This window comes from Pantoea sp. AG1095 (genome assembly GCF_003208415.1).
Lineage (GTDB): Bacteria > Pseudomonadota > Gammaproteobacteria > Enterobacterales > Enterobacteriaceae > Pantoea > Pantoea leporis.
On the sequence record NZ_QKMJ01000008.1, the window covers coordinates 1 to 56,458 of the forward strand.

The 56,458-nt window shown below is 54.4% G+C and carries 56 protein-coding genes, 1 other RNA gene and 1 other annotated feature (1 of these 58 cut by a window edge); of the genes, 24 read left to right on the plus strand and 33 right to left on the minus strand.

Going from position 1 to position 56,458, the window contains the following annotated elements:
• Window positions 1-187: 187 nt before the first annotated feature.
• From DEU53_RS16060 to DEU53_RS16075, 4 genes are all read right to left on the minus strand, one after another.
• On the minus strand, window positions 188-1,489 hold the full coding sequence (locus tag DEU53_RS16060; protein WP_110867727.1) for an inosine/guanosine kinase: 1,302 nt from the start codon (window positions 1,487-1,489) through the stop codon (window positions 188-190).
• Between the two features lie 58 nt (window positions 1,490-1,547).
• On the minus strand, window positions 1,548-2,507 hold the full coding sequence (gene hemH, locus DEU53_RS16065) for a ferrochelatase (RefSeq protein ID WP_101762393.1): 960 nt from the start codon (window positions 2,505-2,507) through the stop codon (window positions 1,548-1,550).
• 121 nt (window positions 2,508-2,628) lie between these two features.
• Complete coding sequence (gene adk, locus DEU53_RS16070; protein ID WP_008103865.1) at window positions 2,629-3,273, minus strand: adenylate kinase; 645 nt, start codon at window positions 3,271-3,273, stop codon at window positions 2,629-2,631.
• Window positions 3,274-3,424: 151 nt separating this feature from the next.
• Window positions 3,425-4,255 carry a DUF6024 family protein gene (locus DEU53_RS16075; RefSeq protein WP_110867728.1) on the minus strand — a complete coding sequence of 277 codons (831 nt, stop codon included), beginning with the start codon at window positions 4,253-4,255 and terminating at the stop codon, window positions 3,425-3,427.
• Between the two features lie 188 nt (window positions 4,256-4,443).
• Here DEU53_RS16075 and DEU53_RS16080 point away from each other — a divergent pair, with 188 nt between their 5' ends.
• On the plus strand, window positions 4,444-5,313 hold the full coding sequence (locus DEU53_RS16080) for a LysR substrate-binding domain-containing protein (RefSeq protein ID WP_101762395.1): 870 nt from the start codon (window positions 4,444-4,446) through the stop codon (window positions 5,311-5,313).
• Between the two features lie 54 nt (window positions 5,314-5,367).
• Here DEU53_RS16080 and htpG read toward each other — a convergent pair whose 3' ends face one another.
• The 6 genes from htpG to DEU53_RS16110 all read right to left on the minus strand — a co-directional run bounded on the left by htpG (window position 5,368) and on the right by DEU53_RS16110 (window position 11,542).
• Window positions 5,368-7,242 (minus strand): molecular chaperone HtpG, encoded by a 1,875-nt coding sequence (htpG, locus tag DEU53_RS16085; protein ID WP_110867729.1) that lies wholly within the window; start codon window positions 7,240-7,242, stop codon window positions 5,368-5,370.
• Window positions 7,243-7,341: 99 nt separating this feature from the next.
• Window positions 7,342-7,947 (minus strand): recombination mediator RecR, encoded by a 606-nt coding sequence (recR, locus tag DEU53_RS16090; RefSeq protein WP_110867730.1) that lies wholly within the window; start codon window positions 7,945-7,947, stop codon window positions 7,342-7,344.
• On the minus strand, window positions 7,947-8,276 hold the full coding sequence (locus DEU53_RS16095) for a YbaB/EbfC family nucleoid-associated protein (RefSeq protein WP_008103874.1): 330 nt from the start codon (window positions 8,274-8,276) through the stop codon (window positions 7,947-7,949). The genes recR and DEU53_RS16095 overlap by 1 nt, the downstream gene beginning before the upstream one ends.
• Window positions 8,277-8,326: 50 nt before the next feature.
• Window positions 8,327-10,306, minus strand: a complete 1,980-nt coding sequence (gene dnaX / locus DEU53_RS16100; RefSeq protein WP_110867731.1) for a DNA polymerase III subunit gamma/tau — start codon at window positions 10,304-10,306, stop codon at window positions 8,327-8,329.
• Window positions 8,924-8,985, minus strand: a sequence feature (DnaX frameshifting element). (Overlaps the previous gene by 62 nt.)
• 151 nt (window positions 10,307-10,457) lie before the next feature.
• The gene (gene apt, locus DEU53_RS16105; RefSeq protein ID WP_101762398.1) at window positions 10,458-11,009 is read right to left on the minus strand and encodes an adenine phosphoribosyltransferase; all 552 of its coding nucleotides are present in this window, start codon (window positions 11,007-11,009) and stop codon (window positions 10,458-10,460) included.
• A gap of 149 nt (window positions 11,010-11,158) precedes the next feature.
• On the minus strand, window positions 11,159-11,542 hold the full coding sequence (locus DEU53_RS16110) for a DUF454 family protein (RefSeq protein WP_101762399.1): 384 nt from the start codon (window positions 11,540-11,542) through the stop codon (window positions 11,159-11,161).
• Between the two features lie 58 nt (window positions 11,543-11,600).
• On the opposite strand from DEU53_RS16110, the gene priC reads away from it, so the two are divergent.
• Genes priC through rsmS form a run of 3 tightly spaced genes read left to right on the plus strand, consistent with a single transcriptional unit; the run spans window position 11,601 to window position 12,578 of the window.
• Window positions 11,601-12,113 carry a primosomal replication protein PriC gene (gene priC, locus DEU53_RS16115; protein WP_101762400.1) on the plus strand — a complete coding sequence of 171 codons (513 nt, stop codon included), beginning with the start codon at window positions 11,601-11,603 and terminating at the stop codon, window positions 12,111-12,113.
• A gap of 52 nt (window positions 12,114-12,165) precedes the next feature.
• A complete protein-coding gene (locus tag DEU53_RS16120; protein ID WP_101762401.1) occupies window positions 12,166-12,411 on the plus strand; it encodes a GlsB/YeaQ/YmgE family stress response membrane protein in 246 nt (81 codons plus the stop codon).
• Window positions 12,412-12,419: 8 nt separating this feature from the next.
• Window positions 12,420-12,578 (plus strand): pleiotropic regulatory protein RsmS, encoded by a 159-nt coding sequence (rsmS, locus tag DEU53_RS16125; RefSeq protein ID WP_101762402.1) that lies wholly within the window; start codon window positions 12,420-12,422, stop codon window positions 12,576-12,578.
• Here the strand turns inward: rsmS and acrR are convergent.
• Window positions 12,565-13,203 (minus strand): multidrug efflux transporter transcriptional repressor AcrR, encoded by a 639-nt coding sequence (gene acrR, locus DEU53_RS16130; protein WP_110867732.1) that lies wholly within the window; start codon window positions 13,201-13,203, stop codon window positions 12,565-12,567. The genes rsmS and acrR overlap by 14 nt on opposite strands.
• Window positions 13,204-13,345: 142 nt before the next feature.
• Between acrR and DEU53_RS16135 the strand changes: the two genes are divergently transcribed.
• From DEU53_RS16135 to ykgO, 4 genes are all read left to right on the plus strand, one after another.
• Window positions 13,346-14,536, plus strand: coding sequence for an efflux RND transporter periplasmic adaptor subunit (locus tag DEU53_RS16135; RefSeq protein ID WP_101762404.1), 1,191 nt, complete (start codon window positions 13,346-13,348; stop codon window positions 14,534-14,536).
• A 16-nt stretch (window positions 14,537-14,552) separates the two neighbouring features.
• Window positions 14,553-17,702 (plus strand): multidrug efflux RND transporter permease subunit AcrB, encoded by a 3,150-nt coding sequence (locus DEU53_RS16140; protein ID WP_101762405.1) that lies wholly within the window; start codon window positions 14,553-14,555, stop codon window positions 17,700-17,702.
• A 149-nt stretch (window positions 17,703-17,851) separates the two neighbouring features.
• Window positions 17,852-18,109 (plus strand): type B 50S ribosomal protein L31, encoded by a 258-nt coding sequence (locus tag DEU53_RS16145; protein ID WP_101762406.1) that lies wholly within the window; start codon window positions 17,852-17,854, stop codon window positions 18,107-18,109.
• A gap of 15 nt (window positions 18,110-18,124) precedes the next feature.
• The gene (ykgO, locus tag DEU53_RS16150) at window positions 18,125-18,265 is read left to right on the plus strand and encodes a type B 50S ribosomal protein L36 (protein ID WP_008103894.1); all 141 of its coding nucleotides are present in this window, start codon (window positions 18,125-18,127) and stop codon (window positions 18,263-18,265) included.
• A 44-nt stretch (window positions 18,266-18,309) separates the two neighbouring features.
• Here ykgO and DEU53_RS16155 read toward each other — a convergent pair whose 3' ends face one another.
• Genes DEU53_RS16155 through DEU53_RS16165 form a run of 3 tightly spaced genes read right to left on the minus strand, consistent with a single transcriptional unit; the run spans window position 18,310 to window position 20,703 of the window.
• Window positions 18,310-19,188 (minus strand): metal ABC transporter substrate-binding protein, encoded by an 879-nt coding sequence (locus DEU53_RS16155; protein ID WP_110867733.1) that lies wholly within the window; start codon window positions 19,186-19,188, stop codon window positions 18,310-18,312.
• A gap of 22 nt (window positions 19,189-19,210) precedes the next feature.
• The gene (locus DEU53_RS16160; RefSeq protein WP_110867734.1) at window positions 19,211-20,050 is read right to left on the minus strand and encodes a metal ABC transporter permease; all 840 of its coding nucleotides are present in this window, start codon (window positions 20,048-20,050) and stop codon (window positions 19,211-19,213) included.
• On the minus strand, window positions 20,047-20,703 hold the full coding sequence (locus DEU53_RS16165) for a metal ABC transporter ATP-binding protein (protein WP_110867735.1): 657 nt from the start codon (window positions 20,701-20,703) through the stop codon (window positions 20,047-20,049). Before DEU53_RS16165 ends, DEU53_RS16160 begins: the two co-directional genes overlap by 4 nt.
• Window positions 20,704-21,042: 339 nt before the next feature.
• Here DEU53_RS16165 and DEU53_RS16170 point away from each other — a divergent pair, with 339 nt between their 5' ends.
• The 3 genes from DEU53_RS16170 to DEU53_RS16180 all read left to right on the plus strand — a co-directional run bounded on the left by DEU53_RS16170 (window position 21,043) and on the right by DEU53_RS16180 (window position 22,164).
• On the plus strand, window positions 21,043-21,396 hold the full coding sequence (locus DEU53_RS16170; protein WP_101762410.1) for a hypothetical protein: 354 nt from the start codon (window positions 21,043-21,045) through the stop codon (window positions 21,394-21,396).
• A gap of 147 nt (window positions 21,397-21,543) precedes the next feature.
• On the plus strand, window positions 21,544-21,921 hold the full coding sequence (gene tomB / locus DEU53_RS16175) for an Hha toxicity modulator TomB (protein WP_007886936.1): 378 nt from the start codon (window positions 21,544-21,546) through the stop codon (window positions 21,919-21,921).
• Between the two features lie 24 nt (window positions 21,922-21,945).
• Window positions 21,946-22,164, plus strand: a complete 219-nt coding sequence (locus DEU53_RS16180) for an HHA domain-containing protein (RefSeq protein ID WP_007886938.1) — start codon at window positions 21,946-21,948, stop codon at window positions 22,162-22,164.
• A gap of 129 nt (window positions 22,165-22,293) precedes the next feature.
• Here DEU53_RS16180 and ffs read toward each other — a convergent pair.
• An RNA gene (gene ffs, locus DEU53_RS16185) (signal recognition particle sRNA small type) lies at window positions 22,294-22,390 on the minus strand.
• Window positions 22,391-22,567: 177 nt separating this feature from the next.
• Between ffs and DEU53_RS16190 the strand changes: the two genes are divergently transcribed.
• A complete protein-coding gene (locus DEU53_RS16190) occupies window positions 22,568-22,879 on the plus strand; it encodes an MGMT family protein (RefSeq protein WP_008103902.1) in 312 nt (103 codons plus the stop codon).
• A gap of 145 nt (window positions 22,880-23,024) precedes the next feature.
• Here DEU53_RS16190 and DEU53_RS16195 read toward each other — a convergent pair whose 3' ends face one another.
• Complete coding sequence (locus DEU53_RS16195; RefSeq protein ID WP_110867736.1) at window positions 23,025-23,582, minus strand: YbaY family lipoprotein; 558 nt, start codon at window positions 23,580-23,582, stop codon at window positions 23,025-23,027.
• A 205-nt stretch (window positions 23,583-23,787) separates the two neighbouring features.
• On the opposite strand from DEU53_RS16195, the gene tesB reads away from it, so the two are divergent.
• Complete coding sequence (gene tesB, locus DEU53_RS16200; RefSeq protein WP_101762413.1) at window positions 23,788-24,651, plus strand: acyl-CoA thioesterase II; 864 nt, start codon at window positions 23,788-23,790, stop codon at window positions 24,649-24,651.
• Between the two features lie 70 nt (window positions 24,652-24,721).
• On the opposite strand, the gene amtB is transcribed toward tesB, so the two are convergent.
• From amtB to DEU53_RS16225, 5 genes are all read right to left on the minus strand, one after another.
• Window positions 24,722-26,011 (minus strand): ammonium transporter AmtB, encoded by a 1,290-nt coding sequence (gene amtB / locus DEU53_RS16205; RefSeq protein ID WP_101762414.1) that lies wholly within the window; start codon window positions 26,009-26,011, stop codon window positions 24,722-24,724.
• A 33-nt stretch (window positions 26,012-26,044) separates the two neighbouring features.
• The gene (gene glnK, locus DEU53_RS16210; protein ID WP_007886947.1) at window positions 26,045-26,383 is read right to left on the minus strand and encodes a P-II family nitrogen regulator; all 339 of its coding nucleotides are present in this window, start codon (window positions 26,381-26,383) and stop codon (window positions 26,045-26,047) included.
• Between the two features lie 259 nt (window positions 26,384-26,642).
• Entirely contained in the window at window positions 26,643-28,418 is a 1,776-nt protein-coding gene (locus DEU53_RS16215; protein ID WP_110867832.1) for a SmdB family multidrug efflux ABC transporter permease/ATP-binding protein, read from the minus strand.
• A complete protein-coding gene (locus DEU53_RS16220) occupies window positions 28,411-30,180 on the minus strand; it encodes a SmdA family multidrug ABC transporter permease/ATP-binding protein (protein ID WP_110867737.1) in 1,770 nt (589 codons plus the stop codon). The genes DEU53_RS16215 and DEU53_RS16220 overlap by 8 nt, the downstream gene beginning before the upstream one ends.
• 23 nt (window positions 30,181-30,203) lie before the next feature.
• Window positions 30,204-30,665: an Lrp/AsnC family transcriptional regulator gene (locus tag DEU53_RS16225; protein WP_110867833.1), complete on the minus strand. Its 462-nt coding sequence runs from the start codon at window positions 30,663-30,665 to the stop codon at window positions 30,204-30,206.
• A gap of 115 nt (window positions 30,666-30,780) precedes the next feature.
• Here DEU53_RS16225 and DEU53_RS16230 point away from each other — a divergent pair, with 115 nt between their 5' ends.
• Window positions 30,781-31,815, plus strand: coding sequence for a PLP-dependent cysteine synthase family protein (locus tag DEU53_RS16230; RefSeq protein WP_110867738.1), 1,035 nt, complete (start codon window positions 30,781-30,783; stop codon window positions 31,813-31,815).
• Between the two features lie 34 nt (window positions 31,816-31,849).
• Here DEU53_RS16230 and cof read toward each other — a convergent pair whose 3' ends face one another.
• On the minus strand, window positions 31,850-32,671 hold the full coding sequence (gene cof, locus DEU53_RS16235; RefSeq protein ID WP_110867739.1) for an HMP-PP phosphatase: 822 nt from the start codon (window positions 32,669-32,671) through the stop codon (window positions 31,850-31,852).
• Window positions 32,672-32,764: 93 nt separating this feature from the next.
• Between cof and DEU53_RS16240 the strand changes: the two genes are divergently transcribed.
• Both DEU53_RS16240 and queC read left to right on the plus strand, forming a co-directional pair.
• Complete coding sequence (locus DEU53_RS16240; RefSeq protein WP_110867740.1) at window positions 32,765-34,480, plus strand: SgrR family transcriptional regulator; 1,716 nt, start codon at window positions 32,765-32,767, stop codon at window positions 34,478-34,480.
• 26 nt (window positions 34,481-34,506) lie between these two features.
• Window positions 34,507-35,202, plus strand: coding sequence for a 7-cyano-7-deazaguanine synthase QueC (gene queC / locus DEU53_RS16245; RefSeq protein WP_101762419.1), 696 nt, complete (start codon window positions 34,507-34,509; stop codon window positions 35,200-35,202).
• A gap of 37 nt (window positions 35,203-35,239) precedes the next feature.
• Here queC and DEU53_RS16250 read toward each other — a convergent pair whose 3' ends face one another.
• The 9 genes from DEU53_RS16250 to bolA all read right to left on the minus strand — a co-directional run bounded on the left by DEU53_RS16250 (window position 35,240) and on the right by bolA (window position 45,630).
• Entirely contained in the window at window positions 35,240-35,647 is a 408-nt protein-coding gene (locus DEU53_RS16250; protein ID WP_110867741.1) for a thioesterase family protein, read from the minus strand.
• Between the two features lie 102 nt (window positions 35,648-35,749).
• The gene (locus DEU53_RS16255; protein WP_101762421.1) at window positions 35,750-36,073 is read right to left on the minus strand and encodes a ComEA family DNA-binding protein; all 324 of its coding nucleotides are present in this window, start codon (window positions 36,071-36,073) and stop codon (window positions 35,750-35,752) included.
• Between the two features lie 140 nt (window positions 36,074-36,213).
• A complete protein-coding gene (gene ppiD / locus DEU53_RS16260) occupies window positions 36,214-38,082 on the minus strand; it encodes a peptidylprolyl isomerase (RefSeq protein WP_110867834.1) in 1,869 nt (622 codons plus the stop codon).
• Between the two features lie 237 nt (window positions 38,083-38,319).
• Window positions 38,320-38,592, minus strand: coding sequence for a nucleoid-associated protein HU-beta (hupB, locus tag DEU53_RS16265; protein WP_036648244.1), 273 nt, complete (start codon window positions 38,590-38,592; stop codon window positions 38,320-38,322).
• A 213-nt stretch (window positions 38,593-38,805) separates the two neighbouring features.
• Window positions 38,806-41,160 (minus strand): endopeptidase La, encoded by a 2,355-nt coding sequence (gene lon, locus DEU53_RS16270; protein WP_101762422.1) that lies wholly within the window; start codon window positions 41,158-41,160, stop codon window positions 38,806-38,808.
• A 188-nt stretch (window positions 41,161-41,348) separates the two neighbouring features.
• Window positions 41,349-42,620, minus strand: coding sequence for an ATP-dependent protease ATP-binding subunit ClpX (gene clpX / locus DEU53_RS16275; RefSeq protein ID WP_008103932.1), 1,272 nt, complete (start codon window positions 42,618-42,620; stop codon window positions 41,349-41,351).
• A 129-nt stretch (window positions 42,621-42,749) separates the two neighbouring features.
• Complete coding sequence (gene clpP, locus DEU53_RS16280) at window positions 42,750-43,373, minus strand: ATP-dependent Clp endopeptidase proteolytic subunit ClpP (protein ID WP_007886971.1); 624 nt, start codon at window positions 43,371-43,373, stop codon at window positions 42,750-42,752.
• Window positions 43,374-43,708: 335 nt separating this feature from the next.
• Entirely contained in the window at window positions 43,709-45,013 is a 1,305-nt protein-coding gene (tig, locus tag DEU53_RS16285; RefSeq protein ID WP_110867742.1) for a trigger factor, read from the minus strand.
• Window positions 45,014-45,315: 302 nt separating this feature from the next.
• The gene (gene bolA / locus DEU53_RS16290) at window positions 45,316-45,630 is read right to left on the minus strand and encodes a transcriptional regulator BolA (RefSeq protein ID WP_008103937.1); all 315 of its coding nucleotides are present in this window, start codon (window positions 45,628-45,630) and stop codon (window positions 45,316-45,318) included.
• Between the two features lie 267 nt (window positions 45,631-45,897).
• Here bolA and DEU53_RS16295 point away from each other — a divergent pair, with 267 nt between their 5' ends.
• The 8 genes from DEU53_RS16295 (at window position 45,898) to DEU53_RS16330 (ending at window position 54,703) form a co-directional block, all read left to right on the plus strand.
• The gene (locus DEU53_RS16295) at window positions 45,898-46,476 is read left to right on the plus strand and encodes a lipoprotein (RefSeq protein ID WP_007886975.1); all 579 of its coding nucleotides are present in this window, start codon (window positions 45,898-45,900) and stop codon (window positions 46,474-46,476) included.
• 54 nt (window positions 46,477-46,530) lie between these two features.
• Window positions 46,531-48,018: a muropeptide MFS transporter AmpG gene (gene ampG, locus DEU53_RS16300; RefSeq protein WP_110867743.1), complete on the plus strand. Its 1,488-nt coding sequence runs from the start codon at window positions 46,531-46,533 to the stop codon at window positions 48,016-48,018.
• Between the two features lie 434 nt (window positions 48,019-48,452).
• Window positions 48,453-49,379: a cytochrome o ubiquinol oxidase subunit II gene (cyoA, locus tag DEU53_RS16305; RefSeq protein WP_101762426.1), complete on the plus strand. Its 927-nt coding sequence runs from the start codon at window positions 48,453-48,455 to the stop codon at window positions 49,377-49,379.
• A gap of 4 nt (window positions 49,380-49,383) precedes the next feature.
• Window positions 49,384-51,366, plus strand: a complete 1,983-nt coding sequence (cyoB, locus tag DEU53_RS16310; protein WP_101762427.1) for a cytochrome o ubiquinol oxidase subunit I — start codon at window positions 49,384-49,386, stop codon at window positions 51,364-51,366.
• Complete coding sequence (locus DEU53_RS16315; protein WP_007886985.1) at window positions 51,366-51,980, plus strand: cytochrome o ubiquinol oxidase subunit III; 615 nt, start codon at window positions 51,366-51,368, stop codon at window positions 51,978-51,980. The genes cyoB and DEU53_RS16315 overlap by 1 nt, the downstream gene beginning before the upstream one ends.
• Window positions 51,980-52,309, plus strand: a complete 330-nt coding sequence (locus tag DEU53_RS16320) for a cytochrome o ubiquinol oxidase subunit IV (protein ID WP_007886986.1) — start codon at window positions 51,980-51,982, stop codon at window positions 52,307-52,309. Before DEU53_RS16315 ends, DEU53_RS16320 begins: the two co-directional genes overlap by 1 nt.
• A gap of 11 nt (window positions 52,310-52,320) precedes the next feature.
• Window positions 52,321-53,208, plus strand: coding sequence for a heme o synthase (gene cyoE, locus DEU53_RS16325; RefSeq protein ID WP_008103945.1), 888 nt, complete (start codon window positions 52,321-52,323; stop codon window positions 53,206-53,208).
• A gap of 130 nt (window positions 53,209-53,338) precedes the next feature.
• Entirely contained in the window at window positions 53,339-54,703 is a 1,365-nt protein-coding gene (locus DEU53_RS16330; protein ID WP_110867744.1) for an MFS transporter, read from the plus strand.
• A gap of 33 nt (window positions 54,704-54,736) precedes the next feature.
• Here DEU53_RS16330 and adhP read toward each other — a convergent pair whose 3' ends face one another.
• Both adhP and DEU53_RS16340 read right to left on the minus strand, forming a co-directional pair.
• Complete coding sequence (adhP, locus tag DEU53_RS16335; protein WP_110867745.1) at window positions 54,737-55,777, minus strand: alcohol dehydrogenase AdhP; 1,041 nt, start codon at window positions 55,775-55,777, stop codon at window positions 54,737-54,739.
• Window positions 55,778-55,807: 30 nt separating this feature from the next.
• Window positions 55,808-56,458 carry the end of an aldehyde dehydrogenase family protein gene (locus tag DEU53_RS16340; RefSeq protein ID WP_110867746.1) on the minus strand. 870 nt of this gene lie beyond the right edge of the window, so the window shows 651 of its 1,521 coding nt (coding positions 871-1,521); its start codon lies beyond the right edge, outside the window; the stop codon is at window positions 55,808-55,810.

Here is a 56,458-nt window from a genome sequence, read left to right on the forward strand (position 1 = left end):
CGCAGGTTAGTAGGGGCAATGCTGAAGTGCTTAGCCGTTCCATCAATGCCGGCATGGCCGCTAAGAAAATAGTGAATGGCCGAGAGTTTGAATTCGACGGGATATTTTGTCGCCATAGACCTGCACCTTCAATGTCAGATTATGGTCCAACATTTGGGGTGCAGTTCATTAATGGCGACCTTGCGTTTTATCTGTCCCAATATGACTCTTCTAAACTGTCTTCCCGCTCCGGCAGGCCGCGCGTCAGGCGCGGTGAATGCTGGTTCAGCACCTGATAACTTACCCGGTTCGCGTATTTACACACCTGTGCCAGCGACGAATAGGTCAGGTAGGCGCGGCCGTGTTTGCTGGAGTTCGGCACTTTTTGGCGGTGGAAGTTGTTAGCGGTGATGTCATGCAGCAGCGCTGCCAGCGCACCATCGCCTGCGCCGTTGGTGTTCATGATCTTCTCTGGGCCGCCCATATATGGCGCGATATGCGAGAAGATGCGCAGCGGCTGATCGCAATCCTTGTGGCGCATCGCGCGGCTAAATTCATATTGGTTGAACTCAGCCAGCGCGCCCGGCAGCAGCGGATGGTTGGTTTTGCGCTTGTACTCTTCTTCAGTGAAACCGGCCATGTACAAACCGGTTGGCCCAGCGGTACACAGCACCAAATCTACCCAATCCAGCGCCATATTCGACGCCAGCAGCGGATCCTGCTCGCCGGTCAAGGCAAAGGCTTCTTCTTCGTTCATCGCCACAATTGAGACGTGATCGCGCAGGAAATCGCGCCAGAACTGCGGATTATCCTGAATCACGTATTTGGTGCCGAGCGTCAATACCACCGGCACATTGTGCTTTTTGGCGAATTCGATGGCGCGCAAGGTGGCTTCCGGCATCGGTTCGCCCGGCTGGCAGCGCACCAGATAGGAAGTCAGCACCAGCGCCGACGCGCCCGCAATAACCTCTTCCGGAATGCTGTTGGCCTGCAGCTGGTTCATCAAGCCGGGACTGATGGCAAAGGTACGCTCACCCTGCTCGCCAATCAGCGTAAAGCAGCGGCCAATCGCGCCATCGACGCCCTGCAGGAAGTTCAGATCCATGCGGCTGGAGGTGTTGCACAGGTAGCGATAGGCGTAGCCGCCGATCTGGATGTTATTGCACATCACGCCGAGCAGCACCGAGCGGTCATCCGCCAGCACCGAGTAGTTATGCAGGGTGTTTCCGATGGTGCCACCGGCAAATTGATGGCTGATGAGCGCTTCGCGCATCAGTTCGTTGTAGAGCGCCTCGGCGGTAGCATCGTCGATCACCAGCGAGTGACCGGCGCTTAAACCGTAACGCTGCAGAAAGTCGTCATCGACTTTGGCTTCAATATCCACCAGCGTCTGGTCGATACCCACCACCCAACTGCCCTCTTCCTGCTCTTGCTGCGTGGCTTGCAGCAGCGGATCGCGCGCGTTGACGGGGAAATAGTGTTTGGATTTGCGTTTGCCGGGAAATTTCATCGAGAGTGCCGTCAGGGAAAATCAGGCAGAGAATGATATCACACTCTCTGCCACACCCTTAACGGCGCGCGTTGACCAGTTGCACCATCATTTCAATGTGCTCCGCATCGGCGTTGAGCGCAGGAATGTACTCGAACTTTTCGCCGCCGGCATGCAGGAAGATCTCGCAGTTCTCACCGCTGATCTCCTCCAGCGTTTCAAGGCAATCCGCCGCAAAGCCCGGACTCATCACCTGCACATGCTTGATGCCTTTGGCCGGCAAACTTTTCATGGTTTCATCGGTGTACGGCGTCAGCCACGGCTCGCGACCAAAGCGCGACTGGAAGGTCATCATGATCTTGTGCGGCGCAATGCCCAACGCCGCGGCCAGCGCATCGGTGGTGTCTTTGCAACGCAGCGGATAATCATCGCCTTCATTGGCGAAACGCTGCGGAATGCCGTGATAGGACAGCACCAGCAGATCCGGTTCACCATGCAGCGCAAACGAGCGCTCAACCGAGGCTTTCAGCGCGGCGATGTAAGCCGGATGCTCCGCGTAATCGCGGATAAACGCCACTTCCGGCAGCGAGCGCAGTGGTTTAAAGCTGGTGGCTAAGCCATCCCAAACCGCGGCAACCGTCGAGCAGGAGAACTGTGGATAGAGCGGCAGCACGATGAGTTTGGTCACGCCCTGATCCAGCAAGCGTTTCAGCGCGCTGTCGAGGCTTGGCTGGCCGTAGCTCATGCCCAGTTCAACCGGCATATCGAGGCGCTGCGCCAATGCTTCACGCTGACGCTTGCTGAATACCATCAGCGGTGAACCTTCATCCATCCATACGGAAGCATACAGTTTCGATACGCGTGGCGAACGGAAAGGCACGATGATGAAATTGAGAATCGGCCACCACAATAAGCGCGGTGTATCAACCACTCGTGGATCGCCGAGGAATTGTTTCAGATAGCGTTTAACCGCAGGTGTTGTGGGTGCGTCTGGTGTGCCTAAGTTAACCAGCAAAACCCCGGGCTTTTCTTGCCTCATGGTATTTCCTTGATGTCGAAACGAATGGGTCGAATGCAAAATCAGGGGGAAATTGTAGCGGAAATTAAAGGAGGGGAAAGCAATTGCTGCAAAAGGGCCGGACAACCGGCCCCTTAACGCATTAACCGAGAATCGTGGCCAATTGCGTGCTCACTTCGGCGACAGGACGCGTGCCGTCGATTTTGTGATATTCGGTGTTGCCGTCTTGCGCTTCTTTGCCGTAGTAGGCAATCAGCGGCGCAGTCAGTTGATGGTATTCCACCAGACGCTTACGCACGGTCTCTTCCTGGTCATCTTTACGCGTGGTCAGCTCTTCGCCGGTCAGGTCATCTTTACCTTCCACTTTCGGTGGATTGTAAGTGACGTGATAAACGCGGCCCGATGGCGTATGTACGCGGCGGCCAACAATACGATCCACAATCAGCTCGTCCGGTACAGCGAACTCCAGCACGTAGTCAACCTTGATGCCCGCTTCTTTCATCGCGTCAGCCTGCGGGATAGTGCGTGGGAAGCCATCGAGCAGGAAACCGTTTTTGCAGTCTTCCTGCGCGATACGCTCTTTAACCAGCGCAATCACCAGCTCGTCAGTCACCAGTTTACCGGCATCCATGATCGCTTTTGCCTGTTGGCCCAGTTCCGTACCTGCTTTGACTGCCGCACGTAACATGTCACCGGTGGAGATTTGCGGAATACCGTATTTCTCCATGATGAATTGAGCCTGAGTGCCTTTACCTGCGCCCGGAGCTCCGAGCAGAATAATACGCATTGCGTAATTCCCCTTGCGAATCGCATTGTTCAATCTGAGAAGGCGAAGAACATACCATTATGGCCCGCGCACCACAAGGAAACGGGCGCGCTCGCCACGAAAGGTCTACTTTGACCTGCTTTGTCAGCAAATACCAGCAGAGTGCCCGTTTTTAGGAATCACGGCTAAGCATGAGCACGTCTTTGAGGCGTTTTTTCAGTGCGGGTGTGACGTTCAGCTGTTTGTTGACCCCGCCGCGCACGTCGGCGCGCAAGCGTAATTGCGCCTGTTCGGGCAGCACCTGAACATCCTGCGGCAATTCACTGGCATTAAGGCCGTTCGGCAGCGGAAAAAGTGCAAAGGGTAAACCCGGTTGCTGAATGGAGTGCAGGATGAATGGCGAGTCGAGCGCGATCTTTTCCACCATCGCAATATTGTACGGACGCCATTCGCTGTCCTTCATCATTGCCAGCGCCTGTTCTGGCGCGCCACCGAGCGCTAATCCTTGCTCAAACAGCCGCAGCTCGCTGCGCACCAATGTGCTGAAATCGGCGGTGCGCAATGCGATTAACACCAGATCGCCGCATAACGCCGCATGGCGATCAAGGCGGGCGACAAACAGTCGCGCATCGCTCACCAGCCGTTTATGCAGCTGCGTGGCAAACGACTCCGATGCATCGGTAACGCCGTGGCTTTGACATTCGCTTAACGCTCGCACGCGACCTTGCTGCATATCAACATGATCCACCAGCGCAATGTTGCCCGCCGTCATCGGCAAAGTGGGCAGCACGCTCAGTTCACTAACCGGATAGTGCGAGGCATAGCGCGTGTGATTACGTGATTGCTCCTGACGGAGAAACAGCTGGGAAAGCAGCACTCGCGAGATATGCAAAGAGGGTGCGAAGAAGAGATCGAAATTTTCAAGCCGGTAATAGCGGGAAAGCGAGCCGCGAAGCTTATCGCGCGCCGCCGCCGCCCTGGCAGAAGCAAGTTGTGGAGCCATCGCGTGGTATGTCTCTGGTTATTATGCTGTGTGTGGGAGGTGAAACCTGCGGTGATAGTCGGCGTAAAACACAGAGAGCCGTAGCCGTCAACCTGCCAGAATCTGGGGGAAAGGTTAGGCCAATGCGGCTGGACATTAAAATGATATAAACTGACAATCCCTGTTAGGTTTTTACACAGGGGACGAGTATGACCGTGCTTCCTTCGTTACGTGCACTGCACTATTTCCACCAGGCGGCACTGTTCAGCAGTTTTAGCGTAGCGGCCGAACGTCTGCATGTCACCCATAGCGCCATCAGCCATCAGGTTCGACAGCTGGAGAGCTGGATGGGGAAGCCGCTGTTTGTGCGTACCAATGGACGCGTCAAATTAACCTCACACGGTGAACGTTTGCTGGTGAGTTGTCAGAAAGCCTTTAGCGAGCTCTCCACCACCTGCGAAAGCATTCGTACCGGCATGCGCCATCATATCAGCGTCTCCTGCGCGCCCAGCTTTCTCTCGCAATGGCTGATTCCGCGCATCGCCAGCTTCTATCAGCGCTATCCCGATATTGAAGTGCAGTTTCAGCCGCTGGTAGAGATTGACCAGCTGCGCAGCGAGCATACCGATGTGCTGATTCTCAGCGCCGAGCAGTCGCCGGATGACGATATTGATGCCACTTTGATCAGCGATGATTACATCGGCCCGCTGTGCGCCCCGCAGTTTGCCGCCCGCTTTCAAAGCGAGCAGGATCTCGCCTCACTGCCATTGCTGCACGCCGATACGCGGCTGCATGCGTGGGCCGAATGGGCGAAAACCAGCGGCGTACGCGGCAATTACTGGATCGGCAAGCATTTCGATAATTTGACGTTAGCCATTCAGGCGGCGAGAAACGGATTGGGCGTGATTATGGCGCCACGCTTGCTGGTGCGTCAGGAGTTGAGTGATGGCACCTTGATCGCGCCGCTGGGCTTTGTGCGCGTCGATCGCGCCACGTTGATGATGACCAAGACTTCGCGTCAGCACGATGCGGAGATTACGTTGTTTCGCGATTGGTTGCGGGATCAGGCGCAGATTTAACAGCAGATATAAAAAAAGGTCGCCATGAATGGCGACCTTTCGGGTTTGGTGCGATTACGCCGTCAGCAACTGGTTCATGCGACGGATGAACTGGTTTGGATCGTCAAGCGTACCGCGCTCGGCGAGCAGCGCCTGATCCAGCAGCAGCTCAACCCACTCGGCAAAGCGCGTCTCGTCCTGGGTATCAGCCACGCGTTTCACCAGTGTATGATCCGGATTGATCTCGAAAATGTACTTCACGTCCGGCACGTCCTGACCGGCCGCGGCAAACAGCTTCGCCATCTGCGTGGTCATTTCGTTAGCATCGGTGGTGACGATCGCTGGCGTGTCGGTGAGACGATGCGTCAGACGCACCTCTTTCACACGCTCGCCCAGCAGCGTTTTCACGCGCTCAACAAACGGCTCCAGCGCCTTCTCCGCTTCTTTCTGCTCTTCGGTCTCTTCATCGGCCAGTTTGCTCAGCGAATCATCCGCTTTGCTGACTGACTGGAAGGTTTTGCCGTCGAATTCGGTGAGGTAGCTCATCATCCATTCGTCGATACGATCGGAGAGCAGCAGCACCTCGATGCCTTTTTTGCGGAACAGTTCCAGATGCGGGCTGCTCTTCGCGGCGGCATAGCTGTCGGCGGTGATGTAGTAAATCTTGTCCTGACCTTCCACCATGCGCGTCACGTAATCGTCGAGCGAAACGGTCTGCTCTGCGCTTTCGCTCTGGCTGGTGGCGAAACGCAGCAGTTTGGCAATCTGTTGCTGGTTAGCGTTGTCTTCGGCTGGACCTTCTTTCAGTACCAGACCGAACTCTTTCCAGAACTGCTGATATTTTTCCGCGTCGTCTTTCGCCAGCTTCTCTAACATCTGCAGGCTACGCTTGGCCAGCGCGCCACGCAGGCTCTGGGTCACACGGCTGTCCTGCAGGATTTCACGCGATACGTTCAGCGGCAGATCGTTGGAATCTATCAAACCACGCACGAAGCGCAGGTAGTTCGGCATGAACTGCTCGGCATCGTCCATGATGAACACGCGCTGTACGTAGAGTTTCAGGCCGTGCTTGCTGTCGCGGTTCCACATGTCGAACGGCGCACGCGCCGGGATATACAGCAGGCTGGTGTATTCCTGCTTACCTTCCACGCGGTTATGGCTCCAGATCGCCGGATCGCTGAAATCGTGGGCGATATGTTTGTAGAACTCGTTGTACTCGTCGTCGCTGATCTCAGACTTGTTGCGCGTCCACAGCGCCTGGGCTTTGTTGATCTTTTCCCAGGTGGTGGTGTCGCTCTCTTCGTCTTTGCTTTCAATCTCAACCGGCAGCGCGATGTGATCGGAGTATTTGCTGATCACGTTACGCACGCGCCACGCATCGAGGAAATCATCTTCGCCTTCACGGAAGTGCAGCGTGATTTCGGTACCGCGATCGGCTTTCTCAATCTCTGCCAGCGTATATTCGCCTTCGCCAGCAGATTCCCAGAACACCGCTTCATCGGCTTTAGCGCCGGCGGCGCGGGTGCGCACGGTGACTTTATCCGCCACAATGAACGCAGAGTAGAAGCCCACGCCGAACTGGCCGATCAGTTGGCTGTCTTTCGCCTGGTCGGAGCCCATGGATTCGAGGAAGGATTTGGTGCCGGATTTAGCGATGGTGCCGAGGTTCTCAATCACCTCATCACGGCGCATACCGATGCCGTTATCGCTGAGCGTCAGCGTGCGATTTTCCGGATTGACCGAGATACGTACGCGCAGGTCGCCGTCGCCTTCATACAGATCGGGCGTCGACAGCGCGCGGAAGCGCAGTTTGTCGGCGGCATCTGAAGCGTTGGAAATCAGCTCGCGCAGGAAAATCTCTTTATTTGAATAGAGTGAATGGATCATCAGGTGCAGAAGTTGTTTTACCTCTGACTGGAAGCCACGCGTCTCTTGTCCTTTCATGGTCATTGCTACCTCAACTGAATCGGGGTTGATGATACGTTGAGAGAGAAATGGGGATGAAGGAGAGGATTTCAAGCCGATGTCTGTGAAGACATCGGCAAGTGATTAGAAATTAATCTTGTGGCGTCCGGCGAGCGAGTGCGACAGCGTGGTGCCATCGACCATTTCCAGCTCACCACCGACCGGCACACCGTGTGCAATGCGGCTGGCATCAACGCCATATTGTCCGCACAACTCGGCGATGTAGTTGGCCGTGGCTTCCCCTTCCACCGTGGGATTGGTGGCGAGGATCACTTCGGTTAAGGTTTCGCGCTCGAGACGCTGCTCCAGCCGATCCAAGCCGATATCATGTGGCCCAATGCCATCCAGCGGTGACAAGTGCCCCATCAGCACAAAGTAGCGGCCGCCAAACTGGCCGGTCTGCTCAATGGCGTGGATATCTGCCGGGCTCTCCACCACACAAATCTGGCCGTTTTGCTGACGACGCGGATTGGCGCAGATGGTGCAGATTTCCTGTTCGGTGAAGGTACGGCAATCGGCGCAGTGACCGATTTCCGACATGGCGCGGGTCAATGCCTGCGCCAGACGCATGCCACCGCTACGATCGCGCTGCAACAGCTGAAAAGCCATACGCTGCGCCGACTTCGGGCCAACGCCCGGCAGGCAGCGCAACGACTCCATCAAAGATTCAAGCAGTGGACTGGTTTGCATCAGAACGGCATCTTGAAGCCAGGCGGCAGCTGCATACCTGAAGAGACCGCAGCCATCTTCTCTTTCTGCGTTTCGTCAATACGGCGTGCCGCATCGTTAAAGGCCGCGGCGATCAGATCTTCCAGCATGTCTTTGTCATCTTCCAGTAAGCTAGGATCGACTTCAACACGACGGCAGTTGTGCGCACCGTTGATGGTTACTTTAACCAAGCCAGCGCCTGATTCACCGGTCACTTCGATCGCGGCGATCTCTTCCTGCACTTTGGCCATTTTGTCTTGCATCTGCTGGGCCTGTTTCATCAGGTTGCCCAATCCGCCTTTACCAAACATAGTTTTCTCTCTCTGCTGGGGCTGCGCGCAGTTGACGCGCGGCAGCATGTTCACACCGGTCGAATACTCTCTTCATCCAAATCGGCATCGAAGAATCGACGCAATGTCTGAATATGGGTATCGCTTTCGATCGACTGTCGCGCCTGCGACAGCTTCTCTTCATAAATGGCCTGGCGCCACTCCAGTGGCGTCAATACCGTAGGATTATCGTCTTCAATAATCGTCAATTCAACCGGCTGGCCGGCAGACTGACTCAGCGCTTCCGCCAGCGCCTGCCTGGCAGAAGCTGAATTCAGATGGCGCTGACTGCTGCGCAGATGCAGCGTAACACCGGCTTCGCCCACCTCTTTCCACGCATTGAGCGCCACTTGCTGCACCAGTTTCGGCAGCGTCAGCGCGGCGATTTCAGCAGCCCACGCATCGCGCTGCTGGGCTTCTTCCGCCAGACGCAGCGCCAGCTCAGGGGTTTTCTCATGCTCCAGTGCCGAACGCAAGGCTTTTGGCGTCGCCACCGGCTCCGCTTTAACCTCCACCGGCAGCTGCGTTTTCCAGCGATAGGCTTCCGGTTTGGCCGGGGCTTTTACCGTGGGTTCAGACGCACGTTGTAGCACACGTTCAGTGACGCTAGCGAGACGTTCCAGCGCCGGATTCGCCGGCCGCGCGGAACGCGCTGCCGGCTCACTCTTTTTTGCTTTGCCGGCTCCCTGACGCAGCAACTGCGTTCGCGCCTGTAACAACTGGCTGGTGGAGTCAGGTAACGGATCGGGCGCGGGCTGCATGTCTGGATAATCATCCGACACCGGCGGCGCGTCAGGGTTTGGCGGTGCCATCTGCGGCTGCGCAGCCGGTGCGGGCGCGGTTTTCGCGGCGGCTTGTGGCGCAGCAACCTGCGGCGCAGCTTGTGGCGTCAAGGTGGGACGCGCCACCGGCTCCGCAATCGTTGCCTGCGGATGGAACGCCAGCGCCCGCAGCAGCGTCATCTCTACGCCTAAGCGCCGATCCGGTGCCAGCGGCAGATCTTTACGTCCCATCAACAACGTTTGGTAATAGAGCTGCACGTCAGCCGGTGGCAGTACGCGCGCTAACTCGCGCAGGCGATCGGCCTGGCTGAGATCGTCCTCGCTGAGCGAGCCTGGCAACAGTTGCACCATCGCAATGCGGTGCAGTAAACGCAGCATCTCGACCAGCAGCGCTTCCCACTCAACCCCACGCGACGCGGCCTGATTCAGCAGCGCCATCACCTGTTCACCCTGGCCATCCACCAGCGCTTCAATCAGCGCCAGCGGCTGTTCATCGTCGAGCGTGCCGAGCATTTGTGCCACGGTGTCACGCGTTACGCTGCCCTGCCCCATGGCAATCGCCTGGTCGGTCAGGCTCAGCGCATCGCGCATGCTGCCGTCAGCGGCGCGTGCCAGCAGATGCAGCGCACGCGGTTCGGCAGCAATCTGCTCCTGCTGCAACACATGCGCCAGCTGCTGCTGGATTTGCTCCACGTCCAGCGCTTTGAGATGGAATTGCAGGCAACGGGACAGAATCGTCACAGGCAGCTTCTGCGGATCGGTGGTCGCCAGCAGGAATTTCACGTGCGATGGCGGCTCTTCCAGCGTTTTCAGCAGCGCGTTGAAGCTGTGACGCGACAGCATGTGCACTTCATCGATCAGATAGACCTTGAAGCGACCGCGCGCTGGCGCGTACTGCACGTTATCGAGCAGATCGCGCGTATCTTCAACTTTGGTGCGTGATGCGGCATCGATCTCAATCAGATCGACAAAACGGCCCTGCTCGATTTCGCGGCAGTTATCGCATTGCCCGCACGGCGTTGACGTGATGCCGGTTTCACAGTTAAGCCCCTTCGCCAGCAGACGGGCGATCGAGGTTTTCCCGACGCCGCGTGTGCCAGAAAAGAGATAAGCATGATGGATTCGTCCCAGTGACAACCCGTTGGCCAGCGCAGTCAGCACATGTTCCTGACCGACTACGTCAGCGAAGGCCTGGGGACGCCATTTTCGCGCAAGTACCTGATAGCTCATGTGGATTCAATCACTGGAATTTAGGGAGAAGGGAGAAAATGCAGCTTCGCAAACCCTGTTTATTTTGGCAGTAGTTTAACAGCCACCAGCGGATCAGCAACCACTAACTTTGCAGAGGTGGCGCCCCGCCGTGCAGCGGAGCGCGCAGGCCTTAGTGGCCGGGGAAATTCACCAGGCTGAAGCACTCGACGCCCATAGCAGTCAGGCGGGCTTCACCGGTCAGGTCAAACAGATTAATCACGAATGCGGCGTCTTTCACTTCTCCACCGGCGCGGCGGATCAGCTTCACCGTTGCTTCCAGCGTGCCGCCAGTCGCCAGCAGATCGTCCACCACCAGCACCACATCGCCTGGTTTAATGGCATCTTTGTGCAGTTCCAGCGCATCGGTGCCGTACTCCAGCTCGTAGCTTTCGCTGAAGGTGTCACGCGGCAGTTTGCCCGGCTTACGCACCGGCACAAAACCCACGCCCAAACCCAGCGCCACCGGTGCGCCAAACAGGAAGCCACGCGCTTCCGTTCCCACCACCTTGGTGATGCCTTTGTTACGATAACGCTCCACCAGAATGGCGATCGACGCGGCATACGCCTGCGGATCTTCCATCAGACTGGTCACGTCACGGAACAGAATGCCCGGCTTCGGATAGTCAGGAATGCTTTTAATGCTGTTTTTGATGAGTTCAAGCTGCTGCGCAGTTGCGGTCATAAATGTTACGCCTGGAGAAAATATCTAATACGCGCAGCTTCTCTAGCGCCAAACCCCGGAAACCGGGTTAAGCGAAGTCGTTTATAAGGGAAGCCACGCACGAAGATGCCCAAATCTATGCAAATACCCGGCTAAATGCAACCCTCACGCTACTGTTGTGGCGGGTTGGCATCCTCGGTTACAACCGGAATGCGCCACATAAAAAGCAGCAGCAGGCACAGCATCGCGCCTAACAGGATGCGCACCCACAGCAGGTTTACTAAATAAAGGGACACCGAAAAGGTAATCACAATCAGCAACATGGCGCGCCCTTTGGCGCCGGGCGGCATGGCACGATGCTGCTGCCAGTGGCGAATAAAGCGACCAAACGGCGACTTCCATAGCAACCAATGATGGAAACGCGGCGACGAGCGGGCAAAACACCAGGCCGCCAGCAACACAAATGGCGTCGTCGGTAATAAAGGTAATACAATGCCCAGCGTACCTAGCACAATCGCCAGCCAGCCAAGGCTCAGTAGTAAAATGCGCTGCATGCCTGATGCCTGAATAAGTCAAAAACAGCGTTACGTTAACACAGTCGGAAACAGAGTGATGCCCCAACCGCCCGCCCAGCAACGTCTCCATGCCATGTTAGAGTTACTGCGCCAGCAGATTGCGCAGCAGCCGGATGGTGCCTGTCGTCAGCCCCGTTTTGATTCTCACCTGTTTCGCACCAGCGGCACGCGTCTGGCGGATTATCTGCGCGAGCTGGAAGGCAATGTGACGCAGTTAACCGCTGCTGACACTGATGTGGCGCGCCGTCAATGGCTGGCAGAGAAAGTGCTGGATCAAATTGCCGCATTACAGCGCGAATGCCAGAGCCAGCAGCTGCGCGTCAAGCGCGAGCGGCCACGTGTCGATGCACGCCAGGCCAAGCGTGAAGAGTATCAAGGCTACGAAAAACGCTTACTGGCGATGATTGCTCAGCGCGAGCAGCATCTGGCGCGCGCTGAAACGCTGAGCGTTCAGCAGCAGTTAATTCGTGAAGTCGATCAGCTGCAAGAACGTTTGGCACGCTGCCGCGCCGCTATCTACAAACTGGAGTTGCCGCCTATGCCGCGCTGAACGCGGCGCTTTTTCCTCTATACTCATTGCGGTGAGAAAAAGGAGTAAAATCATGACGCTGGTATTATGGATTGTGATCGGTTTAGCGGCAGGCTGGCTCAAACGGGTGATTTTTCCCGGTCGTCCGGGAGGATTTGTGCCGACGTTGGTGCTGGCGGTGATTGGCGCGCTGATTGGCGGCTATATCGCCACCTACTTCACCACCGGCGATCTGGCCGCCCTGCATCCAGCCGGTTTCGCCAGCGCACTGCTGGGCGCACTATTAATGCTGCTGGTCGCGGCGAAATTACGTATTTAGGAGAAAAAATGTCACTGGACAGCGCACCCGACGACATCAAACTTGCCGTCGATCTGATTCAACTGCTTGAAGAGAATAATGTCCCTACCGCCACCGTGCTGGCTGCGTTGGCGATTGTTCAGCGAGATTATGAGCAGAAACAAGCGGCGGAAATCAAGGCCGACTAAGCAGCGTTGGACTCAAGCGCAACATATCAAGAAACGCATCCACCAGCTGAGGCGCATCGGCTGCCAAATCAAAACTTTGCGGGTTGAACAGCCAGCTTTCCATCATGCCATTGATATAGCCGCGCATCAGTAGCGCCGCCTGACGCGTATTCAGGTTCGCAGGCAATTGGCTGGCATCAATACAAAGACGTAGTACAGTTTCAATTCGATCGTAACACGCTTGCAGTAAGCTCTGCTGCATATCCTGTAACGTCGACATTTCGCCAACAAACTCACATTTATGAAAGATAATCTCCATTAATGCGCGTCTTTGCGGATCCTTTGCTGTGGCGTCAAGGATATAGATCAACATAGAACGAACAACAGAAAGTGGATCGCCCGGGTATTTTGTCTGATACTCAAGTTCCACATCGTCCAGCCCAGCGTCACAACGCAGCCAGATTTCCTGCAAGAGATCGGCTTTATTTTTGAAATGCCAGTAGATAGCCCCGCGCGTGACGCCGGCCGCTGTTGCGATATCCGCCAGAGACGTGGCGGCCACACCATGTTCGGAAAAGTGTGCTAATGCGGCGTCAAGAATTTGATGCCGTGTTTCAAGAGCTTGCGCTTTGGTTTTTCGTGCCATGCTGGGCTTTTTTTACAAACTTGTAAGTTTACATACATTTGTGAATGTATGTACCATAGCATGACCCGTGTTTTAACGCAGCAATGGGTTTATCGGTTTGTGATCCATTGATCATTTGATATCGGACACTAGAGGTTTATTTATGAATAAAAACAGAGGATTAGCGCCTCTGGCGGCCGTCCTGATGCTATCAGGCAGCTTTGTGTTAACAGGATGTGATGATAATAAATCCCAGCAAGCCGCCCAGCAGCAGCCCCCAGAAGTGGGTGTTGTAACGTTAAAAAACGAACCCTTGAAAATTACCACCGAGCTGCCGGGCCGTACCTCGGCTTTCCGCGTTGCGGAAGTTCGCCCTCAGGTGTCAGGAATTATCCTCAAGCGTAATTTTGTTGAAGGTAGTGATGTAAAAGCCGGTCAGTCGCTGTATCAGATTGATCCCGCCACCTATCAGGCGGCCTACGACAGCGCTAAAGCGGATCTCGCCCAGGCTGAAGCCAATGCGCGTGTTGCGCAGTTAACCATTACTCGCTATAAGCCGCTGCTGGGTACCAAGTACATCAGTCAGCAGGACTATGACACCGCCGCAGGCACCGCAGCTCAGACTGCTGCAGCCGCCCAGGCTGCACGTGCCAACGTCGAAACTGCGCGCATCAATCTGGCGTATACCAAAGTGACGTCACCCATCAGCGGCCGTATTGGTAAATCGTCGGTAACCGAAGGTGCGCTGGTTTCCAACGGGCAAACCACTGCCCTGGCGACCGTGCAACAGCTCGATCCTATGTATGTCGATGTGACCCAATCCAGTGATGATTTCCTGCGTCTGCGCGCAGAGCTGGAATCCGGTCAGCTGAAACAGAACGACGGTAAGGCCAACGTCACCCTGCTGATGCAAAACGGTAACGCATACCCGCAGACAGGCACATTGGAATTCTCTGATGTGAGCGTGGATGAAACCACCGGCTCGATCACGCTGCGCGCCATCTTCCCGAACCCGGACAATCGCCTGCTGCCAGGCATGTTTGTTCGTGCGCGTCTGGATGAGGGCACCAATCCCACCGCACTGCTGGTGCCGCAACAGGGCGTAACACGCACCCCAACCGGTCAGGCAACCGCAATGGTGGTTGGCGCAGATAATAAAGTGGAATCGCGTAACATCACCGCTAATCAGGCATTTGGCGACAAATGGCTGGTGACGGAAGGTCTAAAAGAAGGCGATCGGGTGATCACCACCGGTATCCAGCGTGCCAAACCGGGTGCGCAGGTGACGCCAAAAGAAGTCTCCGATGATGCCAAAGCTGCACCAGAATCACCGTCTGCTAAATCATCGTCATAACAGGAGCCACTGATACATGGCTAAGTTCTTTATTGATCGCCCCATTTTTGCGTGGGTGCTCGCCATCATCATCATGTTGGCCGGTGTGCTATCGATTATCAGCCTGCCGATTGAGCAATATCCCAATGTTGCACCGCCGGCGGTTGAAATCCAGGCCACCTATCCGGGTGCTGATGCGAAAACGCTGCAAGATTCGGTGACGCAGGTCATCGAGCAAAACATGAACGGTATCGATGGACTGATGTATATGTCCTCGAGCAGTGACTCGTCGGGTACATTGACGCTGACGCTGACCTTCCAATCCGGTACTGATGCCGATATCGCGCAGGTTCAGGTGCAGAACAAACTGCAGCTGGCCACGCCGTTACTGCCACAGGAAGTACAGCAACAGGGTATTCAGGTTAAGAAATCCTCTAGCAGCTTCCTGATGGTGGCGGGTTTTGTCAGTGATGATGGCACCATGACGCAGAATGATATTTCTGACTATGTTGCTTCAAACATCAAAGATCCGGTCAGCCGTATGCCGGGTGTCGGTGATACCCAGGTGTTTGGTGCGCAGTATGCGATGCGCATCTGGCTGGACCCACACAAGCTGAACAACTATTCACTGACACCAGTGGATGTGATCAACGCGCTGAAAGTCCAGAACACCCAGATCGCCGCGGGTCAGTTGGGCGGTACGCCACCTGTACCGGGCCAACAGCTGAATGCCTCGATCATTGCGCAAACCCGTCTGACATCGACAGATGAGTTCGGCAATATTCTGCTGAAGGTGAATCAGGATGGTTCGCAGGTACGTCTGCGTGACGTGGCGAAGATTGAACTCGGTGGTGAAAACTACGAGATCATCGCGCGTTATAACGGCAAACCGGCTTCCGGTATCGGTATCAAACTGGCCACCGGCGCTAATGCACTGGACACCGCCGATGCGGTGAAAGCTGAACTGGCGAAACTGGAGCCGTTCTTCCCGGCAGGCATGAAAACGGTTTATCCGTACGACACCACACCGTTCGTGAAAATTTCGATTTTCGAAGTGGTGAAAACGCTGTTCGAAGCAATCGTGCTGGTGTTCCTGGTGATGTATCTGTTCCTGCAAAACTTCCGTGCGACGCTGATTCCAACCATCGCCGTTCCTGTTGTGTTGCTCGGAACCTTTGCGATCATCAGTGCCTTTGGCTACTCGATAAACACCCTGACGATGTTCGGGATGGTGCTCGCCATCGGCCTGCTGGTGGACGACGCCATCGTGGTGGTAGAGAACGTCGAACGTGTAATGGCGGAAGAAGGCTTACCGCCGAAAGAAGCGACCAAACGTTCGATGGAGCAGATTCAGGGCGCATTGGTCGGTATTGCCTTGGTGCTGTCAGCGGTATTTATTCCAATGGCGTTCTTCGGTGGTTCAACCGGCGTCATTTATCGCCAGTTCTCCATCACCATCGTTTCGGCGATGGCGCTGTCGGTGCTGGTGGCGTTGATCCTGACGCCTGCGCTTTGTGCCACCATGCTGAAGCCAGTGGAGAAAGGCGCTCACGGCAAAACCACCGGTTTCTTCGGCTGGTTTAACCGCCTGTTTGATAAGAGCACCAACCACTACGTTGATAGTGTCGGTCATATCATTCGCAGCACCGGCCGTTACCTGCTTATTTATCTGGTGATCGTGGTCGGCATGGCGTACCTGTTCCTGAAACTGCCTACCTCATTCCTGCCGGAAGAGGATCAGGGTCTGTTACTGGCGCAGGCGCAATTGCCAGCCGGTGCTACCCAGGAACGTACCCAGAAAGTATTGGATCAGGTGACGGATTACTTCCTGACCAAAGAGAAAGACAGCGTTAATTCCGTGTTTACCGTTAACGGCTTCGGCTTCGCCGGTCGTGGACAGAACACCGGTATTGCGTTCGTCAGCCTCAAGCCGTGGGATGAGCGTGGCGATGCCAACCTGAAAGTTCCTGCGATTGCCGGTCGTGCCATGCAGGCGCTCGGTCAAATCAAAGATGCGATGGTGTTCCCGTTCAACCTGCCAGCAATTATCGAACTGGGTAACGCCACCGGCTTCGACTTCATGCTGACCGATCAGGGCAACCTGGGTCACGAGAAGCTGACCGCCGCGCGTAACCAGCTGTTTGGCATGATCGCCCAGCATTCGGATACGCTGGTGGGTGTGCGTCCAAACGGCATGGAAGATACGCCGCAGTACAAACTGATCATCGATCAGGAGAAAGCGCAGGCGCTGGGTGTGTCGCTGTCTGACATCAATACCACGCTGGCTTCAGCATGGGGCGGTTCTTACGTCAACGACTTCATCGACCGCGGTCGCGTGAAGAAGGTGTACGTTATGGGCAAGGCCGATTCACGTATGTTGCCGGACGATATCAGTAAATGGTACGTGCGCAACAGCGGCGGCACCATGGTACCGTTCTCCGCCTTCTCTTCGGCGAAGTGGCAGTACGGTTCACCACGTCTGGAACGTTACAACGGCTTGCCATCGATGGAGATTCTGGGCCAGGCTGCGCCAGGCAAGAGCTCCGGTGATGCCATGAACCTGATGGAAGAGTTGGCAGGAAAACTGCCGGCGGGTATTGGTTACGACTGGACCGGCATGTCCTATCAGGAACGCTTGTCAGGTAACCAGGCTCCGGCGCTGTATGCTATCTCACTGATTGTGGTGTTCCTGTGTCTGGCCGCGCTGTATGAGAGCTGGTCGATTCCGTTCTCGGTCATGTTGGTGGTACCGCTGGGTGTTGTCGGCGCACTGATCTTCACCACGCTGCGCGGCTTAAGTAACGACGTCTACTTTGTGGTGGGCTTGTTGACTACCATAGGATTGTCGGCGAAGAACGCCATCCTGATTGTCGAATTCGCCAAGGATTTGATGGAGAAGGAAGGTAAAGGGTTGGTGGAATCCACGCTGGAAGCATCCCGTATGCGTCTGCGTCCGATTCTGATGACCTCACTCGCCTTTATCCTCGGCGTAATGCCGCTGGCGATCAGCACCGGTGCGGGTTCTGGCGCACAAAATGCGGTAGGTACCGGCGTAATGGGCGGGATGGTAACAGCGACCGCGCTGGCTATCTTCTTCGTTCCGGTGTTCTTCGTGGTGGTACGTCGCCGCTTCAGTAAGAACAAAGGTGACCTGGAACACGGTCATCCGGTTGAGCACAAACACTAAGTTTTACTCTTCCCTAAAAGGCCGCTGATGCGGCCTTTTTTATTGCTGTTCCCCTGCCCCGCCAAAATCCCTGCGTTTTTCACGGTTGCAATCGGCCATGTTCGGGCTCATACTATTGTTATAGTATAACATTACATAGCGAGGTTACTATGAAACCGAATATCCATCCTCTTTATCGCCCAGTGGTGTTCCACGACACCTCGGCCAACGAATACTTTAAAGTCGGCTCCACCATCAAAACCGAGCGCACCATTGAGTATGAAGGTGAAGTGCTGCCGTATGTCACGCTGGATGTCTCGTCAAAATCTCACGTGTTCTACACCGGTAAGCAGAAAGACTTTGCTAAAGAAGGCAGCACCGCGCGCTTCAACCAGCGTTTCGGCAGCTTCCTGTCGCGCAACAAGTAACGCTGGAGAGAACAGATGCAGGTATTGAGTTCATTGCGCTCTGCAAAGACGCGCCATAAGGATTGCAAAGTCGTACGTCGTAAAGGTCGCATCTATGTGATTTGCAAAACTAACCCGCGCTTTAAGGCGGTTCAGGGAAGAAAGAAAAAAAGGTAGGAAAGTGTCGTGATAGTTGGCCGGGATGCTCCCCGGCCTTTTTTTTACTTCATGCTATGCAGAATGGCGTCAACATTGTGTTTGAACGCGGCGACATAGGTCGCTGCTGGGCCATTCGCTTCCGACAGCGCCTCAGGATAAAGTTCCCCGCCCGGCTGCGCGCCGGTTTCGCTGGCAATCTGTTTTACCAGTCGAGGATCGGTTTGATTCTCCATAAAGTAGGTTTTGATGTGCTCGGCCTTCAGTTGTTGGATGATCGAGGCCACGTCGCTGGCGCTGGCTTCCGCTTCGGTAGAGAAGCCCACCGGCGCAAGGAAACTGACGCCATAACGTTGGCCAAAGTAGCCAAAGGCATCATGGCTGGTCAGCACTTTACGCTTGCTCTTCGGCACTTCGGCAAAGGCATTTTTCGCCCAGCTATCCAGCTTCTGCAGCTGCTGAATGTAACTTTCACCGCTTTTACGAATATCCGCCGCATCTTCTGGATCGGCTTTGATCAGCGCATTCATCACATTAGTGGCGTAGATCACACCGTTTTGCATGCTGTTCCACGCGTGCGGATCGGTGACGCTTTTGCCGTCCTCTTCCATCTTGCGCGTGTTGACACCGTTCGATGCCACCACGATGGTGCCTTTATAGCCTGACGCGCTGATCAGGCGATCCATCCAGCCTTCCATGCCCAAACCGCTCACGAATACCACATCCGCCTTCGACAGCGCCTGGCTATCCTGCGGCGTCGGTTCGAAGGTGTGCGGATCGCCATTCGGCCCGACCAGCGATTTCACGTTAACGTGATCGCCACCAACCTGTTTAACGATATCCGCCAGCACGGTAAAGCTCGCCACAACATCAACGCTTTTCGCCAGCGACAGCGGGCTTGCCAGCATGGCGCCAATCGCCAGACTCAGCGGTAACTTTTTCATTCCTATCCCCTTATTGGTTTGGTTATCGACGGCGCAACAGGCCGCCACATGGTCCTGTCAAAACAGAAAGCAGAAACAGCACCGCAGCACTGAGCACCACCGCCGGTCCAGCCGGCAGCGAGAAATGCCACGAAAGAATCAGGCCGATAAATGCTGAGACGATCGCCAGCAGCATGGCGATGCCGAGCATGTAAGCCAGATGGCGGCTCCAGAAGCGTGCGCTGGTGGCCGGCAGCATCATCAATCCCACCGACATCAGCGTGCCCAGCACCTGAAAGCCGGCCACCAGATTGAGCACCACCAGCATCAGAAACAGACCGTGCACCAGCGGAGCGCTCCATTTGCCCTGAGCGCGCAGGAAATCGGGAGCGAAGGCATCGATCACCAGCGGACGGAAGATCACCGCCAGCAGCAGCAAGGTCGTAGCCGCAATGCCGCCGACCAGCAGAATCGCCGCGTTATCCACCGCCAGCAGCGATCCAAATAACACGTGCAGAAGATCGACGCTGGAGCCGCGCAGCGACACCAGTGTGACGCCGAGTGCGAGAGAGCCGAGGTAAAAGCCGGAAAAACTGGCATCCTCTTTGAGATGCGTATAACGGCTGACCGCTCCCGAGAGCAGCGCCACCGCCAACCCGGCAATCAGGCCGCCGATACCCATCGCCACCAGCGATAATCCCGATACCAGATAACCAATCGCCGCGCCGGGTAACACAGCATGTGATAAGGCATCGCCGACCAGACTCATGCGGCGCAGGGAAAGGAAAACGCCCAGCGGCGTGGCGCTGATCGCTAATGCAACGCAGGCCACCAGCGCACGGCGCATAAAACCAAATTCGATAAAGGGTTGGAGTAATGTCACGACGCCACCCTATGCAACGTTGGCGTTTGTGCGGCATCAGCGTCATCGAGCGATAGCACATCCTGAAAATAGCGCGCCACCAGCGGACGATCGTGTAGCACGACTAATAACGTGGTGCCCGCCTGCTGCTGCTGTTCGAGGATCGACATTAGCAAGGTGACGGTTTGGCTATCAATGCCGTTGAAGGGTTCATCCAGCAGCCAGAGCTGGCTGCGCTGCAGCATTAAGCGCGCGAACAGCACGCGCTGCAGTTGCCCGCCAGATAACGTCGATGGTTGCGCATCGGCGAACTCACGCATTTGTACCGCATCCAGCGCGGCATCGATTTCCAGGCGCAAGGCGCGATTGATACCACCAAACCAGCCGCAGCGTGGCCAGCAGCCCATCGCCACCAGTTCATAGGCAGTAAGAGGAAAGCGGGTTTCAAGTTCACTGCGTTGCGGTAACCAGCCCAGGGCTTTGCGTGGGATGTGCAATTCGCAGTTGCCGGAAATTGGCGGTAGTAAGCCGGCAATGGTTTTTAGTAATGTCGATTTGCCGGTGCCGTTAGCGCCAATCAGCGCCGTCATGCTGCCCGTTGCCAGCTCACCGTTAACGACCGGCGTCACCGCACGGCCTTGATAACCGGCTTGTAAGCGGTTGAAATGTATCATTTCTGCATGCCCCAATATAAGGCCAGCGCTAGCAAGGCAATCAGCATCAGCGCAACCAGCAAACGGCCGCCAAGGGAAAGAATTAAACCGCTGTGATTCATACTCAACAACCAATAATGTTATAACATAACAATTATCATACCCGACTCATCCTCAATTGCGCCCAGGCAAAGTGTTTCAAAAGTTGATCGATCATAATGATAGCCGCGCTAATTCGCCGTTTCGCCATGAATGTGTTATGAAACCCATCACAACGATTACTCTTTCTGTTTATTAGCGACTTGCAATATCACTCAATAAGCTCAATGATAGAAACATCATTCTTTTACTGGATACAAAATGCCGTCTATTATTCATTGTGATATTGCTGTGGATGAGGACGATTGCGAAAAGTTGGTCAGAATTATCCAGGGGAATATTCTCAAAATAGCCGAGGCATTAGCCGGTGATTTACAGTGGTATTCTCAAAACGCGCAATTAGTTCCTGATAGCTTCCAGATTATTTCTATTCAACCAACCGACAATAATCGATTTAAAATGCTTTACGATTTCAGCTGGAATTTATTTAATCCTTGCCTGGATTTAAATGAAACGTTTACGCGTCGTGAAGAAGTGTTGTTTCAGGTAAAGCCCGGCGCGCTGGTGTTTGACGTGATTGACAATGAGCGCCCCTCTCCTGCCGATGAATTGTAATATTTGGTAATTGAGGTGAGCAAAGCTAATGATTGTGGATTACATTTAAGGAGTCGCTGAATTCAATTTTATTCGATATCGCTTCCTGGTAGCTTTTCTTAATCTCGCCGCGCTGCGGTAACTGTGCTAGCTATGGAGGGGAAAAAGATGGACGAATACTCACCGAAACGGCATGATATTGCCCAGCTTAAATACCTGTGTGAGAACCTGTTCGACGAAAGTATGGCGACATTGACTGACAGCCATCATGGTTGGGTTAATGATCCTACTTCGGAAAGCAATTTACAGCTCAACGATTTGATTGAGCATATCGCTTCTTTCACGATGAATTACAAAATTAAGCACGTTGAAGATGAAGCCCTGATTACGCAAATCGATGAATATCTTGACGATACCTTTATGCTGTTCAGCAGCTATGGAATCAATACTCAGGATCTACAACGGTGGCAGCGTTCAGCAAAACGCTTATTTAATCTGTTTGCCGAAGAGTGCGCTTATCTCCAACAACCTAGCCATTCCTTTTAGCACCAGACTGAGACCGGTTTATTTATGAGCAACCAAGCCTTAACTAAAACAGATTATTTGATGCGACTGCGCCGCTGTCGCTCAATCGATACCCTTGAACGGGTTATCGAAAAAAACAAGTATGAATTACCTGATAATGAACTCGCGGTATTCTATTCGGCAGCCGATCATCGTCTGGCTGAACTGACCATGAATAAGCTTTACGATAAAGTACCGGTTTCTGTCTGGAAGTTCGTCCGCTAAGTTTTTCCCCTAACAGCCGATCTGCACCATCATCGTTTTGATCAAGGATTGAATCACCGGCAAAGGATTGCCAGATTTCTCTGTGCGTAAAATTCTGTGGAGTATGAGGCGGGTACAAATTGGTGGGGGCCCTGCCAGCTACATCCCGGCACACGCGTCGCCTGCTGCGGCTGCTTCCTTCCGGATCTGACCGAGTTCACAAGTTAGCATTGCGGGAGAACCAACAGGGCCCCCATTGACAAGCCCTCATTTCGAGAGCGCAGGCATTATCAAGTATGCCCCCGGCAATTGCAAGCGCAGGCCCGACAACCGTTGGTTTCTTGCACAAGCACACAGCAATGCGCTGATGTCTACCCTTCTGCATGCTAAAGTTTGCCCTTTCCAGATAAAAATAGGTGCGCATATGAGCGACCAAAACAATTTCTCTGAGCGCGTCTGGCAGATCATCGCGGCCATTCCGCCAGGAAAGGTCACTACTTACGGGGATGTTGCGCAATTAGCGGGTTCGCCGCGCGCGGCACGCCAGGTAGGTGGCGTATTACGCCGTTTGCCGGAAGGCAGTAAATTACCCTGGTTTCGCGTTATCAATCGCCATGGCCGCATTTCACTGCAGGGTGACGACTTGTTTCGTCAGCGCGATGCGCTGGAAGCGGAAGGGATTGAAGTGAGCGATGCTGGGGAGATCGAGTTAGAGAAATATCGGTGGGAAATTTAGCGGTGCGATATGTCGCGCACAGGCCTGCAGCCGTTACGTAAAGGCGCTGTCTCGTCCCTGATCGCTCGGCACACGCCATCCATGGCGTGTGACGCTTTACTCCACGGCAGCGGGCCTGTGCGCTTGGCCTGTGCCGTTTGGTAGATTACAGACTTGTCGGTGCCGGCACCGAAGCAGATGGCGTCACCTGCGTAGGTGAAGTCGAAGGCACTGTTGTTGCTGCTCCCGGCTGGGTTTGCATCGCGACGTTAGTCACTGGCACCAACAGCAGTTCGGCTTTTGTTCCGCCCTGATTAATCACCGGTTTCACCGTATCGGTGATAAACGCCAGCTTGCCATCAATCGAAATCGCCGCACTCAACAGAATGCGCGCGTTCGGCTGGATGTCAGCCGGGTTAAACGGCAAGACAAACTGGAACGGCGACTGTTTCCCTTCAGTACGCACCACGCGCTGCGACAGCACTTTTGAAGGCGCGTCGGCCAGCGATGCATCTGATAGCGTAACGGTCAGCACAGAATCCGGCGGCAGCGCAATGCGCTGGCGGATATACACCGAACCACTGACATTAGGCTGCGCAATCGCGGCCTGCTGCCCCGCTACCGCTGAGCCGAGTGTAGGTGTGGCAACCGGCTTGCTGTGGTCCGCACAACCGGTAATCGCCGCAGCCAGGGTCATACCGCTAATAACTTGCCAGAGTTTCATCGATGTCGTCTCCTTATGAACACTATGATTGTCGGCGGTAAATTCATTGCTTAGCTTTTCAGCCGCCGAATGACCTTAATTCTGGCACAAATATCGGCATTGCGCCTAAACCCTCCGCCAGCCCGCTGAAATCGCGGCAAAATCATTGACGGAAACTGGTCGGATCTTTCACACTGACGCGATGAGTCACGCTGAGGAATCCGCTATGAGCCAGGCACTGCACAACCTGCTTAATTTATTAAATCTGGAAAAACTGGAAGAAGGCCTGTTTCGTGGTCAGAGCGAAGATCTGGGCTTGCGCCAGGTGTTTGGTGGCCAGGTAGTCGGCCAGGCGCTGTATGCTGCGAAACAAACGGTGCCGGAAGAGCGCATCATTCACTCCTTCCACAGCTACTTTCTACGTCCGGGCGATAGCCAAAAAGCCATCATTTATGATGTCGAAACGCTGCGTGACGGCAAAAGCTTCAGCGCACGCCGCGTTAGCGCGGTACAGAATGGTCAGCCGATCTTCTACATGACGGCTTCGTTCCAGGCACCTGAAAGCGGCTTCGAGCATCAGAATGAAATGCCGCAGGTGCCGGGCCCGGATAATCTGCCATCGGAACAGGATTTGGCGAAAAAGCTGGCCGCGCATCTGCCACTCAAGCTGAAAGAAAAATTCCTCGCCGAGCGTCCGCTGGATATTCGTCCGGTGCAAATTCATAACCCGCTGAAAGGCCACGTCGATGAGCCGCTGCGTCAGGTGTGGATTCGTGCCAACGGCGAGTTACCGGCCGACCGTCGTATCCATCAATATCTGCTGGGCTATGCCTCGGATCTTAACTTCCTGCCGGTGGCGCTGCAGCCGCACGGTAAAGGCTTCCTCGAAGCCGATATGCAAGTTGCAACCATCGATCACTCAATGTGGTTCCATCGTCCGTTCGACTTGTCTGAATGGCTGCTGTACAGCGTAGTGAGCACTTCCGCCTCGGGCGCGCGCGGTTTTGTGCGGGGTGAGTTTTATACCCAGGATGGCCGACTGGTGGCGACCACGGTGCAGGAAGGCGTGATGCGCCAACGCGACGCATAAAAAAAGGGGCGATAAAATCGCCCCTCTGTTTTTTTATAATTTAGCGCACTGCTCTTCTTTAGCCCGGCGGTTACTGGTTGTAAGCGTTCTCGCCGTGGCTGTTTACATCCAGACCTTCACGTTCCTGATCTTCCGGAACACGCAGTCCAACAATCATATCCGCCAGTTTGAAGCCGATGAAGGCTACAACTGCAGTCCAGACGATGGTCACACCCACGCTGAACAGCTGAATCCAAACCTGATGGCCCATGGTCACGCCTTCTGCGTAGCCTACGCCGCCCAGTGAAGAGGACGCGAACACGCCGGTCAGGATACAACCAAGGATGCCACACACGCCGTGCACACCGAACACATCACATGGGTCATCAACGCGCAGCCATTTCTTCAGGGTTGTTACGCCCCACAGACCGGCTAAACCACCCGCCAGACCGATAATCAGCGCGCCGCCGACACCCACATAGCCACAAGCTGGGGTAATCGCCACCAGACCGGCGATGAAGCCAGAGCAAGCACCGAGCAGAGAAGGTTTACCGCGTACCGCCCACTCGCCAAACACCCACGACAGCACCGCACCCGCTGTAGCCACCACGGTATTCAGGAACGCCAGCGCAGCGATTTCGTTAGCTGAGGAAGCAGAACCAGCGTTGAAGCCGAACCAGCCCACATACAGAATCGCGGTACCGAGGAACACCATCGGCAGGTTGTGTGGTTTGAAGGCTTCTTTGCCGAAACCAGCACGTTTGCCCACCAGATAAGCACCCACCAAGCCAGCAACGGCGGCGTTGATGTGAACCACGGTGCCGCCCGCGAAGTCGAGCGCGCCATCTTGCGCCAGCAAGCCACCAGCCCATACCATGTGTGCGATTGGCAGATAAGCCAGCGTCAGCCATACCACCACGAAGATCAATACCGCAGAGAAGCGAATACGTTCAGCCAGCGCACCAACAATCAGGCCGACGGTGATACAGGCGAAGGAAGCCTGGAACGCGATGTGAATGTACTGATAGAAGCTGCCCATCAGCGCTTTCAACTCAATATTTTTCAGCATCGCCCACTGAAAGCTACCGAAGAAGGCGTTGCCTTCACTGAACGCCAGCGAGTAGCCGTAAATCACCCACAGCACGCAAACCAGTGAGAAGGTCACCGCAACCTGCGTCAGCATCGACAGCACGTTCTTGCCGCGAATCAAACCGCCGTAGAACAGCGCAATGCCGGGAATCGACATAAACAGTACCAAGGCGGTACAGATCATCATAAAGGCGTTATCGGCTTTATCCGCTACTGCAGGGGCGGCCGCCATCGCCAGAGAAGGTAACAGCGCAAGGCTGGTGAGGCCCAACTTCGTTATCAGTTTATTCATTTCTTTCCATCCCATCACAATTCAGAGCCCCAGTTACAGTGCTGCTTCGTCGGTCTCGCCGGTACGAATACGAATGACGCGCTGCAGTTCTGCGACGAAAATCTTGCCGTCGCCAATTTTGCCGGTATACGCGGCTTTGCTGATGACATCGACCACTTCATCAAGCTGGTCGTCCGCAATAGCGATATCAATTTTTACTTTTGGCAGGAAGTTAACGCTGTACTCGGCACCGCGATAAAGCTCTGCGTGACCTTTCTGGCGACCAAAACCTTTAACCTCGGTAACGGTCAGTCCCTGAATGCCAATAGAGGATAAGGCTTCACGCACGTCCTCCAGCTTAAATGGTTTGATTACCACGGTAACCAGCTTCATACGTTCCCCTCCGGATAAGAAATTGAGTGAGTCTTCGCGGACACGTAGGGATATAAGCAAAGGCTGTGCCATAAATAAAAAAAGGGGAATGTCAGTAGCATAGGCGCGCTGCATCACGCTTCGTTATGTGAAGCACAGCGCAGATTGCGGAGGAGGAAGAGGAAAGGTGTTGCAATATTGCACTTCTTTGGTGCTTCAAGCCTCAAAGAAGTGCATCAATACAGAACATTCCGATAAAACTGTGCAAAAAAGGTGCAATTCACCCTTCGGCTTGTACGGGGATGCCCGCCGCGAGTTCATCGCCGGCCTGCTGCAGCTGATACATCTGCCAGTAACGGCCCTGCTCGGTCAGCAGCTCAGCATGCGTACCGCGTTCCACCACCTGACCGCGATGCAGCACTAAAATCTGATCGGCTTCGGTAATGGTGGAAAGGCGATGCGCAATCACCACCAGCGTGCTGTGCTGGCGTAGTGCACGTAACGCCTGCTGAATCGCCTGTTCCGTGCCGGAATCGATATTGGCCGTGGCTTCGTCGAGGATCAGGATTTGCGGTAATGACACCAGCACGCGCGCCAGCGCCAGCAGCTGTTTCTGCCCAACCGACAGATTATTGCCCTGCTCGCCTAAACGCGTATGGATGCCGTCCGCCATGCTGCGCGCCAGCGGTGCCAGCTGCACCGTCTCCAGCGCCTGCCACACCTGATCTTCCGGGATATCGCGCCCCAAACGCACGTTGGCCAGCAGCGAATCCGCCAGCACCACCGGATCCTGTTGCACCATCGCAACGCTTTGACGTAAAGCGGCGTGCGACAGCAGCGGCAGCGGGCGACCATCCAGTTCGATACTGCCGCGCGTCACCGGGTAATAGCCCATCAGCAGATTCGCCAGCGTGCTTTTCCCGCTGCCGGTGTGCCCCACCAGCGCAACAAAATGACGCGCCGGCACTTCGAGATTGATGTGGCTGAGCACATCGCGATTATCGCGATAGGCAAAGCTCACATCACGCAGCGAGATGCTGCCGGAGGCCAGCGGCAGACTATCGCTGCCATAACCTTGCTGCTCCGCATCCATCAGTTCGAAGATACGCTCGCCGGACACCACCGCCTGTTGCAGCATCGACTGCTGCGTGGTGAGTTCAATCAGCGGTTCATTGAGGCGGCCAAGATAGGTAATAAAGGCGTACAGCACACCAACTTCAAACACGCCCGGCGTGGCGAAGCTGAACAGCATCAGCAAACCGCACAGAATCATGGCCGAAAACAGACTCAACAACGGGCGCAACAAAAAGCCATCCAGCCGCAGCGTTTCCATACGCGCCAAGTAGTGTGAACGGCTGGCTTCGCCCATGCGTTCACCAAAGCGCGCCTGCTGGCGGAACTGCTGGATCACGCTCATGCCGTTGATCACTTCATTGAAGCCGTTGTTGATGTCCGCCAGATAGCTGCGCACGCGACGCGCAATCGGCGTGCTAAAGCGCTGATAAATCATCATCACCGTCAGCACCAGCGGGAAAATCACGATCGCTACCAACGCCATGCGCCAGTCGAGGGAGAACATCGCCACCAGCATCGCGCCAATCAACGCGGCGGCGCGCAACACTGTGGCCACCACGGTAACGTAGAGATCTTTGATCACTTCGGTGTCATTGGTGACGCGCGAGATGATTTGGCCGACCGGCTGCGTATCGAAGGCGCTGAGCGGCTGGCGCAACGCCGCGTTCATCACGTCCACGCGCAATTGCTGCACCACGCCAATCGCCGCGCGGTTAAACAGCAACGCCTGAAAATAGTGCAAACCGGCGGCCAGCAATTGCAGCAGGACAAAGCCAACCAGCAGGCCCGCGACGATGCCCCACGGCATCTGATGTTTCGCCACCAGATTATCGATGAAGTAGCTTACCAGCACCGGTCCGGTCACTTCGGCTGCCGCCGCAATCCACAGCATGCCGACCGCCAGCCACAGCGATTTACGCCACGGTTTGCCATACGCCAGCAGTCGTTTCAGCGTCGGCCATAAACGTTGTGATTTAGCCACGGCTTGCTCCTTCTGCCACTTCATCGTCATCCAGTGCGGCTTCCAGCTGCTGATAACGGTACATATCGCGATACCAACCCTCTTTGCCCGCCAGGGTGTCATGATCGCCACGCTGCGTCACGGCGCCGTGCTGCAGCACCAGAATTTCGCTGGCCTCGGTAAGTGCCGAAAGACGATGCGCGCTAATAATCAAGGTGCGCCCTTTGCCCCACTGACGCAGGTTATGCAGGATGTCATGTTCAGTGCGGCCATCAACCGCCGACAGCGCATCATCCAGAATCAGGATTTCGGCATTCAGCAGCAGCGCGCGTGCAATCGCGATGCGCTGCTTCTGTCCGCCCGATAACATCACGCCGCGTTCGCCCACTTCGGTCTCATAACCTTGTGGCAGGCGCAGAATATCGTCGTGCACGCAGGCCATGGTTGCCACACGCTCCAGCTCTTGCTGCGTCGCATTCGGGCGACCCAGCGCCAGATTGGCGGCAATGGTGTCAGAGAACAGGAAAGGCGTCTGGCTGACGACCGCCAGCCGGCTGCGCCAGCTATCGAGCCGCAACTGCGGCAGCGGCGAATTGTGGTAACGAATATCGCCCTGATCGATGTCGAAGTGGCGCTGAATCAAGCTTAGGAGCGTGCTCTTGCCGCAGCCGGTTGGCCCACATAATCCCAGCATTTGGCCCGGTTTTAACTGGAAATTAAGATGGCTCAGCACCGGGCCAGAGCTGGCCGGATAGCGGAACTCACGAATGGCAACCTGCAGGATGCCAGGTTCGGGCGGTAACACTTTCTGTCCATCTTCAACCGCTGGCGCTTCCGCCAGCAATGAACGGATACGGCTCCACGCCGCACTGCCGCGCTCAACGATGTTGATCATCCACGCCAGCGCCAGCATGGGCCAAATCATCAGACCAAGGTACATCACAAAGCTGGTGAGCTGCCCAAGCGTCAAACTGCCGTTCCACACCATCCAGCCGCCACCGGCAATTGCCAGCAGGTTAGAGAAGCCGACGGCGATATAAATGATCGGATCGAATCGCGCATCCACGCGCGCCACATGCAGGTTTTTCTTGCCGGTATCAGCAGCAATGCCGGCAAACTGCTGCGACTGATGATCTTCGAGGCCAAATGCTTTGATCATACGAATGCTGGTCAGGCTTTCCTGGGTTTGATCGTTCAGGCTTGAAAACGCCGCCTGCGCCACTTTGAAACGTTGATGCAAGCGGGCACCGTCTTTCTGGATGGCGAAAGCCATAATTGGCATCGGGATCAGCGCCAGTAACGTCAGTTGCCAGCTAATTTGGGTGCTCATCACAATCAGCACCACCAATCCCATCACCAGCGAATCCACCAGCGTCAGCACGCCTTCACCGGCGGCAAACACCACGCGATCCACATCATTGGTGGCGCGGGCGATCAGATCGCCCGTGCGATGGCGCAGATAAAATGCCGGATGCTGGCGGCTGAGCTGGCGATAAAAATCTTCACGTAGCTCAACGGCTAATTGATAGGATGCGCCAAACAGCAGCACGCGCCAGACGTAGCGCAGCAGATAGACAATCACCGCCGTCACCAGCATCACGCCGATCCACATAAAGATCTGCCCGGCGCTTAAATTATGCTGGGTGACGCCGTCGACAATTACGCCAACCACGTGCGGTGGCAGCAATTGCAGTAAGGCAATAACGATCAGCAAGCTGACGGCGCCCAGATATCGCCGCCACTCGCGCAGGAAATACCAACTTAACTGGCTGAATAATTGCACAAGCGTGTCTCTTTCTGTGCCCGTTAGGGCGCTACCGGCAAGGCGGTGGTGTATTTAATCTCTTCCATGGCAAAACTGGAGGTCACATCTATCAGTCCCGGCACGCCGTTCACCAGGCGCTTATAAAAGCTGTCGTAACTCTTCATGTCCGCGACCTGAATGCGCAGCAAATAATCGTACTCGCCCGCCATGCGGTAAAACGCCATCACTTCCGGCATTTGCTGCACCACGGCGACAAATTGCTTAAACCACTCGCTGCTGTGCTGCTGAGTTTTAACAAACATAAAAGCGGTGAGCGACAGACCGATTTTTTCGCCGTCCACCAGCGCCACGCGCGCACGAATAATGCCATCATCTTCCAGTTTTTTCAGGCGTTTCCAGCACGGCGTGGTGGTGAGATTCACCGCATCGGCCAACGTCTGCAGCGACAACGTGCAATCCTGCTGCAGCATTGCCAGCAAAGTGCGGTCAGTTTTATCTAACATTTGCCACTCCCGGAGAAAAATTTTCTCTAAGCGCACCATTATACCGTGATTAAAGCAACCTCTTTTTCCTGCCAGTGCCTTACACTGTGCGCAATAATGATTACGGAAATGCCACATGCAAACGCCCTGGGTTCGCCACGCCATCAATGAAATTAACGCCGATTTTCAGCGCTCCGCGGATACGCATCTGATCCGCTTTAAGTTGGATGATTTTCCCGGCATTCACTTCTATCTTAAGGATGAAAGCACCCATCCCAGCGGCAGCTTAAAACATCGACTGGCGCGTTCCCTTTTTCTCTATGGCCTGGCGAATGGCTGGATCCACGAAAATACGCCGATCATTGAAGCCTCATCCGGCAGTACTGCGGTATCGGAAGCTTACTTCGCGCGTTTGCTCGGTTTGCCCTTTATCGCTGTGATGCCCGCCAGCACCGCGAAACGCAAAATCGAGATGATTGGTTTTTACGGTGGCGAGTGCCATTTCGTCGCCGATCCCTGCCAGCTGTACAGCGAATCCGAGCGTTTAGCACGTGAACTCAACGGCCACTTTATGGACCAGTTCACCTACGCAGAACGTGCCACTGATTGGCGCGGCAACAACAACATCGCCGAAAGCATTTTCCGCCAGATGTCACACGAACCCTTCCCGGTGCCGCATACGGTGATCATGAGCGCCGGTACCGGCGGCACCTCGGCAACGCTGGGCCGCTATATCCGCTATCAGGGCCATGACACGCGCCTGCTGGTGGTCGATCCGCAGCATTCAGTGTTCTTTGATTACTGGCAGAGCCGCGACAAAACGCTGCGCAGCGAACGCGGCAGCCTGATTGAAGGCATTGGTCGTCCGCGCGTGGAACCGTCGTTTTTACCCGACGTGATTGACGAGATGATGAAAGTGCCGGATGGCGCGACTATCGCCGCAATGCTGCAGCTGGAAAAGGTGCTGGGACGTCGCCCTGGCGCTTCAACCGGCACCAACTTCTGGGGCATGATGCAGGTGGCAAAACGCATGCGGGAAAACGGTGAGCAGGGTTCTCTGGTGACGTTGCTGTGTGACAGCGGTGAGCGCTATCCCGACACCTATTACAATGCGCAGTGGGTAGAGCAGAATATCGGCGACATTGCGCCGTGGGTGCGTGAGCTGCAATAAAAAACCGGACGTCCTGTCCGGTTCACTGTAAGCCTCAGCATTCGGGGGAATAATCGAGGTGTGGTGTGGTCATCCAGTGATTAAGGTAGTGAGACACCGCCTGTGTCTCGCAATGTCCGATAATCGGTAAATGGGGCAACGACGCTTTCAGTTGATGCATGGCGTTGCCCATAATGAAACCGCTGCCAACACGTTCCAGCATTTCGCGATCGTTCATGGCATCGCCAAACGCCATACAATCCGCCAGCGACAGCGAAAGATGCTGGCACAAACGTCCCAATGCCGCGCCTTTATGGCAATCGACCGGCAACACCTCCAGACAATCCCACGCAGAGAAGCAAATGTTGGCCCGCTCGCCCAACGCGGCCTGCAATTCGCTTTTTAACGCCTGCAACATTTCATGTGGCGCAATAAAACAGATTTTCGTGACTTCATGCGCCGACATCTGACGCAAATCGCGCAGCTGATAATGGAAGCCACTCATCGCATGCGCTTCCAGCGCGCCGAGCAGCGGCTTATCGGTAAACCAGCCCTCATCGTTGAAAACATGAATCGAGGCCGGCGTTTGCCAATGCGTATGAATCACCTCTTCCGCCACCGATGGCGATAAATCGCAGCCGTAAAGTTGGTTGCCTTCAAGATCGTGAATGCGCGTGCCGTTACCGGTAATCAGCCACGCAGGCAAGGTGATTTGTTCGCGTACTCGCTGCATATCCATGAGATGGCGCCCGGTGGCAAACGCCAACGTGACGCCGCGCTGATGCAATGCGTGCAGGCTTGCCAGCGTTTCATTACCTAACCGGTGCGAAGGCAGCAACAGCGTGCCGTCCATATCAAATGCCGCGAGGCGAGCCATGCGAATTCTCCTGTCTGAGTGAGGCAGCTACTATCGCCTGGTAATTACGGAACTAATAGTGAATACTTTTTAAAAACTGTTCCGGGTTTAACTATGCGTGAACTTCATCGGGTCAATCAATTTCAGCGCCTGTGGCAACTTAGCCACGGCGAAACGCAACGCCTTAGCGTCGTTGCGATGGCGCAACACTGCTTTTGCAGCGAGCGCCATGTGCGCACGCTGCTGCGTCAGTGGCAGGATGCCGGCTGGCTGCAGTGGCGCAGTGAATCCGGGCGTGGCAAACAGGGTGAGCTGACTTTCCTGGTGTCGCCGGAACAGCTGCGCCAGCAGTTGTTAACGCAGCAACTCGACGCCAGCGAGGCGGTACAGGCGCTGCAGGTGCTCGATCTGCATCCCGAGCGATTAGTAAAATTGCTGCGACCACTGATGGGCGGTCAGTGGCAGAAGCAATCGCCGGTGCTGCGCATTCCTTACTACCGCGCGATGGAGCCGTTGCGTCCGCTGCAGCTGACCGGACGCGCCGAGCAACATCTGGCGCGCCAGGTTTTCTCCGGGTTAACGCGTTTTCGCGATAACGATGTTGAAGGCGATCTCGCTCACCATTGGCAGCATGATGCCAGCGGCCGTGACTGGTATTTCTGGCTGCGCCCACAGCTCAGCTGGCACAACGATGAACCGATGCAGGCGGCACAGTTGGTTGAGCAGCTGCAACAGATCAGGCATTCGCCAGGCGGTTCGCGGCTGCTGGCGGCGATTGAACAGATTGAAGCGCCGCATCCGCTAGCGATACATATTCAACTGCGCGAAAGCGATTACTGGCTGCCGCAGCGGCTGGCGCATCAGTTCTGTCTGTTACCGCATCCTGAATTCACCGATATCGGTAGCGGGCCGTGGAAACTCACGCATTTCACCGCTGAGATGGTGCGGCTGGAGAGCCATGCGCGCTGGCATTTGCAGCGCCCGCTGATCCAGCGGATGGAATACTGGATCACTCCGCAGCTGTTTGATCGTGATCTCGGCACCAGTTGCAGCCATCCGGTGCAAATCGCCATTGGCGATCCTGACGAACTCGGTTCGCTACGTCCGGTTGATCGCAGTATCAGCCTGGGATTTTGCTATCTGGCGCCACGCATCTCGGCAAACTTCAGTGCCGAACAGGCCCAATCGCTGATTGCCCTGATTCAGCGCAGCGGTGTGATTCAGCAACTGCCGCTGGATGAGGGTTTAATCACACCGAGCCATGAGCTGCTTCCTGGCTGGCCGGTACCGCGCGCCGAAAGAGAGACGATTGCACTGCCGCCCACATTAACGCTGCATTACCACTTGCCGGTCGAACTGCATGTGATGGCACAGGCGTTAATTCCACTGCTGGCGCAACACGGCTGCGCCCTCACCTGCATCTTCCATGACGTAAAAAGCTGGCGTGACGATAGCGATCTCAGTGAGGCCGATGTGGTGATGGGCGATCGACTGATTGGCGATGCACCACTGTTTACGCTGGTGAACTGGCTGGAGAACGATCCGGTCTGGCAGCCGCTGCGCGAACAGGTTCTGCAAACGCCACTGAGCGCGATTGCCCAACAACCTGATGCACTGCAGCGCAGTGAATTGACTCAGCAACTGTTTCAGCAGCTGATGTGCGATGGCCACTTACTGCCGCTGTTTAACTATCGCTATCAGGTTTTTGCGCCACCCGGCGTGGAGGGCATCCAGCTTAATAGTTTGGGATGGTTTGATTTCACCCGCGCCTGGATTCCGCCGCCAACCACAGCTAGCGCTGTTCAGCCTGCGTCCAAGCCAGTACCATAAGCGCACTGATTTTTGGGGAAGAAAAAATGAAACGAGCCGTTGTGGTATTCAGTGGCGGACAAGACTCCACCACCTGTTTAATTCAGGCGCTGCAACACTATGATGAAGTGCATTGCGTTACTTTTGATTACGGCCAACGCCATCGTGAAGAGATCGAGGTTGCGGCTGAGCTGTCGCACAAGCTGGGCGCGCGCGCGCACAAAGTGCTGGACGTTACGCTGCTCAACGAGTTAGCCGTTAGCAGCCTGACGCGCGACAACATTCCGGTGCCGACCTATGATCCCAATGCCAGCGGTTTGCCGAGTACCTTTGTACCGGGCCGTAATATCCTGTTCCTGACGCTGGCATCGATTTATGCCTATCAGGTCGAAGCCGAAGCGGTGATCACCGGCGTGTGCGAAACCGATTTCTCCGGCTACCCGGATTGCCGTGATGAGTTTGTTAAAGCACTGAATAACGCCGTCAGCCTCGGCATGGCGCGCAATATTCGCTTTGAGACGCCGCTGATGTGGCTGAATAAAGCGGAAACCTGGGCGCTGGCCGATTACTGGCAGCAGCTGCCGCTGGTACGCGCTGAAACGCTTACCTGCTACAACGGCGTAAAAGGTGATGGCTGTGGCGAATGCGCGGCCTGTCATTTACGCGCCCGTGGCCTGGCAGATTATCAGGCGAACGCGCCGGCGGTGATGGCAGCGATGAAACAAAAAAGCGGCCTCAACTGATTCAGGCCGCAGGGTAAACTGGCGTCATCGGCGCCAGTTATTCATTTTCCACCATCAATGATATCAGACGCTCGCGCAACTCCCCTTCCATCGGTACCGCTTTTTGCGTGCGCAAATCGATACAGACAAAGGTCAGCGCGGCATCGGCCACCACCGAATTATCACTGGCCAGCAAGACACGCTGCGCAATGATGCCACTTTTACCGCTGAGCTGTGACACTTCACTTTCAATATTCAATACGTCGCCCAATACCGCCGGACGACGATAGTTGATGTTGATATTCACCACCACAAACGCCAGTTGCTGCTCCATCAGCCAATGAAACGCATCGACATCCTCCAGCCACTGCCAGCGCGCCTCTTCCAGAAATTCCAGATAGCGCGCGTTATTCACGTGCTGATAAACATCCAGATGATAACCGCGCACTTTAATTGTGGTTTGCATTGTTGCTCCTTGTTCAGGCTGAGAATGACAACTGGTAAGACCTGTTGAGCATAGCACAGCCTGAATCCGGGCTTTTTCAATCCTTCAAAGTCGCGAGACGCTTCACAGTTTAAGCCGGGCGCTGTTGCGCTCAATCAGGGCGCTACCAATGCCCGGCACCTCCTTGAGCTGTTCAATGGCGGTAAAGGGCCCGTATTGTTCGCGATAACTGACAATCGCCTGCGCCTTCTTCAGCCCGATACCGTTCATACCAGCCGCCAGTTGTTCGGCGGTGGCTGAATTGATGCTGACCTGTCCTTCCTGTGGCGTGGAGACTTGCGTCGCCTGCGTTTCACTGGGACTTTCGGCAGCCGCCAGTCCGGTGGTATAAACTGCGCCGCCCAGCGCCAGCGTAATGCATAGGGCTTGAAACGTTGATTTAACCATGCTGTGTTTCTCCTTGTGTTTGACAGCAACAGCAGGGTGTCACAGCACAATTCAACGCTCAAAAGGGCAATTTCAGAAATGGAAAAGGCCGCATAAGCGGCCTTTCGGGTATTGCAGTGATTTAACTTTTTTTGTGAGGCTTACTGGTTTTGTGCTGCGGCGCCGTACTTAATCTTCGCCTCTTTACGCAGGTTTTCCAGCAGCGCTTCAAAGGCGATTTGCGCGTTATTCTGCGTTACGCCTTTTACCATCTCATCGATCTGCGCCTGCGGCATGTTGCCCGCGCTGACTTTATCCAGCGCGATCAGCACCACATTGCCCTGCATATCTTCGCTCACGCCCCACGACGGTTTATTGTCGGCAGGTTGTGGCAGATTGAAGGCCGACTGAGCAACAGGATCCTGCGCGTTGCGATCGAACGATTTGCTGGCGCTGAGCGTCAGGCCTGCAGCCTTCAGTGCATCCGCTTTACCGGCTTTCAAATCGGCCAGCAGCTTGTCTGCTTGTGCTTTCGCCTGCTGTGTCGCTTTATCATGCTTCAGCGAATCTACGATCTGCGCTTTTACCTGATCCAGCGGCTTCACCGCTTCCGGTTTGTGCTCGCTGATACGCAAGACAAAGGCACGATCGCCATCCACAGAGATGATGTCGGAGTTGTTACCCGGCGCACCATTCTGGCCCACCAGACCACCGTTGAAGATCGCCTGTTTAACCTGATCGAAATTCAACTCGTCTGGCAGGTTATCGCGGGTGATCCAATTGGTTTCTACCACTTTCAAGCCGGAAGCCTGCGCGGCGCCCGCCAACGATTCGTTGTCGTTGCTGGCTGCTTCGCTGACTTTCTGCTGAATTTTGTAGAAGGCATCAACCGCTTTCTCTTGTTTCACTTTATCGGCAACGATGTCATGAACATCGGCCAACGGCTTAACCTGCTCCGGCTGGATATCATCCAGACGCACCACCAGGAAGCCAACCGACGATTTGATAGCGCCGGAAAGCTGGCCTTTCTGCGTCAGATTGGCGTTTTTCAGCTCGTCTGGCGTAGTGCTCGGCTCCAGCCAACCCATGTCACCGCCTTTGCGGGCTGAGATTGGGTCGATGGATTTGCTTTTTGCCAGCGCAGCGAAATCTTCGCCTTTCTTCAGCGCGTCAACCACGGCATTAGCGTCAGCTTCCGTCCTGGTCTGGATTACGCTGTAGCGATTACGCTGTGGCTGTGAATAATCCGCTTTATGTTGATCGTACCAGCTCTGAATGTCCGCTTCGCTGGCCGTTTCCTGCATGCTAGCGGCATCCATTTTGATGTAGCTCACGCGGAACTGTTCAGGCGCCATGAAGCTATTCTGATGCTGCTGGTAATATTGGCTGACTTCGTCGTCGCTGACCGTCTGCTTAGCCGCCAGCGCGTTGACATCAATCACCGCCTGACGCACTTCACGCTGCTGAGACACCAGATCCACCAGCTTGCTGGTTTCGCCTTTTAGCATGAAATCGGTGTTAGCAATTGCGTTAATCAGCTGCTGCGTCGCCAGCTGCTTGCGTAGCGCTTCGGCATACTGATCGGCAGTGAAGCCCATGCTGGTGATCAGGCCGCTGTATTTGGCGTTGTCGAATTTACCGTTGGTCTGGAAAGCTTTCTGATTGAAGATCGCCTGTTTCACCTGATCATCGCTGATGCCGATGTGCAGATCTTTGATGTACTGATCAAGTAACGCCTGATCGATCAACTGCGACAGCGCCTGCTGGCGCATCTGCTGCATGTAGCCTTCGTTGCTGGCTAACTGCGAGAACTGATCGCCCAGCATCTGCTGCTGACGATTGCGCTCGTTGTTATAACCCTGCTCCAGCTCTGCACGGCTGATCTCGTGGCCGTTAACTTTGGCAGCATAATCACCGCCGCCACCGATCAGGTAGTTGCCCACCCCGGTGAGTACGAAAGACAGGATGATCAATCCCAGAATAATCTTGAGCACGACATGATTCGACGCCGCGCGTAAATTGTCCATCATGGTATGACAACACTCCGCTGTAGTGTGAATGTAAAGCTCTAACACGATGTCATCATCGTGCAACTGCTGTTCAGGCTGGCAGTTGGCAACCATGCGGAGACAACAACCAAAGGCTATCGCCGCGCATCAAGAATAAAAAAGGCACATCAAAAATGATGTGCCCGTATGTTACATGAGAACGGCTTTTACGTCCTCAATCCACGGAAGAAAATGCTTCAATGGATGTATCAGCGGTCATTAATTGACGGAATCTTTCAGTGCTTTACCAGCACGGAAGCCCGGAACTTTACCAGCCGGAATGGTCAGCTCTTTACCCGTTTGTGGGTTACGGCCTGTACGAGCTGCACGCTCACGTACAGAGAAAGTACCGAAACCAACCAGTGCTACTTCATCACCGCCCTTCAGAGCTTCGGTAACGGAGTCCATGAATGCATCTAAAACACGTCCCGCTGCCGCTTTAGAAATGTCAGCATCTGCAGCAATTTTGTCGATCAACTGTGACTTATTCACTCTCTTCATCCCCTCTTTTATTATTCACATCGCACCCGTGCTTCCCGCCCGGTGCGAACGCGCAGCCAGTTATATCAAGCCTGTGGAGCTGAAACAACGGTATTCATCTTAATCGTTGATCCAGCAGCCCACTAAGTTAGCGGCACAAAAAAAAGCTGGCAAGCACCATTTTGCCTGCCAGCTTCGCTTTTTAGCGGTTTATGCCGCTAATCACTATTTTGCGGTCGCAACCTGCATGCCGTAAGGCGCATTTTCCAGTGCCAGGTTCAGCACTTCTTCAATACGCTTCACCGGATGAATCTCGAGATCGGCAATCACGTTCTGGGGAATATCCTCCAGATCGCGCTTGTTTTCGTCCGGGATCAGCACGGTTTTGATGCCGCCACGGTGTGCCGCCAGCAACTTCTCTTTCAGGCCACCAATCGGCAGAACCAGACCACGCAGGGTGATTTCACCGGTCATTGCAACATCAGAGCGCACCGGGTTACCGGTTAAGCAAGACACTAGCGCGGTGCACATAGCGATACCGGCGCTCGGGCCATCTTTCGGCGTCGCACCTTCTGGTACGTGCACGTGGATGTCGCGTTTCTCGTAGAAATCACCGTTGATGCCCAGTTTCTCTGCACGCGCGCGCACCACAGTCAGCGCGGCCTGAATCGATTCCTGCATCACTTCGCCCAGCGACCCGGTGTACGTCAGCTTGCCTTTACCTGGTACGCAGGCGGTTTCAATGGTCAACAGATCGCCGCCCACTTCCGTCCACGCCAGGCCGGTCACCTGACCCACACGGCTTTCGCTCTCTGCGCGACCATAATCAAAGCGCTGCACGCCAAGGAAATCCTTGAGATTATCGCCATTGATCACGATGTGCTTTTTCGACTTATCCATCAGCAGCGCCTTCACTGCTTTACGGCACAGCTTGGAGAGTTCGCGCTCCAGACTACGCACGCCCGCTTCACGCGTGTAGTAGCGGATGATGCCAACAATCGCGCTGTCGTCGACGGTGATCTCTTTCTCTTTCAGCGCATTACGTTCAATCTGCTTCGGCAGCAAATGTTGCTTCGCGATGTTCAGCTTTTCATCTTCGGTGTAACCGGAGAGACGAATCACTTCCATACGGTCAAGCAACGGTGCTGGGATGTTCATGGAGTTTGAGGTCGCCACGAACATAACGTCAGAGAGATCGTAATCCACTTCCAGATAGTGATCGTTAAACGCGATGTTCTGCTCAGGATCCAGCACCTCAAGCAGCGCTGAAGCCGGATCGCCACGCATGTCAGAAGACATTTTGTCGATCTCATCCAGCAGGAACAGCGGGTTTTTGACGCCCACTTTCGCCATTTTCTGGATCAGCTTGCCAGGCATAGAACCGATGTAGGTACGACGATGTCCGCGGATTTCCGCTTCATCACGCACGCCACCCAGCGCCATACGCACGTATTTACGTCCGGTGGCCTTAGCAATCGACTGTCCCAGCGAGGTTTTACCCACGCCCGGCGGTCCAACGAGGCAGAGAATTGGGCCTTTGATTTTGCTAACGCGACTCTGCACCGCAAGATACTCAAGGATGCGATCTTTGACGCGCTCCAGACCGTAATGGTCGATATCCAGCGTTTCCTGCGCTTTACGCAGGTCTTTTTTCACCTTGCTGCGCGCCACCCACGGAACCTGAACCATCCAGTCGATGTAGCCACGCACCACGGTCGCTTCTGCAGACATCGGCGACATCATCTTCAGCTTCTGCAGCTCAGCTTCGGCTTTTTCACGCGCTTCGGTCGGCATTTTGGCCGCTTCAATCTTACGTTTCAGCGCCTCGTACTCATCCGGCGCATCATCCATTTCGCCCAGCTCTTTCTGAATGGCTTTCATTTGCTCATTCAGATAGTACTCACGCTGGCTTTTTTCCATCTGCTTTTTAACGCGGTTGCGAATGCGCTTCTCAACCTGCAGCAGATCGATTTCTGATTCCATCATCGCCATCAGATATTCCAGACGTTCATTGACGTCGGACATCTCCAGCACGGACTGTTTGTCAGCCAGTTTCAGCGGCATATGCGCTGCGACGGTATCGGCCAGACGGGCCGCATCGTCGATGCTGTTGAGGGAGGTTAAGACCTCAGGTGGGATTTTTTTATTGAGCTTGATGTAGCCTTCGAACTGGTTGATGGCCGTGCGCACCAGCACTTCCTGCTCGCGCTCTTCAATTTCTGGCGAGACAAGGTATTCGGCCTGGGCAACAAAATGGTCGCCATTATCAGCCAGCGTGGTGATGTGCGCGCGTTGTAAACCTTCGACCAGCACTTTTACCGTGCCGTCTGGAAGTTTCAGCATCTGCAATACAGAAGCGACGGTCCCTACTGAGAAGAGATCGTTAATGCCAGGTTCATCCGTTGAAGCCTCTTTCTGTGCAACCAGCATGATCTTTTTATCATGATCCATCGCGGCTTCGAGGCACCGAATCGATTTTTCCCGGCCAACAAACAACGGAATTACCATGTGCGGATAAACCACCACGTCGCGCAACGGCAACACGGGGATTTCAATGCGTTCAGAACGCTCAGGATTCATAGAGCTCTCTCTTAGTTTAATGTCCGCCAGGTGATGGGTACCGTGCAATAGAGGTTTTGCAGTTAAACCCACAGGATATTGAGTATATGGGGATGCTTGTACGACATTCAATGTCACTGGCGAGAGAAAAACAAAAGGGGAAAGATTTTTCCCCTTTTTTAAGATAACAACGTGGTGCAATTGTTTATTTATTCACCAGAAGCCTGGGCTTCATGCTTTCCATAAATCAACATCGGCTCGGATTGACCTTCAATGACTGATTCATCAATCACCACTTTTTCAACGTCATCCATCGAAGGCAGGTCGTACATAGTTTCAAGTAACGCACCTTCAACGATAGAACGCAGACCACGCGCACCGGTTTTACGTGACATCGCTTTTTTAGCGATTGCCGTTAAGGCTTCGTCGCGGAATTCCAGTTCTACGCCTTCCAGATTGAACAGCGCCTGATACTGTTTGGTCAGCGCATTCTTCGGCTCACGCAGGATCTGAATCAGCGCTTCTTCACTCAGTTCGCTCAGCGTTGCCACAACCGGCAAACGACCGATGAACTCAGGAATCAGGCCAAACTTGATCAAATCTTCTGGCTCAACCTGAGACAGCAATTCGCCTTCACTCGCCTTCTGGGATTTGCCCTTCACGGTTGCACCGAAGCCGATGCCGGACCCGGTTTCAACACGCTGGGAGATCACCTTGTCGAGACCGGCGAATGCGCCACCACAGATAAACAGAATCTTGGAGGTATCAACCTGCAAGAACTCCTGCTGCGGATGTTTACGTCCGCCCTGCGGCGGTACGGCAGCCACGGTGCCTTCAATCAGTTTCAACAGCGCTTGCTGTACGCCTTCGCCCGAGACGTCACGGGTGATCGACGGGTTGTCAGACTTACGAGAAATCTTGTCGATTTCATCGATGTAGACAATGCCGCGCTGCGCTTTCTGCACGTCGTAATCACACTTCTGCAGCAGCTTCTGGATGATGTTTTCAACGTCTTCACCCACATAACCCGCTTCGGTCAGCGTGGTGGCATCCGCCATCGTGAAGGGCACATCCAGCAAGCGCGCCAGCGTTTCGGCCAACAGTGTTTTACCGCTACCGGTTGGACCGATCAGCAAAATGTTACTTTTGCCCAGTTCAATACCGTTGCTGGTATCGCCATTGCGCAGGCGTTTGTAGTGGTTATACACCGCTACTGCCAGCACTTTCTTCGCCCTTTCCTGACCAATAACATAGTCATCAAGGTGATGGCGGATTTCATGCGGCGTCGGCAGTGAGCTACGCTCGCGGTGCGGCGCAACTTCCTTAATCTCTTCGCGAATGATGTCGTTGCAAAGATCAACGCATTCATCGCAAATGTACACTGACGGCCCGGCAATTAGCTTACGGACTTCATGCTGGCTTTTGCCGCAGAAAGAGCAGTACAGCAACTTACCTGAACCGTCTTTGCGCTTATCTGTCATCAGCTAACCTCTTTTCTTTCTCAGACCAAATTTGTTGTACGGCGCTGGCCGTACATCAACGGCCGATATGCATTCAACCCATCTGCCTGCTCCCCGTTAACTATAGCGTAAGGGGCAGACAGATGTGTCTTATTGGCGATGCGTCAGGATTGAGTCAACCAAACCGTATTCAACCGCCTCACCCGCGGAGAGGAAACGATCGCGCTCAGTGTCGCGTTCAATCTCTTCCAGCGATTTGCCAGTGTGCTCAGCCATCAGCTCATTCATGCGCTGCTTCACTTTCAGGATTTCGCGCGCATGGATTTCGATATCCGTCGCCTGGCCCTGATAGCCGCCCAACGGCTGATGAATCATCACACGTGAATTAGGCAGGCAGAAGCGTTTACCTTTGGTGCCTGCTGTCAGCAGGAACGCACCCATTGAACAAGCCTGACCCATACAGATGGTGCTGACATCCGGCTTGATAAACTTCATTGTGTCATAAATCGACATCCCAGCAGTAATCACGCCGCCTGGCGAGTTAATGTAGAGATAAATGTCTTTTTCAGGATTCTCAGCTTCCAGAAACAGCATCTGCGCCACGATCAGGTTAGCCATATGATCTTCAACCTGACCAGTCAGGAAGATCACACGCTCTTTGAGCAGGCGAGAGTAGATGTCGTAAGAACGCTCGCCGCGCGAGGTTTGTTCGACCACCATTGGCACCAGCGCCATGTGCGGTGCAGTAAATTCACGATCGCCACTGTATGACATTACCGTCTCCTGATAAATTTCATTGGCAACATTCTGTACCGATTTTACGTGAGGCGCGCCGGGAAAACTATGCGCTGCAGTCTCACTCCGCAGTAACAAGACGGTTAATCAGTCAGTCTCACTGTTTTCATGCATTCTCCCTGTATCTGGGGATGCTGCCCAGTTGTTTCAAGCATAACAACCTTTTGCCCATTCGCTAACACGGAAAAAGAGCTTAGCGGATAATTTGCCGATTAATTAAGCAAATAGAGGGCAAATCGGTGTATTTGGCGCCAGAAACGAAAAAGCCCGCGACTTTTCAGTCACGGGCTTAGCACTAACGGTTAACGAATGAATCAGGCCGCAGAGGTCTGGTTCATCAGTTCCTGGAAGTTGGTGGCTTTATCGGTCACTTTCGCTTTCGCCAGTACCGCTTCAACCGCTTGCTCTTCCAGAGCCACGTTGCGCATGTTGTTCATCAGCTCGCTGTTCTTGCTGTAGAACTCGATCACTTCCTGCGGATCTTCGTACGCAGAGGCCATCTCTTCGATCAGCGTTTTAACGCGTTCTTCGTCAGCCTGCAGTTCGTTGATACGAATCACTTCGCCCAGCAGCAGACCCACAACGACGCGACGTTTAGCCTGCTCTTCGAACAGTTCGCGTGGCAGTTCCAGCGCTTGCTTCTCGTTGCCACCAAAACGCTGTGCAGCCTGACGACGCAGAACGTCAATTTCGCTGTCGATCAGCGCAACCGGAACATCGATGTCGTTGGCGTTAACCAGACCGTCGATTGCCTGCGTCTTGACGCGGTTACGGATAGCACCTTTCAGCTCGCGATCCATGTTCTTACGCACTTCAGCACGCAGACCGGCAACTGAACCATCTTCCACGCCAAAGCGCTTGATGAACTCTTCAGTCAGCTCTGGCAGTTCGCGAGTTTCAACTTTCTTCAGCACGATGTCGAACTTCGCATCTTTCCCTTTCAGGTTTTCTGCATGGTAATCGTCTGGGAATTTCACGTCGATAGTGAAGGTTTCGCCGGCTTTGTGGCCAACAACGCCCTCTTCGAAGCCTGGGATCATACGGCCCTGGCCCATTGCCAGCACGAAGTCAGAGGCTTTGCCGCCTTCAAACTCTTCGCCGTCAACAGAACCGCTGAAGTCGATGGTCGCGCGATCTTCAGCTGTCGCTGCGGCATCGCTCTCTTTCCAGGTCGCCTGCTGCTTCTGCAGGGTTTCCAGCATGGTATCAACGTCAGCGTCAGTTACTTCTACCACTGGCTTCTCAACTTCGATTGCGTCCAGGCCTTTCAGCTCAACTTCTGGATACACTTCGAACTCAACCGCGTAGGTGAAGTCTTCGCCTTCTTTATATTCGCCCGGCACATAGTTTGGTGCGCCAGCCGGATTGATTTTCTCTTTGATGATGGCGTCAACGAAGTTGCGCGTCATCAGCTCGCCCAGCACGTCCTGGCGAACAGAAGCACCGTAGCGCTGAGAAATGATGTGTGCCGGCACTTTGCCTTTACGGAAACCGTCGATACGGACTTTCTTAGCCACTTCCACCAGTTCTTTCTTCACTGCGCTTTCGATGCTGTCAGCTGCAACAGTAATCGAAATGCGACGGCCCAGACCCTGAGTGGTTTCTACTGAAACTGTCATCTTGTTACCTCAAAAAATCACGTGCTCGGTCAACTTCAGACACCACACATAAAATGCGCCGTATCCAACAACCGGGACGGCCTCTGCAGGCAGAACCAAATCCCTGTCACCAGAAGCGTCCCGAAGACATTCCGGAAAAATAGACGCAGCATTATAGCGGCATCGCTGGAATGAGTCGAGGCTGCAAACTCACCACTTTTTAGCGGTTTTGCTGCTTTTTTGCGCCGTAGATCGCGTTTGAGTGTAATAAATGAAAAGAAAACGGCCCGCAGGCCGTTTTTAAGGATGAGTAAAAAGGGAATTCAGGCGAGCGTTCCCGCGCCGCGACAATTCGGCGAGGCCAAAACCGTATCCTGTAATCCATCCCACTCTTTTTGCGTGTAGGTATGCAGTGCCAGCGCGTGTACGCTGCCCGCTAATTCGGTCGCCAGTTCGCCATAAATAGCGCGATGACGTTGCAGAAAGCGCTGACCGGTAAATCGATCGCTGACAATCACCACTTTAAAGTGACTTTCAGAACCGGCGGGCACGTTATGACGGTAGCTTTCATCATGCACTTCAAGATGTGCAGGCTCGAAAGCGTTACGCAACTTTTCTTCTATTTGTTCGCGAATCATGATTAACACTCCTTTCCGGCGAGCGCTGTGCCCATCTGTTTAAATATTAGTAGGTTTTTCACCGCTTCCGCAGGTTGACCGTAAATAAATCCGCCAGCGCTGCGCATAGTAACTCGCTTATCTCTCAGGTCAACTGGCTGGCGTTTCATCCTGTCCGAAAAAAGCCTTTACAATCAATTTCCATTGGCCCGGGGCTTTTTTCACCGCTGCGCAATGCTATGATGGCCGCAGTTTTGCAAACCAACCCATATGCTAACGAGAATGAGTATGTTGAAAAAACTGTTATTCCCTCTGCTGGCTGCTTTTATTTTGGCCGGCTGTGCCAGCAACAACACCACATTGGATATTCAACCGAAGATTCAATTACCGCAGCAAGATCCAAGCCTGATGGGCGTCACCATCAGCGTTAACGGTGCCGATCAACGTTCCGATCAGGCGCTGGCCAAAGTAAACCGCGATGGTCAGTTGATCACGCTGACACCATCACGCGACCTGCGTTTCCTGCTGCAGGAAGTGTTAGAGAAGCAGATGACGTCACGCGGCTACATGATCGGCCCAAGCGGTGCCGTTGATCTGCAGATCGTGGTGAATGGTCTGTATGCGGATGTGACCCAAGGCAACGTGCGCTACAGCATTACCACCAAGGCGGATATCTCCATCATCGCCACCGCGAAAAACGGTAACAAGCAGGTGAAAAACTATCGCCAGACTTACAGCGTAGAAGGCGCGTTTACCGCCACCAACGCGAAGATCACCAACGCGGTTAACTCAACCCTGAGTGACGTGATTGCTGATATGGCGCAGGACACCAGCGTTCACAACTTCATTAAGCAGAACGCCCGCTAATTTCCGCAGTATTTTGCCCGGCGACTCTCAGCCGGGCTTCATTTCAGGTTGGCTATGACATCTCACTATCTGCGTATTTTTACCCAACGTAATGCGGCGGTATTGCTGCTGCTGGGTTTTGCCTCAGGCTTACCGCTGGCGTTAACCGCCGGGACGTTACAAGCGTGGATGACGGTAGAGAATGTTGACCTGAAAACCATCGGTTTCTTCTCCCTTGTCGGTCAGGCTTACGTGTTTAAGTTCCTATGGTCGCCGATGATGGATCGCTATACGCCACCGTTTCTTGGCCGCCGTCGCGGCTGGCTGCTGGTCACGCAGCTGGCGCTGATAGGCGGCATTATTGCCATGGGCTTTATGCAGCCTTCGCGTGACTTAACGCTGTTGGCCGCGCTGGCGGTGCTGGTTGCCTTCTGTTCGGCTTCGCAGGATATCGTGTTCGATGCCTGGAAAACCGATGTGCTGCCGCCGGAGGAGCGCGGCAGCGGCGCGGCAATCACCGTGCTGGGCTATCGTCTGGCGATGTTGATTTCAGGCGGACTGGCGCTGTGGATTGCGGATCGCTATCTCGGCTGGCAAGCCACTTACTGGCTGATGGCGTTGCTGATGGTGCCGGGCCTGATCGCCACGTTGCTGGCGAAAGAACCGGTGGCGCCGGCGCGCGAACCACACTCGCTACGCCAGGCCGTGACATTCCCGCTGAAAGACTTCTTCCAGCGCAACAATGCCTGGCTGCTGATCACGCTAATTATCCTTTACAAGCTTGGCGATGCATTTGCCGCCTCGCTCACCACCACCTTCCTGATTCGCGGCGTCGGCTTTAGCGCGGGCGATGTCGGCCTGGTGAACAAAACGCTGGGTTTGTTGGCCACCATTATTGGTGCGCTGTATGGCGGCGTGCTGATGCAGCGCCTGAGTTTGTTCCGCGCCCTGATGATTTTTGGCGTGCTGCAAGCGGTGTCGAATTTTGCTTACTGGTTGCTGGCGGTAACGCCACCGCACTTGTGGAGCATGGCCAGCGCGGTCTTCATTGAAAACCTGTGCGGTGGCATGGGCACCGCGGCCTTTGTCGCGTTGCTGATGACATTGTGCAACAAATCCTTCTCGGCGACGCAGTTCGCACTGCTCTCTGCCCTCTCCGCCGTGGGCCGCGTTTACGTCGGTCCCGCCGCCGGTTGGCTGGTCGAAATGTGGGGCTGGCCCACCTTCTATGCTTTCACCGTGTTTGCTGGCGTACCGGGATTACTGCTGTTATGGCTGTGTCGCGGCACTTTGCATAGCATGCAGCAAAGCGGGGAGTTTGTGATGCGCAGCTTGTGGCCGCAAGGTTACCGCTGGACGGTGCGTCTGTTTAGCATCGGCTGCGGCTTGCTGGCCTTGTGGTTGCTGGCCTTAGCCCTTAACGCTAGCGGCGTTGTGCAGATTAATGCGCTACTTACGCCAATGTTTGAAGCCGGCATGGCATTTGCGCTGTTGGCGGTCGCACTCGGTGTTATTTTGGATAGTTTGGCATTAAAAAAAGCGGCGCGGGAAAATCTGGGTTGAGTAAGCCAATTTTCATAACGAAATAATGGGGTAAAAATATCAGTTGCTCATTTTCCCAATAGCATTTTTTTTAAAGCGAATTAGAAACATTAAATTAACAACTGCGAGCGAATATTTAAATCCGGTGCGCAATTACTTTGTATAAAAGTCATCGCCGAAATGATGCAGAAATGTTAAATAAATGAGTATTAAGAGTACGGTTTATACTTCCCCTGATTTTTCTGCGGTTTCTACCATTGGTTTTTGTTATATTGATGCCAACTGCTTGTCGCAGTTAATAATTTGTCACCCTGCGTAACATCTGTGACACCCTTAGCAAAAGGTGTCAACAGCCTTCTGACACATCCTTAAGCTGGTTTACACTGCATAAACCTTCCCGTAAAATGCGCGCACACTTAAACGACAATAGAGCCCTTTGTCATTGAGGTCGTTAAATGAGACTCAGTAAATACAATAAAAGTTTGGGGATTTTGTCATTAATTGCAGGCGCTGTATTACTCAGTGGCTGCGATAGTGCGTTGTTAAATCCCAAAGGACAGATTGCACTGGAGCAACGTTCGTTGATTCTGACAGCTTTCGGCTTGATGATGATCGTAGTTATCCCGGCAGTCTTCATGGCAGTATTCTTTGCCTGGAAATATCGGGCAACCAATACTAACGCAACTTATAGCCCTAACTGGTCACACTCAAACAAAGTGGAAGCCGTGGTCTGGACCATTCCGATCCTGATCATTATCTTCCTCGGCGTTTTGACCTGGAAATCAACCCACGCGCTGGAGCCGAGCAAACCGCTGGTTTCTGACGTTAAACCGGTTGAGATCGACGTAGTGGCACTGGACTGGAAATGGCTGTTCATTTACCCGGAACAGGGTATTGCAACCGTCAACCAGATTGCCTTCCCGGCAAACACTCCGGTGAACTTCAAGATCACCTCCAACTCCGTGATGAACTCCTTCTTTATTCCTACTCTCGGCAGCCAGATCTATGCGATGGCCGGTATGCAGACCAAATTGCATCTGATCGCCAACGAGCCAGGAACATTTGACGGTATCTCTGCGAACTTCAGTGGTCGTGGTTTCTCTGGCATGAAGTTCAAAGCCATTGCAACTAAAGACGATGCGGAATTCCAGCAGTGGGTTGCCAAAGTTAAAGCGGCACCTAACGCGCTGAACACCATGGATGATTTCGAGAAATTGGCTACGCCAAGCGAAAATCACCCGGTGGAATATTTCTCAACGGCAAATCCAGAACTGTTCAAGCAAGTGATTGATAAGTTCATGATGAGCCACGGGAAGATGGACATGCCAGAACATAAAGGCATGGACATGAGTCACGCCGCTTCCGCGGGAGCCGAGGAATAATACGATGTTCGGAAAATTAACACTGGATGCAGTGCCATACCACGAACCCATTATCGTGGTTACGGTCGCCGCTATCATCTTAGGTGGTCTGGCGCTGGTTGCTGCGATTACCTACTTTGGTAAGTGGCAGTACCTGTGGTCAGAATGGTTCACCTCCATTGACCACAAAAAACTGGGTATCATGTACATCATCATGGCTTTCGTCATGTTGCTGCGCGGCTTTGCCGATGCGGTAATGATGCGTACCCAACAAGTGATGGCTTCCGCTGGGGAAGCCGGCATACTACCGCCGCACCACTACGACCAGATCTTCACCGCTCACGGCGTGATCATGATCTTCTTCGTGGCGATGCCGTTCGTGGTAGGTCTGATGAACATCGCGGTACCGCTGCAAATCGGTGCTCGTGACGTTGCCTTCCCGTTCCTGAACAACCTGAGCTTCTGGTTTACCGCGATCGGTGTGATCCTGGTGAACATCTCTCTGGGTGTGGGCGAGTTCGCACAGACCGGCTGGTTGGCTTATCCGCCGCTTTCGGGTGCGGAGTACAGTCCTGGCGTCGGGGTCGATTACTGGATCTGGAGTCTCCAGCTGTCCGGTATCGGTACGACACTGACCGGTATCAACTTCTTCGTGACCATTCTGAAGATGCGTGCGCCGGGCATGGACCTGTTCAAAATGCCGGTATTCACCTGGGCATCACTGTGTACTAACGTCCTGATCATCGCTGCGTTCCCGGTACTGACCGTTACGCTGGCACTGTTGACGCTTGACCGTTACCTTGGCTTCCATTTCTTCACCAATGAAATGGGCGGTAACATGATGATGTACGTCAACCTGATTTGGGTCTGGGGTCACCCGGAAGTGTACATCCTGGTTCTGCCGGTGTTTGGTGTCTTCGCTGAAGTCACGGCGACCTTCTCTAAAAAGCGTCTGTTCGGTTACACCTCTCTGGTGTGGGCGACCATCGCGATTACCGTTCTGTCGTTCATTGTTTGGCTGCACCACTTCTTCACCATGGGTGCGGGCGCGAACGTAAACGCCTTCTTCGGTATCATGACGATGATCATCGCTATCCCGACCGGCGTGAAAATCTTCAACTGGCTGTTCACCATGTATCAGGGTCGCGTTGAGTTCCACTCAGCGATGCTGTGGACCATCGGCTTCCTGGTTACCTTCTCTATTGGTGGTATGACAGGTGTTCTGCTAGCGGTTCCAGGTGCGGACTTCATTCTGCACAACAGCCTGTTCCTGATCGCGCACTTCCATAACGTGATTATCGGTGGTGTGGTGTTCGGTTGTATGGCTGGCGTGACCTACTGGTTCCCGAAAGCGTTCGGCTTCACGCTGAATGAAAAATGGGGTATCCGCGCGTTCTGGTTCTGGATCATCGGCTTCTTCGTGGCATTCATGCCGCTGTATGCGCTGGGCTTCATGGGCATGACGCGTCGTATCAGCCAGGACATCGATCCTCAGTTCCACTCCCTGCTGGTGGTTGCAGCAGGCGGTGCGGCGCTGATCGCTTGCGGTATCCTGTGCCAGGTTACCCAGTTCTACGTTTCTGTACGTGATCGCGACCAGAACCGTGATCTGACCGGTGACCCGTGGGGTGGACGTACGCTGGAGTGGGCAACCTCTTCACCGCCGCCGTTCTACAACTTTGCTGTTATCCCGCATATCCATGAGCGCGATGCGTTCTGGGAAATGAAAGAGAAAGGCGAAGCGTACAAGCAGCCAGAAAAATATGAAGAAATTCATATGCCGAAAAACAGTGGCGCAGCTGTTGTTATCGCGGCTCTGATGACTGTGTTCGGTTTCGCCATGATCTGGCATATCTGGTGGCTGGCTGGCCTCACCTTCGTGGGCACCATCATCACCTGGATTGTGAAGAGCTTCGATGAAGACGTGGATTACTACGTACCGGTTGCTGAAGTCGAGCAGATCGAGAAGAAGCACTTTGACGAAATCAGCAAAGCAGGTCTGAAATAATGTCAACTGAAACTGCAAAACACCACCACGACGCCCATGCGGAGCATGGGCATCACGATGCAGGAGCCAATAAAGTCTTTGGCTTCTGGATCTACCTGATGAGTGACTGCATTATCTTCGCAACCCTGTTTGCGACCTATGCAGTTATGGTCAATAACACTGCCGGTGGCCCGGCAGGTAAAGACATCTTCGAACTGCCGTTCGTTCTGGTCGAAACCGCGCTGCTGCTGCTCAGCTCCATTACCTATGGTATGGCAGTGATTGCGATGAACAACCAGAACAAGGGCTCGGTCATCAGCTGGTTAGCGTTGACCTTCCTGTTCGGTGCTGGCTTTATCGGCATGGAAATCTATGAATTCCATCACCTGATCAAAGAAGGCTTCGGTCCTGATCGCAGCGGCTTCCTGTCAGCGTTCTTTACGCTGGTCGGCACGCACGGTCTGCACGTGACCTCTGGCCTGATCTGGATGGCAGTGATGATGTTCCAGATTTCTAAACGTGGTCTGACTGCAACCAACCGCACCCGTATCATGTGCCTGAGCTTGTTCTGGCACTTCCTGGATGTGGTTTGGATCTGCGTATTCACCGTTGTCTACCTGATGGGAGCCATGTAATGAGTCATTCTGTTAACGAACATGGCGCTTCTCACGGTAGCGTGAAGTCTTACATGATCGGCTTCGTCCTCTCTATCATCCTGACCGGTATTCCGTTCTGGATGGTCATGGATGGCGGCGCTTCACACGGCACTATTCTGGGTGTGGTTCTGGTGTGTGCGGTAGTTCAGGTGCTGGTTCACCTAGTCTACTTCCTGCACTTAGACAGCAAATCAGAAGGTGGCTGGAACATGGTGGCCATTGTCTTCTCAGCACTCATCATCTTGATTGTTGTCGTAGGCTCACTGTGGATTATGTGGAACCTCAACTACAACATGATGGCCCACTAAAGAGTCGCGTAATGATTAAGCAATACCTGCAAGTAACAAAACCAGGAATTATTTTCGGCAATTTAATTTCTGTGATCGGTGGATTCCTGCTGGCTTCGAAAGGCAGCATTGATTACACCCTGTTTCTCGCCTCGCTGGTTGGCGTATCGCTGGTTGTCGCATCAGGTTGTGTTTTCAACAACGTGATTGACCGCGATATCGACATCAAAATGGAGAGAACGCGGAACCGTGTTCTGGTCAAAGGCCTGATCTCGGCGAAAGTAAGCCTGGTTTATGCAACCGCATTGGGTATTGCTGGCTTTGCGTTGCTGTATTTCGGCGCTAACCCGCTGGCCATGTGGCTGGCGGTGATGGGCTTCGTGGTTTACGTAGGCGTTTATAGCCTCTATATGAAGCGTAACTCTGTCTACGGCACGCTGATTGGTAGTCTCTCTGGCGCTGCGCCGCCGGTGATTGGCTACTGTGCAGTGACCAACCAGTTTGATGCTGGCGCGTTGATTTTACTGGCTATCTTTAGCCTGTGGCAGATGCCGCACTCCTATGCGATTGCCATCTTCCGCTTTAAAGATTACCAGGCTGCCAACATCCCGGTTCTGCCAGTGGTGAAAGGCATTTCGGTGGCAAAAAATCATATTACGCTATATATCCTGGCGTTCATGATTGCCACGCTGATGCTGACCCTTGGCGGTTACGCGGGCTACAAATATCTGGTGGTGGCTGCGGCCGTTAGCGTGTGGTGGCTCGGCATGGCGCTTTCAGGTTACAAAACCTCAAACGATAAAGTTTGGGCGCGTAAACTGTTTGTGTTCTCGATTGTCGCTATCACCGCTCTGAGCGTGATGATGTCCGTTGATTTCATGACGCCAGCGTCGAAAGATTTACTGACTTACGTCTGGTAATTCAGCTCCGCAAAACCAGAAAGGGCGCGAATTTCGCGCCCTTTCTTTTTGTTACCACTGCTTAAGAACAAATGTTTTACCCGCCCTGCCCTGCTGCCTAAAATGGGCGCAGTATAATTTTGAGGTAAACATGAACGACAATAAAATGACGCCAGTAGAGCTTCGTGCTACATGGGGTTTAGGTACCGTTTTTTCCCTGCGCATGTTGGGAATGTTTATGGTCTTGCCGGTACTCACCACGTACGGGATGGCGTTACAGGGCGCCAGTGAAACACTGATTGGTTTCGCAATCGGTATCTACGGTTTGGCACAAGCCATCTTCCAGATTCCTTTTGGTCTGCTCTCCGATCGCGTCGGCCGAAAGCCGCTGATCGTTGGCGGGCTGCTGCTGTTCGTTTTCGGCAGCGTTATCGCCGCCACCTCCGACACCATTTGGGGCGTGATTTTAGGCCGCGCGTTACAAGGCTCCGGCGCGATTGCCGCCGCGGTAATGGCGTTGCTGTCAGATTTAACCCGCGAACAAAACCGCACCAAGGCGATGGCGTTTATCGGCATCAGCTTTGGCGTCACCTTTGCCATTGCGATGGTAATTGGCCCGATTGTCACCCACGCACTCGGTTTGCACGCGCTGTTCTGGATGATCGCCATCCTCGCGACGCTGGGCATCGTCATCACCTTATTAGTGGTGCCGAACGCACCAAACCACGTATTGAACCGCGAATCCGGCATGGTGAAAGGCAGTATCCGCGCGGTGTTGACCAATCCAAAACTGTTAAAACTGAATATCGGCATTCTCTGCCTGCACATTCTGCTGATGTCGAGCTTCGTGGCGCTGCCGGGACAGTTTGAACAAGCCGGTTTACCGGCGGCCGAGCACTGGAAAGTCTATCTGGTGACGATGTTGGTGGCCTTTGTTGCCGTGGTGCCTTTCATTATCTATGCCGAAGTGAAGCGCCGCATGAAGCGCGTGTTTGTCGGCTGCGTGGCGATCATCATCATTGCAGAAATCGTATTGTGGGGCGCGGCAGGCCACTTCTGGACGCTGGTGATTGGTGTGCAGCTGTTCTTCCTCGCCTTCAACCTGATGGAAGCGATTCTGCCATCACTGATCAGCAAAGAGTCGCCGCCGGGCTACAAAGGCACCGCGATGGGCATCTACTCCACCAGCCAGTTCATTGGTGTGGCGATTGGCGGCAGCATGGGCGGATGGATCTATGGTCATGTTGATGCTCAAACCGTGTTCCTGGTCGGTGCGATTGTCGCGGCTGCCTGGCTGTTTGTGGCGATGTCGATGCAGGAACCGCCTTACGTCAGCAGCCTGCGCATTATGCTCAGCGATGCGGTGCTGGCGGTGCCGAATCTGGAGAAGCGTTTGAAAGCGCAGCCCGGCGTGGCGTCGGTGTTTATCGTGCCAGAAGAGAAAAGTGCTTACATCAAAATCGACAGTAAAGTGACGAGCCGCGTCGAACTCGAAGCGCTGCTCGCCAGCTGCTAAATGACCAGCCCGACCATCGCGTCGGGCTTTTTGTTACAGCGACATATCCACCACGATGCGCCCTTCAATCTTGCCAGCGTGCATCCGCGCGAAAATATCGTTGATGTTAGTCAGCGGTTCTACCGCTACGGTGGCTTTCACCTTGTGACGACCGGCGAAATCCAGCGCTTCCTGCAGATCTTTGCGCGTCCCGACGATGGAACCGCGCACCGTAATGCCGTCCAACACCATATCGAAAATCGACAGATCGAATTTGCCCGGCGGCAAACCGTTCAGCACCATGGTGCCGCCACGACGCAGCGTACCAATCGCCTGTTCGAACGCTTTTGGTGAAACCGCCGTGACCAGCACGCCATGCGCACCGCCAAAACTCTCCTGGAACACCTTGGCCGGATCGACATTTTTCGCATTCGCCACCACGCTGGCACCGAGACGTTTAGCGAACGTCAGTTTCTCATCATCAATATCCACCGCCGCCACGTTCAGACCCATGGCAACCGCGTACTGCACCGCCATATGCCCTAAACCGCCAATACCGGAAATCACCACCCAATCGCCGGGTTTGGTGTCGGTCATTTTCAGCCCTTTATACACGGTGACGCCGGCACAGAGGATCGGCGCGATTTCGTTGTAATCGACGTTATCTGGAATGATGCCGACATAGTTGGCATCGGCGAGGCAGTATTCCGCGAAGCTGCCATTCACTGAGTAACCGGCATTTTGCTGCGACAGACACAGCGTTTCCCAGCTATCGAGACAGTGTTCGCAGTGACCGCACGCCGAATAGAGCCATGGCACACCGACGCGATCGCCCATTTTCAGGTGCTTAACGCCCTCGCCGAGCGCCACAACCTGGCCCACACCTTCGTGGCCCGGAATAAACGGCGGATTGGGTTTAATCGGCCAGTCGCCTTCGGCCGCGTGAAGATCGGTATGGCACACGCCGGTAGCCGCAATTTTCACTAAAATCTGCCCCGGCCCGACCTGCGGCACCGGCACCTGCTCAATCACTAACGGTTCACCAAAAGCCTTCACAACAGCGGCTTTCATGGTGGTTTTGATTTGCATATTCATCTTTCACTCTCCATTTGAACGGATGCGGACTTAGAACAGGCCCAAAGGCGCGGTGCCATAGCTAACCAGCAGATTTTTGGTTTGTTGATAGGCGCTGAGCGCCATTTTGTGCGTCTCACGGCCTACACCCGACTGCTTGTAACCGCCGAATGCCGCGTGAGCGGGATAGATGTGATAACAGTTGGTCCAGACGCGCCCGGCTTTGATGCCGCGTCCCATGCGATAAGCCAGATTGGTATCGCGCGTCCACACGCCCGCACCAAGACCGAACTGGGTTTCGTTGGCGATGGCGAGCGCTTCTGCCTCATCCTTAAAGGTGGTAACACCAATCACCGGCCCAAAAATCTCCTCCTGGAAACAGCGCATCTGGTTGGTTCCTTTGATTAAGGTCGGCTGAATGTAGAATCCATCATTCAGCTCGGTGGCCATGCTGGCGCGATCGCCACCGGTGAGAATTTGCCCGCCTTCGTCGCGTGCGATGTTGATATACGACAGGATTTTATCGAATTGCTGGCGTGAAGCCTGTGCACCAATCATGGTGTCGCTATCGAGCGGATCGCCGCGACGGATGTTCGCCACCTTGGCCATCACGCGATCCATAAAGGGTTGATAGATCGATTCATGAATCAAGGCGCGCGATGGACAGGTACAGACTTCACCCTGATTGAAGAAACCGAGTAC

Excerpts from the sequence above, each read along its gene's own strand:
- DEU53_RS16060 (WP_110867727.1), bottom strand. The coding sequence starts at position 1,489 with ATGAAATTTCCCGGCAAACGCAAATCCAAACACTATTTCCCCGTCAAC.
- hemH (WP_101762393.1), bottom strand. The coding sequence starts at position 2,507 with ATGAGGCAAGAAAAGCCCGGGGTTTTGCTGGTTAACTTAGGCACACCA.
- adk (WP_008103865.1), bottom strand. The coding sequence starts at position 3,273 with ATGCGTATTATTCTGCTCGGAGCTCCGGGCGCAGGTAAAGGCACTCAG.
- DEU53_RS16075 (WP_110867728.1), bottom strand. The coding sequence starts at position 4,255 with ATGGCTCCACAACTTGCTTCTGCCAGGGCGGCGGCGGCGCGCGATAAG.
- DEU53_RS16080 (WP_101762395.1), top strand. The coding sequence starts at position 4,444 with ATGACCGTGCTTCCTTCGTTACGTGCACTGCACTATTTCCACCAGGCG.
- htpG (WP_110867729.1), bottom strand. The coding sequence starts at position 7,242 with ATGACCATGAAAGGACAAGAGACGCGTGGCTTCCAGTCAGAGGTAAAA.
- recR (WP_110867730.1), bottom strand. The coding sequence starts at position 7,947 with ATGCAAACCAGTCCACTGCTTGAATCTTTGATGGAGTCGTTGCGCTGC.
- DEU53_RS16095 (WP_008103874.1), bottom strand. The coding sequence starts at position 8,276 with ATGTTTGGTAAAGGCGGATTGGGCAACCTGATGAAACAGGCCCAGCAG.
- dnaX (WP_110867731.1), bottom strand. The coding sequence starts at position 10,306 with ATGAGCTATCAGGTACTTGCGCGAAAATGGCGTCCCCAGGCCTTCGCT.
- apt (WP_101762398.1), bottom strand. The coding sequence starts at position 11,009 with ATGACCGCAACTGCGCAGCAGCTTGAACTCATCAAAAACAGCATTAAA.
- DEU53_RS16110 (WP_101762399.1), bottom strand. The coding sequence starts at position 11,542 with ATGCAGCGCATTTTACTACTGAGCCTTGGCTGGCTGGCGATTGTGCTA.
- priC (WP_101762400.1), top strand. The coding sequence starts at position 11,601 with ATGCCCCAACCGCCCGCCCAGCAACGTCTCCATGCCATGTTAGAGTTA.
- DEU53_RS16120 (WP_101762401.1), top strand. The coding sequence starts at position 12,166 with ATGACGCTGGTATTATGGATTGTGATCGGTTTAGCGGCAGGCTGGCTC.
- rsmS (WP_101762402.1), top strand. The coding sequence starts at position 12,420 with ATGTCACTGGACAGCGCACCCGACGACATCAAACTTGCCGTCGATCTG.
- acrR (WP_110867732.1), bottom strand. The coding sequence starts at position 13,203 with ATGGCACGAAAAACCAAAGCGCAAGCTCTTGAAACACGGCATCAAATT.
- DEU53_RS16135 (WP_101762404.1), top strand. The coding sequence starts at position 13,346 with ATGAATAAAAACAGAGGATTAGCGCCTCTGGCGGCCGTCCTGATGCTA.
- DEU53_RS16140 (WP_101762405.1), top strand. The coding sequence starts at position 14,553 with ATGGCTAAGTTCTTTATTGATCGCCCCATTTTTGCGTGGGTGCTCGCC.
- DEU53_RS16145 (WP_101762406.1), top strand. The coding sequence starts at position 17,852 with ATGAAACCGAATATCCATCCTCTTTATCGCCCAGTGGTGTTCCACGAC.
- ykgO (WP_008103894.1), top strand. The coding sequence starts at position 18,125 with ATGCAGGTATTGAGTTCATTGCGCTCTGCAAAGACGCGCCATAAGGAT.
- DEU53_RS16155 (WP_110867733.1), bottom strand. The coding sequence starts at position 19,188 with ATGAAAAAGTTACCGCTGAGTCTGGCGATTGGCGCCATGCTGGCAAGC.
- DEU53_RS16165 (WP_110867735.1), bottom strand. The coding sequence starts at position 20,703 with ATGATACATTTCAACCGCTTACAAGCCGGTTATCAAGGCCGTGCGGTG.
- DEU53_RS16170 (WP_101762410.1), top strand. The coding sequence starts at position 21,043 with ATGCCGTCTATTATTCATTGTGATATTGCTGTGGATGAGGACGATTGC.
- tomB (WP_007886936.1), top strand. The coding sequence starts at position 21,544 with ATGGACGAATACTCACCGAAACGGCATGATATTGCCCAGCTTAAATAC.
- DEU53_RS16180 (WP_007886938.1), top strand. The coding sequence starts at position 21,946 with ATGAGCAACCAAGCCTTAACTAAAACAGATTATTTGATGCGACTGCGC.
- DEU53_RS16190 (WP_008103902.1), top strand. The coding sequence starts at position 22,568 with ATGAGCGACCAAAACAATTTCTCTGAGCGCGTCTGGCAGATCATCGCG.
- DEU53_RS16195 (WP_110867736.1), bottom strand. The coding sequence starts at position 23,582 with ATGAAACTCTGGCAAGTTATTAGCGGTATGACCCTGGCTGCGGCGATT.
- tesB (WP_101762413.1), top strand. The coding sequence starts at position 23,788 with ATGAGCCAGGCACTGCACAACCTGCTTAATTTATTAAATCTGGAAAAA.
- amtB (WP_101762414.1), bottom strand. The coding sequence starts at position 26,011 with ATGAATAAACTGATAACGAAGTTGGGCCTCACCAGCCTTGCGCTGTTA.
- glnK (WP_007886947.1), bottom strand. The coding sequence starts at position 26,383 with ATGAAGCTGGTTACCGTGGTAATCAAACCATTTAAGCTGGAGGACGTG.
- DEU53_RS16225 (WP_110867833.1), bottom strand. The coding sequence starts at position 30,665 with ATGTTAGATAAAACTGACCGCACTTTGCTGGCAATGCTGCAGCAGGAT.
- DEU53_RS16230 (WP_110867738.1), top strand. The coding sequence starts at position 30,781 with ATGCAAACGCCCTGGGTTCGCCACGCCATCAATGAAATTAACGCCGAT.
- cof (WP_110867739.1), bottom strand. The coding sequence starts at position 32,671 with ATGGCTCGCCTCGCGGCATTTGATATGGACGGCACGCTGTTGCTGCCT.
- DEU53_RS16240 (WP_110867740.1), top strand. The coding sequence starts at position 32,765 with ATGCGTGAACTTCATCGGGTCAATCAATTTCAGCGCCTGTGGCAACTT.
- queC (WP_101762419.1), top strand. The coding sequence starts at position 34,507 with ATGAAACGAGCCGTTGTGGTATTCAGTGGCGGACAAGACTCCACCACC.
- DEU53_RS16250 (WP_110867741.1), bottom strand. The coding sequence starts at position 35,647 with ATGCAAACCACAATTAAAGTGCGCGGTTATCATCTGGATGTTTATCAG.
- DEU53_RS16255 (WP_101762421.1), bottom strand. The coding sequence starts at position 36,073 with ATGGTTAAATCAACGTTTCAAGCCCTATGCATTACGCTGGCGCTGGGC.
- ppiD (WP_110867834.1), bottom strand. The coding sequence starts at position 38,082 with ATGATGGACAATTTACGCGCGGCGTCGAATCATGTCGTGCTCAAGATT.
- lon (WP_101762422.1), bottom strand. The coding sequence starts at position 41,160 with ATGAATCCTGAGCGTTCTGAACGCATTGAAATCCCCGTGTTGCCGTTG.
- clpX (WP_008103932.1), bottom strand. The coding sequence starts at position 42,620 with ATGACAGATAAGCGCAAAGACGGTTCAGGTAAGTTGCTGTACTGCTCT.
- clpP (WP_007886971.1), bottom strand. The coding sequence starts at position 43,373 with ATGTCATACAGTGGCGATCGTGAATTTACTGCACCGCACATGGCGCTG.
- tig (WP_110867742.1), bottom strand. The coding sequence starts at position 45,013 with ATGACAGTTTCAGTAGAAACCACTCAGGGTCTGGGCCGTCGCATTTCG.
- bolA (WP_008103937.1), bottom strand. The coding sequence starts at position 45,630 with ATGATTCGCGAACAAATAGAAGAAAAGTTGCGTAACGCTTTCGAGCCT.
- DEU53_RS16295 (WP_007886975.1), top strand. The coding sequence starts at position 45,898 with ATGTTGAAAAAACTGTTATTCCCTCTGCTGGCTGCTTTTATTTTGGCC.
- ampG (WP_110867743.1), top strand. The coding sequence starts at position 46,531 with ATGACATCTCACTATCTGCGTATTTTTACCCAACGTAATGCGGCGGTA.
- cyoA (WP_101762426.1), top strand. The coding sequence starts at position 48,453 with ATGAGACTCAGTAAATACAATAAAAGTTTGGGGATTTTGTCATTAATT.
- cyoB (WP_101762427.1), top strand. The coding sequence starts at position 49,384 with ATGTTCGGAAAATTAACACTGGATGCAGTGCCATACCACGAACCCATT.
- DEU53_RS16315 (WP_007886985.1), top strand. The coding sequence starts at position 51,366 with ATGTCAACTGAAACTGCAAAACACCACCACGACGCCCATGCGGAGCAT.
- DEU53_RS16320 (WP_007886986.1), top strand. The coding sequence starts at position 51,980 with ATGAGTCATTCTGTTAACGAACATGGCGCTTCTCACGGTAGCGTGAAG.
- cyoE (WP_008103945.1), top strand. The coding sequence starts at position 52,321 with ATGATTAAGCAATACCTGCAAGTAACAAAACCAGGAATTATTTTCGGC.
- DEU53_RS16330 (WP_110867744.1), top strand. The coding sequence starts at position 53,339 with ATGAACGACAATAAAATGACGCCAGTAGAGCTTCGTGCTACATGGGGT.
- adhP (WP_110867745.1), bottom strand. The coding sequence starts at position 55,777 with ATGAATATGCAAATCAAAACCACCATGAAAGCCGCTGTTGTGAAGGCT.